Raw genomic sequence first — 57,671 nt, 5'->3', positions numbered from 1 at the left:
TATTACTTCTGTAGAAGACTTAGAGGGGGCTACAATCGGTGTAGAAACAGGCACAACTACAGAGTTAAATTTAGCAGATCAATTCCGCAAGCTTGGCATTGAATATGAACAGCAAGTATTTGATGATAGTGATGCGCTAGTTGCAGCATATGAACAAGGAAGTGTTGATGCTTGGACAACTGATAAATCTGGATTAGTGTCACGTCAAGCTACGCTTTCCGATCCAGAAGCACATGTCATTCTTGATGAAACTCTTTCAAAAGAGCCTCTTGGGCCTACTGTAAGACAAGGTGATGACCAATGGTTTAACATCGTAAAATGGATAACCTTTGCAACAATGGAAGCTGAAGAACTAGGAATAACTTCCGAAAATGTTGATGATTTTCTAGATAGTGATAATCCTGTTGTTCGTCGTTTATTAGGAGATGAAGGTGAACTTGGCGCTATGCTAGGGTTACCAAACGATTTCGCTTACCGCGTCATTAAACATGTAGGTAATTATGGCGAGATTTATAATCGTCACCTTGGACCGGATACGGTATTTGGACTAGAACGAGGTGTTAACAGCCTTTGGACTGAAGGTGGTTTACTGTACTCTCCGCCATTCCGTTAAGTTTTTAATGTTAAATTAGGGACCTGCTCATCCTGCTTTTTCAGGGCAGGTCCTTTCATTTACAAAATACCATACGAATTATTTTTCGAGACAAATGATTAGATAATCATTGCCAATATCAACAAAATCAATACCATTTTCCTATTATGAGAGGTGATATAAGTTGGCAAAACATTCTGGCACTAAGGTTTCCACTCCCTTTTGGAGAGATAAAAGAATTATTCCTATTATCTTGCAATTACTATTTGTAATTTTAGTAATAGGTATTTCTTGGTACTTTATTAATAACGCGATAACCGCTTTGAAAGAGATAGGAATTAAACTTGGTTTTGGTTTTTTAAAGAACACCGCTTCCTTTAATATTGGGGAGTCACTTATAGAATACTCAGCGACTGATACATACTATCGAGCTGTATTAGTTGGGCTTTTAAATACTGTTCGCGTATCTTTATTAGGGATCATCTTTGCTACTATTATTGGTTTCATTGTCGGTATTGCTAGATTATCAAGCAACTGGCTTGTCCAAAGATTGGCAAGCTTGTATATTGAAATATTTCGAAATACCCCGTTACTTGTTCAAATATTCATTTGGTTTTTTGCTGTATTTTTAGCACTACCTCAAATTAAACAAGCCATAAGCATCGGAAACTTCCATTTAAGTAACAAAGGAATTACCATGCCATGGTTTGTTGCCAATTCCGTAACAACAGCTTGGCTACTAGCATTATTCATAGGTATCGTTCTATTTATAGTTCTTTGGAAAGTAATGTTGAAGATACAAGTGAATTCCGGTAAAAGAAAATATCCTTTACTATGGTCGATAGCTGGATTGGCACTTCCTATTGTTCTCACTTGGTTGTTTACACAGCAAGGTCCTGTAAATATAGAAAACCCCGTCATGGGTAATTTCAATTTTGAAGGAGGATATACACTAACAGCAAATTTTTTAGCAATCTTTTTAGCATTGACGATCTACACGGCAACCTACATTGCAGAAATAGTTCGTGGTGGTATTATGTCTGTATCTAAGGGACAAATTGAAGCTTCTAAAGCTCTAGGGGTAAAAGGTTCAACTACTATGCGATTAATCATTTTACCACAAGCGATCCGAATCATCATCCCTCCACTTACTAGTCAATACTTAAATCTAACAAAGAATTCAAGTCTCGCAATTGCCGCAGGTTTTCCTGATTTAGTAGCCATTTCAGAGACAATTAATAACCAAACCGGCCGGGCTTTTCAAGCAGTAGTAATCATGATTATTGTTTACTTAGTACTTAGTATCCTTACTTCCATCTTTATGAATATTTTCAATAAGAAAATGCAGATCGTCGAGAGGTGATGATGAATGAAAACAAACATGGAAACAGGAACAAACTTACCAACCAGCAGTCCTCCAAAATCTACTATCGGTATTCTCGGCTGGTTGAAACAAAATTTATTTAATAACTGGTATAACTCCATCTTAACCATCCTTTCCGTTTTAGTTTTATATTTTGCACTTAAAGGAACACTTACCTGGGTGTTTACAACGGCTCAATGGGATATTGTAGCTGACAACTTCCGATTATTCATGGTTGGTCAATTTCCTGTAGAAGAAATTTGGAGAATTTGGTTAGCACTTTCACTTGTGTCTTTATTATTTGGTCTTTCGGCAGGTATTTGGAGAGGTACGAACCTTCATTTATCAGTAGTGCTTATGGGCATCTACTTGATCCATATTCTCGCTTCCTTTACTTCTGTAAATACAAAAATGTGGCTTGGTATTAATATCGCTATCCTTGTTGTTAGTTTCTTCACCGGACCTAGAATTCCTAAACACAAAGTAGTAACGATCCTTGGTTGGTTTCTAGCATTCCCAATTACTATTTTTCTCGTTAATGGTTTTGGTGTCTTACCAGAAGTATCAACAAACCTATGGGGAGGTTTATTACTTACCCTCCTCATATCAATCATCGCAATTGTTTTTGCATTTCCTATCGGTATTTTGTTAGCACTTGGAAGAACAAGTAAATTACCAATAATTAGGTACTTCTGTATATTCTTTATTGAATTCGTTAGAGGTATTCCTCTTATAACAGTATTGTTTATGGCGATGTTATTACTTCCTCTTTTTCTACCTGAAGGAATTGAAATAAATAACGTTTTACGCGTTATGGTCGCTTGCACATTATTTACTTCAGCTTACATGGCAGAAAATGTTCGCGGGGGATTGCAATCAATCCCTAACGGTCAATATGAAGCTGCAAAAGCAATTGGATTAAACCCTATTCAATCTATGACTTTTATTATTATGCCACAAGCATTGCGTGCTGTTATTCCGGCTATTGTAGGTCAAAGTATTTCTATGTTTAAAGATACATCATTAGTAGCAATTGTAGGCTTAGCTGATATTCTTGGAATTGCACAGGCAGTTAAATCTAACCCAGACTATTTAGGGCGGATTATGGAAGCATATTTATTTGTCGCTTTAGCTTACTGGGTTATAGCGTATTCTATGTCTTATGCTAGTAGGAGACTAGAAAAGCAATTAGGCGTTGGTGAACGATAAGTTTAATGGTTGAGGAGGAAAAACGATGTCACAAGCTAAAGTAAAAGAAAATGATAATAAAGAGATTATTAATTGTAATAATGTGAATAAATGGTTTGGCCACCATCACGTATTGAAGGATGTTAGCCTAACTGTTAAAAAGGGCGAAGTTTTAGTAATACTTGGTCCTTCCGGTTCAGGTAAATCTACTTTTATTCGTACTATAAACGGTTTAGAGGAGATTCAAAGAGGCGAAATAACGATTGATGGTATAAGCCTATCACATGATGTAAAAGACATTGAAGCAATTCGAAAAGAAACAGGAATGGTTTTTCAACAGTTTAACCTATTCCCTCATATGACGATCTTAAAGAATATCACGTTAGCGCCCATTTGGGTGAGAAAAAAGCCAAAGGCAGATGCTGAAAAAACTGCACTAGAACTACTAGAAAGAGTCGGAATCCCTGAACAAGCACACAAGTATCCCGGGCAACTATCGGGCGGACAACAACAACGTGTTGCTATTGCAAGAGCGCTAGCGATGCAACCAGAATTAATGTTATTTGATGAACCAACTTCGGCATTAGATCCCGAAATGATTAAGGAAGTATTGGATGTAATGAAAGAGCTCGCAAATAGCGGGATGACGATGTTAGTTGTTACACACGAAATGGGATTTGCACGTGAGGTTGCAGACAGGATTGTTTTGTTTGATGAGGGAGAAATCATTGAACAAGGAACACCAGAAGAACTATTTGATAATCCTAAGCACGAGCGTACAAAATTGTTTTTATCTCAAATCCTCTAAAGGCTTTCATTTAGAAAATCACCGATGTTAAATCGGTGATTTTTACTTGTAAGTTTTTATTTTTTATATTACAATCGAACAAACGTTCTTTTTTCTAAAAGTTAAGATACGTTTAAATACTAACCAGACAAGTGGGGATTTGTTTTGGAAAAAAAACATGAATTAGAAACACAAATAGAAAACTTAAGAGAACGCCTTTATCAACTTTCTAAACAAAACGCAAAGGAAAAAGAGTTGTTAGAGGTTTCTCAACTTCTAGATGTTACTTTAAACGAATACGATCGAAGAAATAGTAAATAACCCTTCTCTACCAAATATAAGAAACGCATAGCAAATAAAATTACACTGCTATGCGTTCATTAGAAGTAACTGTCTAACGGTTATTTTTAATCTGGCCTTTATAGAGACTTTTTTCTTCCAAAATAAAGCCTTGGTCTCGACTTATTTTCTTTAAATTTTTGATTTCTCCACCTGAAACAATAGATATTACTGTTCCACCTTCAGAACCTAATCGTCCAGTTCTACCTGATCGATGAATATATTGCGCAGTATCAGGAGAGATATCCATATGGATCACATGGGTTAAATCTTGTATATCAAGTCCTCTTGCAGCAACATCCGTCGCAAGTAGCACATCCGACTGACCTGTCCTAAATTTCTTTATAGCTTGTTCCCGTTCTTGTTTTTTTGAACTACTGTGAAGCGTGCTAGCTATAATACCCTTGTATTCTAGCTTCTCTGCTATAACAGAGAGGTTATTAATATCAGAAAAAAATACTAAAGCCTTTCCATCAATTATTCTGATCAACTTTCTTAATACCTCGATTTTTTCTCTTGCTTCACAGACAAAATATAAATGGTCTACTGGCGGATGATTTATTTCCTTCTTTGAAATTCTTATTACTTTCGGTTGCTGCATAAACGTCATCGCTTCATTTTCAACAGATTCTGGTAATGTAGCTGAAAATAGTAGAATTTGCCTAACCTGTGGGGTACCTTTTATAATGCTGTCGATCGTAGACCTGTGTTCAGGGACTAACAACTGATCGGCTTCATCAAGTACTACTGTCTTTACTTCGTGTACTTTTAACTTCTTCATTTTTATTAACTCATGTACCCTTCCCGGTGTGCCGACAACGATCTTCGGTTTTTTCTTTAATTTTTCTACTTGGCGCTTAATATTCGCTCCACCGATCAGTGTGGTACTAGAAATACCACTATCTTTTATCCAGTCTTGTAATGTTGTATTGATTTGCATAACAAGTTCGTGTGATGATGCTAACACAATAATTTGAGTATGAACTTGGTCTAAATCTAACTTTTGCAATAAAGGAATTAAGTACGCTAACGTCTTCCCACTTCCTGTTGGCGATTCAACAATCAAATCTTCTCCTTCTGCAATTAACTCCGATGTTTTCATTTGAACTGGGGTTAGTTCTTTAAAACCAGAACTATTCCATGCCTTCTCTAAAAAAGTACGCATATTTTCAAACATATGATATTTCTCCTTTTTATAAAACGAACTAAATCACAACATCTATCATCGTACCATTAATGCACGAAGTAGCGTTAATTTTCTTCACTCTTTCCATCTAAATTATCATTATTTTATTTCTTCCCCAGACATACGCTCATAATTTATAATAGTTTTACCTTATACTGTAAAACTTATTACCCACGAGATGTTTTTCATCTGTGAGGGACCTTATTTGTCTTTTTTGACTGTATTTTTAACTGAGTGGCTATTACAATAAGTTATTTTTAACAAATTGCCAACGATCTTGATGGAATTTGGACAAATAAGGGCTCTGGTGACCGCTTAAATCATATATCCTTAGATTTTAGCCAAATAACGGATCTCATAGCCGCCAAAATCTCTATCGATTTCCTGACTGAGAAAGTTAATACGGATTTTATATCAATACAGATCTATACAGAAAAAAATCGCAGGAATAGAGCTACAAAAGAGACATGCTCTCTTTGTTCTAAATTCTAAGGTATTATAACAGGCCAACCATCTGTAATCCATAAACAATACCGTTATCTTCAACCGATTTAGTTACGTATTTAGCAGAAGCTTTTACTGTATCCTCTGCATTCCCCATCGCCACACTGTTTTCAATGGTAGATAACATTTCAATATCGTTAAGACCATCACCGAAGGCATATTGGTTTTGTTTAGCAAACCCAAACCTTTCTACTACCTTCTCAATGCCAATAGCTTTTGAACCACCTTTAGGGAGGATATCTACGGAAAATGGATGCCATCTAATGAAATCAAATGCATGATATGTAGCTTTATAAATATCTTCTTCACCTTCTGCACAGAAAATTAAAGTCTGATACAGATCTCGACCCTTATAATAGAGCGGGTCATGTGTGGGAAATTGTTTTATCTTTAGTGTAGCAAAGCTTTCTTGTATGTAAGTATGCTCAGGTACATTGGCTTTCATATCTTCATGATCCATAAATACGACTGGATGCTCATTCTGTAGAGCTTCTTTCGTAAGCTGTTCGAGCGATCCAATATCCATCGGGTTTCTGTAAACCACTTCACCATTTACAACAACGTATTGTCCGTTATAGCTTACAAATGTTTGTATATCTAGTTCCTCTCTTAGCTCTTCAAACATAAAAGGCGCTCTCCCAGTTGCAATTGCAACCTCATGCCCCTTGTCTTTCAGTTGAAAGATTGCCTTTTTCGAAATCTCAGGTAATTCCTTCTCGTGGTTAAGTAATGTGCCGTCAATATCAAAGAAAATTATACTTCGCTCGGTCATTCATCCGCCTACTTTCTTTTATTGTATTGAACTCATTTTCAACTCAAAAAGCAATTGTTATTCTTATTGTAAATGATGAAAAGCCTTACAAGTCAATAATATTCTTCTTACCAACCGATTTTGTTACACCTTACCTATCCAAAGATATTGACAGATCCTCCTTTCCTATGATATTAAAATAATAGTTAGCACTCAAAGAGTCGAAGTGCTAAACTATTTATATTTCTATCATACGCATACCATAAGAAGGGAGAAATTAATATGGCAAAAAGACAGTTTAAAGCAGAATCCAAACGACTATTAGAAATGATGATTAACTCTATTTATTCCCAGAAGGAAATCTTTTTACGAGAGTTAATTTCAAATGCGAGTGACGCGATTGATAAGATCTATTATAAAGCGTTAACCGATGAATCGTTAACGTTCCAGCAAGATCAGTACTACATAAAAGTTACTGCAGATAAAGAAAACCGAACATTAACGATTTCCGATACAGGAATCGGTATGACAAAAGAAGAACTCGAAAATAACCTTGGAATCATTGCGAAGAGTGGTTCACTTGCATTTAAGTCTGAAAATGAAATGAAAGATGGGCAAGAAATCATTGGTCAATTTGGTGTTGGTTTTTACTCTGCATTTATGGTGGCTGATGTGGTCACTGTTATTACAAAAGCGTTGGGCAGTGACGAAGCATTTAAATGGGAGTCTAAGGGAGCAGATGGCTATACGATTAAAACATGTGAAAAAGATCATGTTGGTACAGATATCATCATTAAAGTAAAAGAAAATACAGAAGAAGAAACATATGACGAATACCTTGAAGAACATCGCCTGTCTTCCATCATTAAAAAGTACTCAGATTTTATACGATACCCAGTAAAGATGGATATTACAGAACAAAAACATAAAGAGGGTACCGAGAACGAGTATGAAGAAGTAACAGAAGAGCAAGTTGTGAATAGCATGGTCCCAATCTGGAGAAAAAACAAGAGTGAATTAACGGATGAAGACTATGAGAATTTTTATAAAGAAAAACATTATGGCTTCGATAAACCATTAAAGCATATTCACATTAGTGTAGATGGTGCTGTTCGCTACCAATCCATCTTGTATATTCCGGAACAAATGCCATATGACTATTACTCTAAGGAATTCGAAAAAGGTTTAGAGCTATATTCTAATGGTGTTCTAATCATGGAAAAATGCGCGGATTTAGTCCCGGACTACTTTAGTTTTGTCAAAGGGATGGTGGATTCAGAAGACCTTTCACTGAACATATCTCGTGAAATGTTGCAACATGATCGCCAATTGAAACTCATCGCCAAAAATATTAAAAAGAAAATCAAAAGTCAGTTATTAAGCCTGTTAAAGGATGATCGTGAAAAATATGAGAAGTTCTATAACGCCTTTGGCAGACAATTAAAATACGGTGTTTATAGCGACTTTGGTAGTAACAAAGATCTATTGCAAGATTTATTAATGTTCTATTCTTCAACTGAGAAAAAGTTAGTTACAATAGATGAATATGTCTCAAGAATGCCAGAAGAGCAAAAGTACATTTATTACGCTTCAGGTGAGAGTAATGAACGAATCGAAAAGCTTCCACAAACAGAAAGGCTTACTGATAAAGGTTACGAAATTCTATACTTCACTGATGAAGTTGATGAGTTTGCGATTAAAATGTTAATGAATTACAATGATAAGGAATTTAAATCCGTAGCTAGTGGGGATTTAGGTATCGAAGAAGAAGCAGAACAAAATCAAGCTGAAACAGAACAAAAGAATAATGAAGCCATGTTTATGTACATGAAAGACGTTCTGAAAGGTCAAGTGAAAGACATAAAGGTTTCAACTAGATTAAAACGTCACCCAGTTTGCTTGTCTACCGATGGGGAAGTCTCCATAGAAATGGAAAAAATTCTAAAATCAATGCCTGATAACCAAAATATTCAAGCAGAGAAGATTTTAGAAATCAATACAAACCATGAGGTATTCCAATCATTAAAACAAGCTTTTGAAACGGATAAAAGCAAGCTCGATATCTATACAAACCTGCTATACAACCAAGCTTTACTCATTGAAGGATTACCTATTAAAGATCCTGTTGAATTCACCAACGATATGTGCAAAATTATGATCTAATAGTGAAAGCCCTCTATCTTCGCTCGATAGAGGGCTTACTTTTTCATGAAATATTATACTTATTCCCACAATTTTTAATTGTTCATTATTATATCGTAATATTTCTTGCGTTGGTTTGCATAAGCAAGCTTTATTCTACATCTCTACTTTATCTCATTGATGATTGCGGAAGCCAGCAAACTCATGGCATGCTTTTCACTTGATTACGCCCCTCTTGTTTTGCCATATACAACGCCTGATCTACACGTTTCATCAACGTTTCGGCAGTGTCTCCTTTTTGTGAAATCTCAACACCAAAGCTCGACGTCACTTGACCAACTTCTGAAAAATGATGATTGGCAATAGACATTCTTAATTGTTCAGCTAACACTCTTGCTTTCTTTTTATCATGGTCTGAAATAATTATAAATTCTTCTCCGCCCCAACGACCAAAATTATCCTTATGCCCCAAGTAATTCTTGACCAACGACGTTAGCTCAAGTAAAACTTTATCACCAACTACATGTCCAAGTTCATCATTAATCTTTTTAAAGCGATCTAAATCAAAAAATATAACTGAAATCGTTTTATTTTTTTCAAATGTTTCTTCTAGCCATTGATAAACTTTTCTTCTGTTTGCGATATTAGTCAAGGAATCCTGAAACGCAAGCTTTTCTAACATTTCTGTCTCTGTATAAGCAATAATTATGTGACGGGCAAAAAATAAGAATATTATATACACAATACAAGACAACAAGTATTGTATAAGTGTTTCTTTCGTATCCGGGAGTAACTCACTCCAGTAAAAGATAGCAATGGTTGTTGGAATTGTCCAAAGGAACAATGAATACATAATTCCTTTTTTCCCTTTTAAAGTAACAAAAACAAGAACAAAAATCAGTGGTGTCCAATATGTAGAACGGCCCGACGAAGTTTGATCATGTACAACCATATCAAAATAAATAACTTCATACGACTTTAACATAAAAAATATGCTAATTATTGCTATGTTAATGATTTCAATGGCTTTAAATCCTTTTCTAATAAGAAGTAAAACCCATGAAAGAGTAAAAACAACAATAAGGATGGGGATCATATAAAGATTAAATAGATCGTTTTTTTCTATCATCAAAATTCTAGAGATTAAGGCCAGTATTATGATTGGTAATACCCACAAAAATAGCGTTCTCTTTAATTTTTGAAATTTATTATATTCCCCTGACACATGAATCAACTCCTAATGACTAAGCGCTTCCATCTATTGTATATCGCCATTGTTTTATACCAGGCACATGTGAATACGAGTAATGCTAAATAATTCACAACACTCATAAACAGTTATTGATAGATTTACATCTGATATTAGGTCAATTATCCTACTAAATGTAAAAATTGACAAGTGTATCTATGTAAATACTTATTTATAATGCTTCTTAAGTCATATGTTTTAGAAATCCGAATCGCTCGTCTTTTGATGATGTGTTGGTCTCAAAAGCGATTACCAATGCCCCTTTTTCTTATACTTGGTACACTTAAATTTCCCAACTACATCAGAAGACTTTTTAGCAATTCTTAATGTAGAATGCGGAATTAAAAGAGGCCACAGTACCTGTGACCTCTTTTAATAATATATATAAAATTAGACAACGTAAGAAGTTCCGATAATAATTAATAGGATGAATAACACGACAATTAACGCAAAACTGTTGTGCATTTCATCAACACCTCCTTGAAAATTCAAGATCAATTTTCTGCGTGTGATGTTCTGCTTTCGCAGTTTTTCTTCTTTTTAAGTTGTTCAATATCTATACTATGGAAGATGTTTAATTTTGTATAGGCATATACCTACATCAAAAAAATCTAGGCGAAGTTTATTATTTTGCTATTTCTTCTGTTAAGTGTTTTGTGCAATTTAACAATGTACATGACCAGTTATCATTTTCCTCCACAATAAATGTCGAAACTGCTGTGTTCCCAAAACCTTGATCAAAGCTGTCATTTTTTAATAAGATTTTTATAATTTGATTTAAAGTGGCTCCATGACTAACAAAAAGGACGTTTTGATCAGGAAATCGAGAGCTATATTCTTTCACACATGCATAACTTCTTTCTTGCACTGAGGTATGGGGTTCAATTCCTAGATCCAAGCCACGCCAGTTCGGGCCCCACTTTTCATCTCTTGCTTCTTTTGTTAGTCCTTCTAGTTTACCAAAAGATATTTCACGTAATCTCGTGTCTTGATACAAAGGAATATCTAACTTTTCTGCAACTACTTTAGCCGTGTCAAACGCCCTTGATAGGTCACTAGAGACTACTAGATCCCATTCCTCTCGCACAAGCCTTGCTGCTAACCGTTGTGCTTGTGCTTTCCCCTCATCATTTAAAGGTATATCCGTTTGCCCCTGTGCTCTTCTTTGTAGATTCCAATCAGTAACTCCATGACGTACGAAACCAATTATAGTCATCATGCTCCTCCTCATCCTAATCACAATTTATTTGTATCATAACAAAAAATTTACTTCTATGACATAAAAACTCTTCAAATAAAAAGTGGATGAACAGCAATTAAGATGTTCATCCGCTTCCACTTACGCATGCAGAAATTTAACACATACAGGCTCTGGAACTTTAATATTTGCTTGCCTTAACGTTAACTTACCTGACGACTCGTTTCTATCAAATAATACAATTGTGTTTGATTTCTGATTGGATGCAACAAGAAATTTTTCTGTAGGATCTAATACAAAATCACGAGGCCAGTTTCCCTCTGTTGATGTCCACTCCACAAAACTAAGTTTCCCTGTTTGTTTTTCAACTTCAAACACTGCAATACTATTATGACCTCTGTTTCCAGCATAGATGAATTTTCCATCTGCAGTAATGTGAACAGCACTTCCATCGTTTGTTTCGTTAAAGTCCTCCGGAATAGTTGGTATGGACTGAAGTTCGGTAAGACTACCTTCTTCTGCATTATATTGAAGTACCAGTACTTCTGAACTTAGCTCAGTCATAACATAAGCGAAATGACCATTGGGATGGAATGTAATATGCCTTGGACCACTTCCCGGTTTCGTTTTCAATGTATGTACTTTAGATAACTCACCTTGTTCAACTGCATAAGTATGAACACGATCACTGCCTAAGTCGATGGCAATCACATATTTTTGATCCGGTGTAAACCCAGCAAAATGCATGTGTGGTTTTTCTTGACGATCATGAGGACCATTTCCTTCATGCTCTACAGACGCCGCTTCAGTCTTTAAAGAACCATCTTTATTTGTTAGATAAGATTCCACTTTTGTTGTATGATAATTAGCCGTTACAACATTCGTTTTTGTTTCATTAACACTAACATGGCAAGGCGGAGATCCTGGCGAAGCTAAGCTATTCAAAACTGTTAACTCACCTGTCTCTTCTTGTATGGAAAAAGCGGTCACACCACCATTATCAGACTCTTTTGCAACTGCATATAAGTTTTTATTATCACTACTGATAGTCACATATGTAGGATTGCTTAATTCTGCAGCAAGTTCTACATCAGTAATCTCACCTTTCTTCGTATCCAGTATAAAACGATATACCCCTTTACTTTCCTCTTTCGTATAGGTACCTATGTATCCATTATATTTCCCCATAACAAGCTCCCTTCAATGTCCAATTTTGTCTCATTATAACAAAAGGAATTTTATTTTTCTATTGTAAAAGAGGACAAGTACGAAGCTTGCCCTCTTCTGATATATCTTAAGGTTACTGTCCTTGGTTTTGGTTTTGTTGACCTTGACCACCCATTGCGTTAGCAAACGGTACCATTTGTTGAGCAAAATTCTTTACACCTTTTCGCTTAATACCATAATATGCAGCTGCCCCTATACCTACAGACGCAAGAAGCGGCAATACATTTCCACGTTGTCTTTGCATGTTTCTTTCACCCCCTAATGTTGTTCCCTAATAACTTATCCGGAAGAATAATTCTTTAATCTAGTCACATTTTGGCATCGTTCAACATTGCTAGCCGGACTTGACGATAATCCATTTGGTAATCATTTATAAGAGTAAAAAAAACAGATAAACGACAAATCGTTTATCTGTTCCTTGTTCTTACTCTTTCCAACTTAATTCGACCGGCAAAGTCTGATTAATAGATGTAAACTCTGATTTTTTCTGTTCTTCAGTCATCCATAAATGAATAGCGCCATAATCTTGGCTATTTCTAATTAGCCTGCCAATTCCTTGTCTAAGGCGTAAGAGCATATATGGACGATCCACATCCTCCGTTGGGTTGGATACATGACTACGCTTTGCTTGGAAGACAGGATCATGTGGAGGAAAAGGTAGCGATGCAATGATAACCTGTGTAAGTGCCTTACCTGGTACATCTAGACCTTCCCAGAGATTATAGGAACAAAGTACGGAAGAAATGTCATGTTGAAACTGTTTCACCAATTCACTGATTTCCCGATCTCCTTCATAAATAAACGGAATATCCCATTCCTGATGATGAGCCCACTCCCTAAAACGATCCATTTCATAAGCTGATGTAAAGAGAAGCAACGATTGACCTCCATTTTTTCTAATGGCTTGTCCTATCTCATTCCATTTATCCACTTCCTTTTTTTCCTCATACAAATGACCATAAACACGCATTTGCTCTTCATAATCAAAAGGTGAAGCGACGTTAAATGAGTCATACTCATTGATCCCTAAACTCTTAGCAATATAGGAGAAGTCACCAGCTTGCGATAATGTTGCAGAAGAAAAGATAAACGGGATTTTTTGCGAAAACACTTCTTCTGCTAGTATGTCTTCAACCAATCTTGGCATGATGACAAATGTTACGTCTGTATCGTTTTCTTCTAACCAGAAAATCCCTTGATTATCTCTAAGTAAGATCGAAAGACCGTAAGAATAAAATTCTAGATATTCCTCCATAACCTTGATGTGATAAGGATCAATGGTAAAGAGTTCTGCATCAAAAACAAGTTGCTCTAATAATTTATCTACTTTTTCTTGTAATTCTTTGACCATCTTCATCATAGTTGTAGACCTTTTAACTTCTTTTCGATCCGATCCAACAATCGATTCGGAAACATCGTCTAAATAATCAAACCAATCTTCATGAATAGCCAGAATATCCTCGATGATATACAACGTTTCTTCTCGAACATCTTGACTCATGTAACCCGTTAGAATGGTTTGTAATGTTTGAGAATGGAATCGGTAGGTTAATCCCTTCTGTGCTGAAAATTCTAATAAGTGCCCTTCATCAAAAACCACACAACTAGCTTCAGGAAGAAGTGGCAGTTGCCCTTCTCTTTTCCGAGATTCTTTTGTCCATATGTGTTCCATATAAAAATCATGGGAACAAATAATCAAGTCAGTGGCATGACGATAATGATCTCGATATAATGTTTGACCACTTCGGTGGCGCCAATCACAAGTAGAACATTGTTGCAAAGGATCCCAAGCAATTTGTTTCCACTTTTCGTTAGATACCCAAGGATATTCTTTACGATCACCGTATCGCTCATACGATTGCATCGATGTCCCTTGATCGAATACGAAGTCTGGTATTTGCTCATGTACCTGCAGTATGTCCTCATCTGTTGTACTATTTGCTAATGGATCTAATTTTTTCATACATACATATTGTTCACGAGCTTTCGCAAGTCTTACGTCAATGGATAGCCCTAGTGCTTTTTCTAACTTTTCAATATCTCCATTGTTCTTCACTAATTGCTCAATTAATGTTTCATCTGCACAGGAAATGATGGCTGGTTTTCTTTTATATCTCGCATAACAAATAGCATACAATAAATACACGAACGTTTTCCCTGTTCCCACTCCTGCTTCAGCAAAACTGATTCCATTATGCTTAAATGCTTTCTCAATTTGATAGGCCATGTATATTTGCTCATCTCGTAATTCATACCCCTGCTCAGGTAAAATATCGTAGAACACGTCCCCAACATAGTCTCCTAATCGATCATAAAAGTTCTCTTGTTTAGAAATCGTAAACGGTAATGACTTTGACAAGTGATCATTCTCCTTTATATCAGTTGTATCTAATCGGCTTCACATCGTGTTATTTTTCCCAAAAAAACTGCCTGTTTCAAAATGTAAACACGCACTAATCCTCTATTTTATGTGTAGAGCTTTTCGTATTTTCATCAAGTTTTACATACGTAGACCGCCCTAAATATAAAGGGATTTGCAATCTATTTAATTTTGGAAGTCCGTTTTCGTGAAATAGGTCAGGATCACGGTAAAACTGCTTTATTTCACCGACAAACCAATCATGATCACCATAGGTTTGTCTATCCATTATTTCACATTCATACGCAACATAGGCATCTCTTAGAATTGGTGCACCTGTTATAATTCCACGGTCGAACTCTATATTTCCCTTCTTAAATTTATCTACGGCACTTCCACTATAGACCCCAGCTTGTTGAATAAATTTTGCATGATCATAAGAAAGAAAGTTGATGGTAAAACATCCTGATTTTCTAATCATGGAGTAGGTGTGCCTTTCCCTACCAATTGCAACACCATATATTGGTGGATCATATGATATGTAAGAGTGCCATCCAGCAGCCATCACATTGTCCTCATGGTCACAGGTAACAGTAACTAACGCTACCATCCCAGGATAACTATGCATGACTGTTTGAGCAGTTTCGGTTCTCATTCGTATATTTCTCCTTTTACTATAATTAAGTTTCACAAGCAATCTTTTATGTATCCATTCATACTTATACGATTGTATATTCTTTTATAGGATCGTGTCCAATTAGAGGCAAACTTCTTCTATATGTAATGGAGGACTATACTCCCACCCTAAAGCACATTTTAAAAAAACATAGAAAAAAGACACTTGAATAATCAAGTGTCTTCGACATTGTGGCGAAGAGACCGTTGACCACATTCAACGTAAAACGTCCTTCGACTTACACAATCAGCTCATCGCTAAATCAATATATCATGTGTACGAAATAAACACAATGGAATTTTATGTAATAGATAAACTAGTATAGGAATTTGTGACTTATTAAGAGGAAATATGAACAGAAGTAATTACTTTGGAAGTCTTTTGGCCATTAGGATCATTTTGTTACTTGTATAAAAACCATTTTTCTTATAAAATTGTTCAGCTAGTCCACCATGTGCAGTGATTAATTCGATTCGATCTATATTTTTTTCCTTGCAGTATCTTTCTAGAGACGAAAGCATAATACTTCCAACTCCTTGGCCTTGCATTGGTGCACTAACACACATCTCTTTTATCAGAAAGTGCGTAACGCCCAACCAATTTTCGGTATGCCCTATTAGAAATCCTATCAAGACTTGTTCACTATTGTACACCCCAATACAATAAGCACTTGGATGATGGAAAAGGCTTAATAACCGATCGTTTGCAGCTTGGTAATTCCATAACTCATTCCAAGGTGATTTACTAAATACATCCATGTATAATTTCGTACACACTTCCACCCTCTCTAAGGTTAATTCTATGACATTCATTTTACAATCCTCCTTTCTGTACTTTTCAATTCTTCAGCAAATCTTACCCAAGTTTTGAAGTATTTAGGTGTGTAATCAAGGATGGTAATTCTAAAAGATTGTCTATTGTGTAATCAGCTTCTGCTATTTCCGAAAAATGTTTATTATTCACCCACACACTGGTCATACCCAAGTCCTTTGCAGCTTTTATATCATTTACAGGATGGTCACCAACAAAGACTGATTGAGAAGGATCTGTCTGCATCCTAGATAAGGCTCTTTTGAAGATAGCCGGTTCTGGCTTTCGAACCCCCTCTTGCTCTGAAACTAATATCGATTGAAAATAAGAAGTTATATCCAGTGCTTCTATATTACCTAACTGGAAATCAGTAAAACCGTTTGTAATAATGCCCATTTTTATGTCGCGTCTTAATAGCTCCGAAAGCATTTTATGTAAACCATCAAATCCTTTACAACTAAACTTAAAATGCTGTAAATAGTCATGCAAAAACTCGTTCCAACTAATGGAAGTAATAGAGAACTCTTGAGCTAATTGTTGATAAACCTTGTCTTTCCATACATAGCCTCCATCATCCAATTTCACAAATCTTTGTGTGAAGGATTCTTTTTGTACGTGAGGAAAATGTTGATACAGCCGATCATATTGATTGTGAATAAAATGAAGAACAGAACTATCTCGATCTAATAGTGTACCGTCTAAATCAAATAATACCGATTGAATCATCTTTATCAAATTCCCCTTTTAAAGGTGATTTTACTACATTTTCTTTCCAATCCAAGAAATAAATAAAATAAATAGCCCAATTGTAAAAGGCAATGCACTAAGTAAACTTAATCCAATTCCTTCAAAGCCTCCAACAACTTGGAAGCCAAACAAATAAACAGAAATACCGATGACACAGAGCAAAAAACCCCAGACGTAGGTCAATTTCCTTTTGATGGAATAAACGATACCGATAATTGAACAAAACAATAAAAACCAAGGAAGTATAACAAAAAATAATTCGTCCATTTTCGCACCCACGTTCTAAAATATCTCTACGAACACTTATGGCCGTACCATAATAGTAACTCTTCTAGTTAAGTCTATCATATTTTTCCATATTTTTCGGGGGTTTTTGTCAAAAGATTATTAAAAATAGCAAAATATCTTTCATCAAAGCTAGCACATAAAAAACACTTAGTCATAGTTTGGAGTATGTGTTTCCTAAGCTCTAACTCCCATTTTCCCCTCATAAGTGAGTCTTCCGATATGTTTATATGTTTTCATGAACGTTTCTTGACCCACATCTTCAGCCAAAAAGCTATCTCGGGTGATATTCCATCGACATGATATACCCTTTTATAATACTTTTCGTATAGGTTAGAAATGTATTACGATGACTCTAATAAAATTCCTCCATTTTATACCCACTTGCACCCCTTTATAAAAAATACAAAGCATACAATCATGACCTTCTGTTGATAATTTAGTTACTATTTTTTAATTTTTAGAGCAGTTAGTAGATAAATTAAAAGAACTAATCATTAATGAAGTATTGCAGGTTGATGAAAAAAATTCCTTCTGTTCGTACACTTGCACAGGAATTGTCGATTAACCCAAATACAATTCAAAAGGCATATCGATAACTTGAGTCACAAGGTTAAATTTATTCTGTCAAAGGAAAAGGAAGTTTTGTGAATGCTCTATAAAACAATGAAAATGTTGAGGATTTGAACAAAATAAAGGACGAGTTAAAAAGATTAATTGCTGAAGCTTTATTTTTAGGCGTTTCACCTTCAGAGCTTTATTCGCTGATAGATGAAGTACACAATGGGATTGGGGGGACATAGATGATTAATATGAATAACGCAAGTAGTACGGTTAAGGTGTATCTGAACACTTTTCAGCTAACAATTCCTTAACATAATATAAAAACCTTCAAATACTGAACAACTTCACTTGTTCAAATTAGAAGGTTTTATAAACTTCCTTTATGTTTTTAGTTGAAATTCTTTTCGTACCATGATTTTGCTGCATCCACTTCCGTACGTGTTAACTGATGACCATTATTTTCCCAATGAATGTCTACTTTAGCACCATTTTGCTCTAATAATGCTTGCAAATCGATCGACTCCTGTTCGGTGCATAGTGGATCGTTATGTCCTGCTGATATAAATACTTGTGTATCGTGTAGTTCTGGTAACGCAATACCTCGTCTAGGTACCATTGGGTGATGTAAGATTGCTCCACGTAAAGCATTTTCATAATGAAATAGTAAGCTTCCCGCTATGTTCGCACCGTTTGAATAGCCAATGGCAATGATGTTATTTCTTTCAAAATCATAATCACTTGCTGCCTCATCTAAAAAATCATGTAACTCTTTTGTGCGGAAGATGAGATCTTCTTCATCAAATACACCCTCTGCAAGTCGTCGGAAAAATCGAGGCATACCATTTTCAGAAACGTTTCCCCTAACACTTAACACGGAAGCATGCTCATCGACTAGCTTAGCAACGGGAAGCAAGTCTTGTTCCGTTCCACCAGTACCATGCAGTAATAGAAGGACCGGCTTAGTCTTATCACCTTGTTGAAATATATGTTTCATTAAAATTTCCTCCTTACATTTCTTATTAACCATCTTTACTTTCATATTATGCCGTTCCACTTCACACTTATATCTTGACTTCGAGATAATTATAAAGTGAGAATCCTACTCTGTCAAAGAAAGAGATTATCCCAATGGTTTAACCTGAGATAATCTCTACTATGTTACAAAAGAAATTAACGTTTACTTGTATTTACAAGTGAACGCAAATGATCTACTTCTAAATGTTCTCCATCTTTATTGCTATACCGTGCTTGACCATAGGCATCATCAAGCTCTTCTAATAACCTAGCATCTACTTCCCTCTGCAACTCAATTAACGTTTCATGCGGCGTATTGCTCGGCTTCACTTCAAATCCATTTTTTGTTTTCTCTGCTAGCAGGTGGCGATAAATATAGCGTACCTTTTCTTTATTGGATAAAGCATGAAATTGTGGCCCTCTAGAAAAGAACGATGAAACTACTTCCTTGGCACGTGTTGTTACTTTTTCTCGCCATAGCTTCCAATCTATAAGGCTTTCAGATTCGTCAATATATCCGCCAACATTGTCATCCTTCTTTCTTCGGAATATGCGTGCGAATACTTTTTGTATATAAGCAAACCAACGTTTCACGATTATCCTAGTTCTTTTAAAAATAAGCATTAAACTTAAGACTAATAATGCGAGCACTAACACGGATCCACCTATGATTGTTAACCAATTCATCCACACATTAAATGAGGATTGATCTTCACCACCAGAAAACATAAATTCTACCCTTGGTCTAGATTGAGGATCTTCTACACCATTTGAGGGAAACATTTCAGTTATGTTTATTATTGTCTGTAATATGCCACCAACTACCGAAACAAACAATGTTTGTACAACTTGAAAATTTGTTAACAAAATAATTGCAATAAACATGATAGCAAGATATATTCTATTCGTATTCTTAATGACTCGACTAACCATTGCATCTTTCGTTTTAGCATGGGTTGCCGTTTTTAAATGCTCTTCATTTGATACAAAGAAAGTAATCAAGATCATCACTATTCCTAACCAAGTAATCATGTCTACATAAGGTGTCATAGGAGCGATATTTAAATAGAAAAGATAACTAATAAAATAGATTGGAAAACCCGCTGTCCATAGTAGTCTGGTTAGCGATAGCTCTACCCATGATTGTGTTGCATACATCATTCCCCTCAACACAACCAAACCACCAAATAAAAACGTAAAGATAGAACCAATGACAGAATCGCTAATAAAAATTGCTGGAGCAGTAGATAGTATAAGAGAAAGAAAGATATAGACCACATAACTTCTTTCTTTAACAAGTTTTCTAACACATAGGCCAACCAAAAATAAACAAGAAAACATTGCTAGCCAAACTCCAAGTATCTCTGTTGGAACAAAATAGATCCCTATCAGAAACACTATAGGAAACAAAATTAAGTATTCAATCATTCCTAGTAACCATTTCTGAAAAAAATTTCGCACTTTAATCAGCATGACAATCACCTGCTTTTTTAGACGTCCTTGTTTACTTCAATTCCATAATTTCTATTGCATTTCCTAGCATTTCCAATTCATGCACATGTTGTTTCATTTTATCTGTTACCAGGCTTGTGATAATGAGAAAATCTGTATTGGACCTTTGTTCTTCTATATCTTCTAATAAAAATTGATTGAAGTTTCTACTTCTATCCATTTTTACTTTTGCAATCGTATCCAACATGTAATAAAAATGCTCCATACCTGTTTCCGGTTCTATTCGAACGGATTCTTTTACTTTTTTTGTAGTATCACTGAAAGGGGGTGTGAGATATGCATTACAACCAAAGCCAGTACTTATACCATTTTTAATGGAGTGGTTGGCAACAGATGCGGCATATGATAATGCATTTTCGATTAACTGTTCATTCTCAATCGGCCACCAAATATCTTCGGTTTGGTCAAAATTAACGTAAATCATAAGATGATGATCTGCAGTGAAATCTTTTTGACTTACTTGCAATTGACCAGTACGCGCAGTCGCTTTCCAGTTAACAGCATTCATCGAATCACCAGAAGCGTATTCACGAACCCCTGCAAATACGAATGGATCTTCAATAATCCACCTTCTAACTGTAATATCTCCTAACCAACTATGCGATGGTAGTGGAACTTCATCAATTGGTAAAAGCGTTGGATAAACGATTACTGTTGCACTCGATTCAAGGGTGCGAAATCGTTCCGTAAAACCAAACACATCACCAGTCGTCATAGAAACCGTTTGAAGCGAATAGTAACCTCTATTTTGGCAAGTTACTTTATGTCTTCTTGTTATTTTTTGATACGGAAGCAAACTGAATAAAGTACGGTGAAACTCTTCTTCTGGATTTTCTTCCAATTCTAGATCCGTATTTTTTTTGAAACGAAGCTGACTACTTATTTTAGATTCTAACCGAAGCCAAGGAACCGGCAGCCATTTATTGTTTGAGATTTCATCTATCATCTCGATCTGTTCTCCTGAAAAGACAGAAGAATGACTAAATCTTCTGTTATAACGTATGTTCGTAATACCCCACTTTTCATACATAAACATTTGAACAATGATAAACACAATCGTTATAGCAATAATCCAAGGGATACTCATGTTTACTTCGCTACTCCTTCTTCAGAAGGTACAGGAACGGTTGCCAAAATCTCCTCTAACACTTGATCCGCTTGATTTGCTTTTACACCAGCCATCCTATTTAATACAAGCCGATGACTGAGCACTGGCTTGACCATTCTCTTTACATCATCCGGTAAAACAAAATCTCTCCCGTTTATAACTGCGTATGCTTGTATTGCTTTAAACAATGCTTGACTACCTCTTGGACTAATCCCTACACTTACATTCGTATGTGTTCTTGTCTTCTCTACAATATCAATCACGTAGCCCATGATATCTTCACTAACATATACACTAGAATATAAGGACTGTGCCTGTAGGATCACTTCTTTACTCGCAACAGACTCCAATACTTGTAGCGGATTCGATTGTTTAAACCTTTTCAAGATCTCAATTCCTTCTTCTCTATTAGGATAGCCTAACCTAATCTTTAATAGGAAACGATCTAATTGGGCTTCTGGCAATGGAAAAGTTCCCTGACTTTCTACTGGGTTTTGTGTTGCAATTACCATAAATGGCGAGTCTAACTCACGCGTTTCCCCATCGATTGTTACTTGTCTTTCTTCCATGCTTTCTAATAAACTTGATTGAGTCCTAGGTGTGGCACGATTAATCTCATCTGCTAAAACTATGTTCGAAAAGATTGGACCTGGTCTAAATTCAAACTCACCGTTTTTTTGACTAAAAAAGTTAATCCCGGTCACATCTGTTGGTAACAAATCAGGGGTAAACTGAATACGTTTAAACGAACAAGACAATGACTTAGCCATCGACTTTGCTAATAATGTTTTTCCTGTACCAGGTACGTCCTCTAACAAAACATGACCCGATGCAATCAATGAAACGAAAAGTTGTTCAATCGTTTCGTCCTTACCAATCATTACTTTCTGTATATTATTTCTAACCTTTTGAGACACTGTTTGTATATCTGTTAATTCCACAAAGATTCCCCCTTATGTATGCGCTTCCTTAAAAATGAAACAAAACATTCTTTTTCATCTACTATACTAATTTTGACAAAAATTTAAATAATCCTTTATTTTATCGATAAAATACTTTCTATCAACAAAGGAATCATCATATGCTACTATTAAAACAAATACATAGACTTTAAAAAGCGTGAGGAGTTTTTAAATGTTTAGTGACCAAATTGGGTTAAAATTAGAAGTTGTAGCAAAAAGAGCTTTATTCATTAAGAAAAATGATGGGTTCGCTGGCATCATATCTGCTGATTATATCGTGAAAGAGAAGGGGGCCTTCACCGTTCTTTGCACTGCTCTGGCCCCTTATTACTTAAATGCCAGTGATAAACAAAGAAAAACGCTAGATGAAATGATTGATCGGTACAAACTTTTACAGGATTGTGATTTAGAAACATATTTTAAAACGATGGAAAAAGCAACGGAAGAATTAAAAATGTTACTAGATGACTTAGGTGTGCAAGCTCCTGATTGATCAACAAAAAATGGGGATCACAGTGTGTGATTCCCCCTATTATTTATTGTTCAAGTATGTCGTTTAAACAGCTTGGACAGATATCATGTGTGAACGAAGTATCTGTATGTGCCTCTATAAATGTCTCTAATTTAGTCCAATAATCCTGGTCGTCCCTTATGCTCTTACAACTTGCACAAATAGGAATTAAGCCTTTTAATGTGTTTATTTTTTCCAAAGCCTCTTCTAGCTTAATCTCCGTTAATTTACGTGCAGTTATATCAATATGGGATACAACGATCCCCTTCGTCTCTTTTGTTAAATCATCTTGAAGAGGAGTAGCCATAAACAAAAACCACCTAGCTTCATCATCCGTGTGGCAAGGATATTCATACGAAAATGCATTCGATTCACCATTTTGTATTGCTTTCATACCTTCTACACTTTTTCTAGCATAATCATCTCCTGTAGCCACTGCATGTTTTGAAATTGCTAAGTAATTTACACCAATCCAATTGTAATCTTTCGGTACACCATTTTGAAACCCATAATGAACCCAAGCTTCATTAACCGAAATGATTGTACCATCAAGATCTAAGACTGCAATATTTTCTTTCAACGAGTTAATAACCTCTCGATTATTCAGTTTAGTAATATAATGATCCATCATTATTCTCCTGTTAAATTTTTATGATACAATTGGTCATTATACAAGAAATATAATGATAATCTATCTATTTACCAAAACTTCTAAACATCCGACAAATCTATACAAAAAGGAAGTGTATGCATGTCTTCCATTCCAATTATGCTTGATTTAAAAGGGAAGAAAATTCTTGTCATTGGCGGAGGAAAAATTGCCGAAAGAAAGATTACAAATCTATTACCAACAGAAGGTAGCATTACAGTTATAAGCCCATCTGTCACACCAACCATCGAACAATTATCCCTTCAAAATAAAATACTGTGGAAGAAAAAGAGTTTTTCTCCTGAGGACGTTCACGACGTATTTTTATGTGTGATTGCAACAAATAGTAAAGAAGTAAATAAGCAAGCAGTTTTATCTGCACCTGATTACTTATTAATTAATCATGCTGAAGATGCTACACAAGGTAATATTCAGTTTCCAATTCAAGTAAAACGCGGCAAACTTTCCATTGCTATTTCTACAGATGGGGCGAGTCCAATACTTGCTAAAAATTTAAAGCGAGAAATAGAGCAAACATATGATGAGCGTTATGAAGCATATCTTGATTTTTTATTTGAAGCTCGTACCCTTATTAAGGAATCTACTTTCACAAATGAAGAGAAAAAACGTCTATTAGAACTACTTGTGACAAATGAGTTATTAGACCGAGAAAGACAATTTGAAACATTACAATGGATTAACGAACAAATGAAAGAAACTCGTAGGTAGCCTATGAGCTTCTCTAATTTGCATCTTTTATAAGTAGTTGTCTTTGTTTCCATTTTTCAAGCATTCTCAAACCACTTTGCTTTTGTATTTGTTCTTTCGCTACATCTATACCCTCTTCAATTGTTTTCGTGGCACCAAATAAGTAATAGCGAATTCCTGTATTAAATACGACTTGGTTATAGTAATACCGGTACGTTGGTGACTTGTCTCCACTAAGCACAGCAAGTGTAATATCTCGTTGTTCTTCCGCTGTTAACTTTTCATTCTTGTCAAAGTCTTTATTTAACAATCCATATTCCTCTGGTTTTACAATAAAGGAGTCCAAAGAATCTTCTGTTAATTGGAACACAAAACTGTTTCGGTGAACAGGTACATCTTCTGACCCTTCCAACCCTTGAACGATAAAAACATTTTGATAAGAAAGTTGTTGGAAAATAGGGTAAATCTTATTGATTGCTGTCCGATGAAAGGCCCCCATCATTAATGATTTAGCCTGCGATAGATTTAATAATTTTTCAACCGTATTCATTAATGTTCGTACACCTATTTGTTCGCGGATTGATCTTAATTCTCCTAGGCTATGATTATATCTCTCTGTCCAAGCAAAGCCGATAAGACAATCTTCTATAGATTGTGAGAGGTTCGCTTTGGATGAATCAATATCAACTCCTAATTCGAGTAGAATATCCATGATTGGCAAACCATACTTTGGAGGTAATGAATCACTACCATGTAAAAATGCAGGTATGCCATGATCTGCCATTAAGATCGAGGCTGGGATCGTTGCAGCAAACGTATTTCTACCATTGTAAGGACCAGCAAAATCAATGATATGATCAGTAATAGTTGGCGAAAGCAACAGTTTTTCACTATGCGCTTGATATGCGTGAACAAAAGCCAACAGTTCATCCGGTGATTCGGTTTTTAGACGCTCCGCTATAAAATAAGCTGCAATTTGTGCATCAGTTGCATGCCCATGAATAATAGATCTAGCAACTTCCAAGGTTTCATTATAGCTTAAATCCTTCGAACCTCGTTTCCCCCTAGCTACTTCTTTAAGCCATTGTTGCAATTTTCTCACCTTCTTCTATTGCTTCTTCTACCCTATTCCTTAGTAATTGGGTTACATTGGTGTGATCTCCTAAGTAATCACATATCATTATTTCTTGTTCTGGATTTATATATAGTTGGTCTACAAATCGTTCAATATCTGTCATCAGTACTCCGGTGAATAAGAGATAAGGTAAAATGACGATCCGCTCGGCACCAAATGCAGCAGTGGAACGTAACATTTCTTCAAATTTAGGACGAGCAGCCGCCAAGAAGCAAGTATTTACAGAAGACACATCAATTCTTTCTTGCAAAAGACTTGCAATCTTGTTTATGTCTTTTATAGCATCAGGATCACTACTTCCTCTTCCTACTAATAATACCTGCATATCTGGGGTAACCTTGCACTTTTCAGTTAACCTTTCAACCAGTACATCAATCATTTGCTCCTGCACACCTAAAGGACTTCCATAACTAAAGTTTACATTTGGATATTCCTTTTTTGCATGGTCTAAAACGTCAGGAATATCTTTTTTAGCATGTGTTGCTGTTAGTAATAATACTGGCACTACTGCAATATTAGTAGCCCCTCTTTTCACACATTGATCTACCCCTTCGAGTATAGTTGGACTTGCTAGCTCTAAGAAACAATATTCTTGGACCGGTGCATCCACAAGAGACATCGTTTTCCTTACAAAATCAATGGCTTCCTGGCTAGCTTTTCCAACTCTACTACCATGGCATATATATAATATCGCTTGAATAATCACCAACTCCATTCTATTTTTGTATAGTTCTCTGTTTACAAACATCTTTATTTAGTAAGCCTCTAGCAATCCGCTTTCAGGTGTACGCTGGTTCATGATCTTTAATTGATTAATTTTATGACGGAAACGGACAACCTCTCCAACAACAATCATTGCAGGATTTTGAATAGATGCCTTTTCTACGACACCTACAATAGACTCCAGTGTACCTGTAACAACCCGTTGTTGTTTCGTTGTTCCCTGTTGAATAATTGCTACCGGAGTATTCTTTTCCTTTCCATGTGTTGTTAATTGTGCACATATATATGGCAGGTTGCTAATTCCCATATAGATGGCCAATGTATCAACACCTTTAGAAAGGTTTTCCCATTTAATATCTGTTGGTTTACCTTTTTTGCAATGCCCTGTAACGACAGCAAATGAATTGCCAAGCTCTCGATGCGTGATGGGTATATCTGCATAGGCTGGAGCAGCGATGCCAGATGTGATACCTGGAATTACTTCATATTCAATCCCCTTCTTTGCTAAAGCTTCAATCTCCTCTGCACCACGACCATACACAAATGGATCTCCACCTTTTAATCTAGTAACCGTTTTTCCTTGCATTGCATACTTGACTAATAGATGATTAATCGTTTCTTGTTTCATCGTATGAAATTTAGGTAATTTACCACAATAAATCAGATCTGCATCAGCCTTAGCTTCTTTCAGTAAGTCTCGATTAATCAATCGATCATAAAAAATTACATCTGCCTTTTGGATACACTTAAGCGCCTTTACAGTGATTAAATCAGGATCACCAGGACCCGCTCCAACGATATACACCATCCCCATCATTCGTCTCCTCCTACGCCTCTGCCAGTCTTTCGCACTTTTCTTCGGGCATTTTTAAACTAGATATCTATATTCCTACTTAAAATCAGGTGATTATTAATCGTTTATGAACACATATACTTGGTCGTCCGTCACTTCTACATCAAATGTTTGCACACAGCCTTCATCCGGCGCTTGCACAAGCCCGTCAATCACACTTACTTTCCAATCATGAAGTGGACAAAAGACATGGTCACCACTTACCATTCCTTCCGCTAAAGAACCGCCTCTATGAGGGCAACGATTTTCAATTGCCTTTATTTTTCCACTTGTTAATTTAAAGACTGCTATTTCCTGATCACCGAAAATGACTGTTTTCCCTAACCTTTCTGGAAGTTCGCTATACTTTCCTATAAAAACCTTACGCATTGTCTTTTCCATATTGAAATTCCCCCTAAAGAAAATCTATTTCGAAGCTGTTGGCACATTGACTTTTTCATAAAGCTCTTTCAGTAACGTTTGATTCTGAACCGCTTCACTCCAAGGCTCTTTAATCGTAGATAAGGTAAGATCCATTCGTTCATTTAGCGCATCTCGCATTTCTTTGTTTCCAATCACTTCTTTTACATGCTCAATACCAACACGAGCAACCCAGTGAGACGTTCTTTCTAGATAATTTGCATTTTCTCTGTAGTATTGTAAGAATGCACCGATGACTTCTAGTACTTCTTCTTGTGTTTTCACCTTTGATAAAATTTCAGCCTGACGAAGCTCTGTGCCACCATTACCACCAACATACACTTCCCATATCCCATCAAGTCCAATTACACCAACATCTTTGACGCCACCTTCTGCACAGTTTCGTGGACAAGCAGAAACGCCCATTTTCACCTTATGTGGCGTATTTAATCCCTCAAACTTTTTCTCGATGTCAATGCCCATTCCAACCGAGTCCTGCGTACCGAAGCGACAGAAGTTAGCACCTACACACGTCTTCACCGTTCGAACTGATTTACCATAAGCGTAACCGGAAGGCATTCCAAGATCAGCCCAAATACTAGGTAAATCATCCTTCTTTATGCCGAGTAAATCAATGCGTTGTCCGCCAGTTAACTTGATCATTCCAACTTCGTATTTATCTGCTACATCCGCAATTTTGCGAAGATCATCTGCATTTGTTACCCCACCATACATTCTTGGTACAACAGAATACGTACCATCATTTTGAATATTAGCGTGCAAGCGTTCATTAACAAATCGTGATTCACGTTCGTCTTCATATTCCGTAGGATTGACCATACCGAGATAATAGTTTAGGGCTGGTTTACACTTTGAGCAACCTTCTTCATTTCTCCACCCTAGTACATGCATGACTTCTCTTGTATGGGTAAGTTTTTTCTCTTTAATTTCAGCAATAACTTCATCCTTTGATAAGTCTGTACAAGCACAAATAGTTTCTTTCTGATTCTCGTTATAGTCGTCACCAAGTGTACACTCTAATAAATCTGAAACTAGTGATTTACATGTACCACAGGAACGAGATGCATTCGTGCAGCCCTTCACCTGTTCTAAGGTTGTTAATCCATCTGCTTGAATCGCTTCAACAATTGTTCCTTTTGTAACACCATTACATCCACAAATAATCTCATCGTCTGGCATACCTGCTACTAAGCTAACTCCCGATTCCTCATTTCGATCAGTATTTAAATATTCTTCAACGTCTGTTCCTTTTTTAATTAAGCTAAGTAGGCGATTTCCGTCCTTTGTATCACCAAATAATACTGCTCCAGTAATTTTGCCTTCGTCTACTAGGATCTTTTTGTACGTTCCATTCCAATCATCAAACATTTTGATTGCTTTTGTGTCTGCATCCTCGTTAATTTTTCCGGTAGAGAATACATCTACACCGGACACTTTTAACTGTGTAGATAGGATAGAACCCTGATATCCTTGACCTTCGATACCACATATATGTTTCGCTAATGCTTGCCCTTGTTCGTATAGTGGAGCAACCAGACCGTAAACCATTTGTCTGTGCTCTGCACATTCACCCACTGCGTATATATTTGGCACATTGGTTTCCATGTGATCATTAACTACAATCCCACGATTTACCCCTATCCCACTTTCTTCAGCTAACGCTACATTAGGTTTGATACCGACAGCCATGACTACTAAATCAGCACTGATTTGGCCACCATCTTTAAATTTAAGTCCAGTTACTTTCTTCTTACCAGTAATCTCAACTGTTTGTTTCTCCAATAAGAAATTCATCCCTTGCGCTTCTAATTCTTTTTGAAGTAATTGTCCCGCATCACGATCTAGTTGCCTTTCCATGAGATAATCAGAAATATGAATGACATCTACATTCATTCCTAAATTAAGCAAGCCACGAGCTGCTTCAAGACCTAGTAACCCACCACCTATTACTGCAGCCCTGCTATATTTCTGGGAATAATCAATCATTTGTTCACAGTCTTTAATGTCACGAAAAGCAGTTACGCCTTCCTTATCAACGCCTGGTAAAGGTAACATAAAAGGATTGGATCCAGTTGCAATAATTAAATGATCATATTCCTCGATGCGACCTTTATCCGTATATACAAATTGCTTCTCTTTATCAATTTTTGTTACTGTTTCACCTGGATAAAGACGGATCCCGTTATCTTCATACCACTGCCATTCGTTTAATGTTATATCACTAACTTCCGTATCACCTTGTAATACTTTAGAAAGTTGAATCCGATTATAGTTTGGATAAGGCTCACTACCAAACACTGTAATATCAAAGACAGTTGGCTTCTTTTTAAGTATTTCTTCTATTGCACGAATCCCTGCCATCCCATTCCCAATTAGAATTAGTTTTTGCTTAACCATGTATGTTACCCCTCCATACGTTTAAATTTTCTGAATATTTTATCTATCTCTATGTAATCAAAAATAAAAGGGGTATTCAATTTACTTGTTAATTTATCTGACAAGGAATAAATATACCACCTCTTGGTGTAACCTTTCACAATAAAGGTCTAATAACCTAAACAATCCTGCGTACCTAGCTCGTAAACGCTCTCTACATATTTCAATAAAAAAATAAATCCTTTCGCCTTTTTGCAAAAAGATTTATTTACTGAGCATGAGGATTTAATGTGATAACTTGTATTCCCCATACTCGTTTACATGTATTTCTTTAGGTAACTGATCTGTAGCTTTTGGGATGTCATTTTTGTTTGTACGGATTATTTCAGATGAATAGATGGAGATCATTACTTGCCCATGTTTTGCGGATGCTTTAATGAACACTGGCTGATTGTAATTATTCATAAAAGTAAAATCTGGACCATACCAACTTACTGTTGCATCACGACCTGACGGTACATAAGGCACACGTCTACTGTGAGAGTAACGTTCGACTACTTTTATTCCTGCCCTGTCAATTGCATTATACAGAGTGGATGATACTTGGCAAATACCTCCCCCTACATCTTCTGCTAATTCACCTTTCACAATCACTGGTGCTGGTAGGTATCCTCTTTCTTTGGTTCTCTTCCCTACAACGTGATTGAATGAGAATACTTCATTCGGAAACACAACTTGATTATTGATTGCTTCCGTAGAAATATAAATATTATTAGATCTTTCTTCATTTTTTGAGTTGAAGTAAGTAGTGTATTGACCTATTCTTTTCGAATAAATCTTTTCTAATAATTCACTATCTACTTTCGGATACACATGTTTGAGAGGTACTTGTATTTCAGACACTGTACCCTCATAGTAAAATTGATACAACTGTTTTAAAAATTGCTTTTCATCCAGCATTTTCCCTGTCTTGGCCGGGACAATTTCATTTTGTTCATTAATCCATGCATCTTGCGGTTTTGTCAAAATTAGTGTATTAATACGCCTTGCAAGTAATTCTAATTTTGCACTGTCAACCATATTCTCATCAAAGTAAGGAATCGTATATTGCTCGCGATTAATTTCTTCTATCACCTCATCCTTATTAAAAATGGTAAGTGACTCTACTGGATCATATTGTGGTGACGCTAAAATATATATAAAAGCCAAAAGTACTGGATACATAAGCTACCTCCTTTTTTCATAGTATGGATAAACTTGCTTTTTTCATGATAAGGAACTCCCCATAAACAGTTGAAATAAACAAAAAATAACCTATCCGATGATAGGTTATTCAACTTCGCTTAATCTTAATTTCAGATCCTCATCCAATATTTAGGTAAAGTCATCGTTTTATTTTGGTTCTCTAAAATAAAACCTTGCATTAAGTGACAATTTAATTGATCTACGATCTTATATTAATCTGCTCCAAATAACCTACTGGGCTTTACTTTTTAAATTCCATCCTCCAACTAAAATATGCATTATCTTTATTTTTTTCATAGCTTAAATATGCATTAAACTTATTCCCTTTCTTACTTGTCAGACCTTTTACATATACAACTTTATCTTTTAGTAAACTTTTCACCATCGTTTTTGTTACTCTCTTTTTCATTGCGGCTAAGTATTTATCATTCTTCCACACAACAAACTTGCAACCATTTTTCCAGTTACTACAACCAAAACCTTTCGTACCCTCTATAATCGCATTTCCACATATCGGACATTTCCCTAGCACTTCTGTTGATTTCTTTTGAGAAGTAATTTCCTGTATGAGCACATCTTGATCCGATTTTACTGTCGCAACCGCTTTATTCGTAAAATCAAAAACAAAGCTAAGAAATTGATCTTTTGTCACTATTTTTCGCTCAATATCCGATAACGTCTTCTCTAGTCTTCCAGTGAATTCCAAGTCAAACAATTCGCTAATCGGAAAAGTCTCTACTAGTTTTCTTCCCAGATCCGTAACTAGTAAGTTCTTACTTTCACTAGTAATATAGCCAATATCTTTTAACTTCTTAATTGTCTCAGCTCTTGTAGCTGGTGTACCAATACTGAATCCGGATAAAATCGCTCCTAATAGTGCTTCACTGTCCTCTTCACGGTAGCTCTTCCCACACGTTTCCATCACGCGCAACAATGTTTTTTCTGTATGGTACTTCGGAGGTTTCGTGGTATGAGCAGTTAATTCGGTATTTATAATCAGTAATTCCTCATTCACATCAATAGGTGGTAACAATGTATCTTTGGTTACCATACGTTCAACTTTTTTCCATCCCTCAATCAGTTGCACTTTCCCTTTGGCAACAAAGATTCCTTTAAGACTTATTCCTTTTACTTTTAATAAAAGTTTTGTTTCTTCATACTCTGCTGGCTTCATAAATTGCATGATTAACCTGTTTTTGATTGCATCGTAAACAATCTGCTGGTCAGACGTTAGTTTTTTTGGTTTTACATAAGTTGGAATGATCGCACTATGACTTTCAACTTTACTATTGTTAAAGACACGCTTGGATTTTACAAATGTCACTTCATCTTTATACGGCAAATCCTCCGTAATCATTTGCAATACTTTTGCAGTTTTTCCAACCAAGCTTTCTTCTAAAGCAATACTTGATGTACGCGGGTAAGTAATTAGCTTTTTCTCGTAAAGCGATTGCGCTACCTTTAAAACTTTATCTGATGTCCATCCCTTATACTTATTTGTGATATGACCTTGTAGATTAGATAAATTAAATAATAACGGTGGAAATTCCTTCTTTCGTTCTACATGTTTATCAATAACTAGGGCCGATTTGTCCTTCAATTGCTTTTGTATCTCTCCAAGTGGTTGTTGCGCTTTAAACTTTTCTTGCTTTCCTTCCACATATACCGCTTGAAACTCCTGATTATCTTTCGTTTCTAGAGTAGCCTGTAGCTTGAAATAATCTTCCGGGACAAACTGTTTTATTTCTTTATCACGATCATAAATAATTTTTAATGTAGGTAGTAATACTCGTCCAATATTTAGTGCTTTCCCTTTCCCTTTTTGATATTTTAAAGTCGCAACCGACGTCAAATTTATTCCAATTACCCAATCTGCCCACTGTCTACTTAGTCCAGCATCACCAAGCGGACGCATCTCCTCATTTAGTCGAACCTTCTTTAAACCTTCGATCACTTCCTGTTGGGTCCACTCATTTAAAAGAAGTCGATAAACTTTTTTACCGGGATTAATATTGGATATAATACTATCGCCAATCAGTTGGCCCTCTCGGTCGAAATCACAAGCCGAAATTATTGTATCGACATCATTTCTTTTCATCAATTTTCCAATCGTTTTCAACTGTTTAGATACACCTGCATCGGCGCGTTGATTATTTCGTGGATTTGTCTTTACCTTATATTTAAATTGATTAGGGATGAATGGGAAATTTTCCATTTTCCATCGCAACATTTTGCTGTCGTAATCTTTTGCATCAAACAATTGTAGTAGATGACCAAAAGCCCAAGTAATAATATATTGATCTCCTTCAAAATAACCATCCTTCTTATTTTTTATTTTCAAGGCATCAGCTATATTTTTAGCAACAGATGGCTTTTCTGCCAAAATAACGGTCGTACCCATGTTTTTCATTCCTTTTCTAAATTATGTATGACTCCCAAACGTTCACTAGCAATGCCCCTTATTATAACACCTTTTATGAGGAACATCTCCTATTCAAATTTGAAAAATGTAGGTGGATTAATCAATAAAATTACACAAATGTGACCACAAAATAAGTACTTGCGGTACGAATACAAACTCAAAATAGAAAAACTTAATATTAATCTTAATTAAATATTAGTTCGACAAACAATAATGTAGAATGGAGAGATGAGTGGTGTGAAGAATAGAAAAAGGAAGAACAAGTTTGTTCTTCCTTTTTCCTAGGTGTTCAGTTTATAATGGTTCCCCACCATACAAACAGACTAATAAATACAGCTATACCAACAATCGCACTTTTTACTCCATATGGAATGCGATTTGGGATTAACCATAATGCAATTGTAAAAACAATGCCAGTACCTAACATATAAACAACTGCCCATAATAACATTCCCAATAAGTTATCAACAGGTTTCTCCATCGTTGCTAAAATAAAATCCATGACAACACCTCTTCAACCAACAAAATAATTCCAATAATATATTTTAGTATATTTAATAGAATACACGAATCCTTTTTCAAATCAACCTTTTTTTGAGAACATGGGGACGGTTCCATGTTTACGTTCTCAAAAAATTTAATTAAGCACTATACACGAATCATCTATTGAATTCTGTAACAACTCTATGAACAATTTTCAATTTTAATATCAATATGTGAAAATATTCACAGAAAGTTCACCCTTAAAGTTCCCACATTTTGTTATAGTTAAAGTGTAGAAAATAACAATCTAGAGGTGTATATCATGAAAAAAAATCGATGGCTTATAGCTCTATCGGCAATCGCTATCCACTTATCTATAGGATCGACATATGCGTATAGTGTATTTAAAAACCCAATGTCCGATTCTCTTGGTTGGAACAGTAAAGAAGTAACATTATCTTTCACCATTGCAATTATGTTTTTAGGATTATCTGCAGCAACACTTGGAAAATACGTTGAAAAATGGGGACCGAGAAAGTCAGCAACACTTGCAGCAATATTGTTTTCTGCCGGACTTCTAGGTGCAGGATTAGCAATTCAAATGGAATCATTAATTCTGTATTACCTAACTTACGGTGTGATTGGTGGTATTGGACTAGGCCTTGGTTATATTTCCCCAGTATCTACTTTAGTAAAATGGTTTCCGGATCGAAGAGGTCTTGCAACTGGAATGGCTGTAATGGGGTTTGGTGCAGGTTCTCTTATTGCTAGCCCAGTAGCAGCATCTCTAATTCAATCAGTTGGTTTATCTAAAACCTTTCTAATCCTTGGTGGATCATATTTAGTTCTAATGCTAGCTGGTGCTTCTTATATTGTTAGGCCACCAGAAGGTTGGATGCCTAAGGGAATGACTGAAGTATCTGATACCAAAAAGAAAAAACGTAAGGCAAAGGCTGATCTATCTCAATTAACAGCAAATGAAGCAGTAAAGACAAAAAGGTTTTGGTTACTATGGATCATGATGTTTATCAACATTTCATCCGGAATCATGTTAATCTCTGTTGCATCACCAATGGCTCAAGAAAAAGTAGGAATGTCTGTTGTAGCTGCTGCTTCTATGGTAGGGATTATGGGTCTGTTTAACGGCTTAGGAAGAATTGGTTGGGCATCGATTTCTGATTACTTAGGACGAAGTAATGTCTTCTCTATTTTCTTTGCGGTTCAAATGGTACTGTTCCTGTTATTACCAATGACGTCAAATCCAATTTTATTCCAAATTTACATTTTCATTATTTTATCCATATACGGTGGTGGATTCTCATCATTACCAGCATTTATTGGCGATTTATTCGGAACAAAACAACTTGGTGCAATTCACGGTTATTTACTTACGGCTTGGTCTTGTGCAGGTGTATTCGGTCCAATGATCGTAGCTACAATTAACGATGCAACACAAAGTTATAACGCAACATTTTATATTTTTGCTATATTACTAGTAGTTGCATTTGCGACAAGCATCATCATGCGATTAAACATAAAATCTATTGAAAAAGAAGCACTAAAAGCAACAAAGTCTGTTGCATAGGCTCTTAAATAATAGCCCCTTTTTAGGGGGGCTGTTATTTTTTTAAAGCGATAGGTCCCTTGTCCCATTCTAAATTTATGTATGTTTCATAGAGTAGAAATGTGTCCATACTAAATTTAGAACAGGATTGGAGAGGTGTAGAAAAGTGGAAGAGCCTGAATATTTATTAACTTATAACGCAAGTAATTATGAATGGTTTTATTCAATTGAAGAAATGTTAGCATTTATTGAGGAAAATAATATCTATTCCTATGAAGCTTTACATATACCAGATGCCTATGAGATTGATTTGGAACTAGAATGAAAGAACCTCATGATCACGAGGTTCTTTCTTTTATTTAATCACGATTTTCTTTCTCTTCTTCTATTCCAAATTGAACTTGAGGATTGTTTGACATTTCCATATCTACACCAGTCGCATCTTTCTGATTCTTAGGTGTTTGCGGAAGCTTAGCTTTATTCTTACGATGACGATGCTCGTCTCGACCCATACATACACCCCTTTTCTTGTTGTTTCACATTATTTAGTATGATAAAAGTACATAAAAATATGTATGGTTTTAACTTACTAAATGTCATTGCTTTGCTTTTCTGATGGAAATCCGACCTTACTAGGTACTCTAAAATCTAAGATTCATTTTTCTTTTCGAGAAAATCAGTAGTTAGTACGATGACTAACTAGGTAAATAAGGACTTAAGAGATATTTGATATTTAATCGGCTGTGAGTGCTCTTATTTGGATTAAAACCTAGACTTTTCGATTTTAGCGGCTTCCAGAGCCCTTATTTGCCCTGTTTTCATTGATTTTGTCGTCAATTTTTAAAATAGCGAACTGTATAGCCACTCAGATTAAAAAATTGGCCTTTACAATAAAATAAGGTCTCTCATAGCCGCATGCTCACACATTAACTGTGCTAGGACAGAGAATAATTAATAATAAATTCACTCCACTACAAAAAACCTTCTCTAATCACTGGTCGTTAAGGATATGTATAATTTTATCTTCGATCGATCGGCCAACCTCTTCATTTGTGACATTATTAATTAGTATCGAGAAGATTAATTCTTTTCCATTGCCTGATTTCATGTAGCCAGATAAAGAACTTACCGTTGAAATTGTTCCAGTTTTCGCTATGACCTCAGCTTTTATATCTTTTAAGCGGTATCGTAATGTCCCACCTGTCATTCTCTCTTCTTTACCAGCAATTGGAAGTGCATTTACATACGTTCTAAACCACTTCTCCTGTCTAACTTTATATAATAAGTCTGAAATTTGGTTTGCCGGTACTAAGTTAACATGAGAAATACCTGATCCATCACGAAGGACCATTGAATCTGTATCTAATCCATAATTTGTTAACTGTTCACGCATTACTTCTAATCCCTTTTCCCAACTACCTTCGCCTTTGTTTGCTTTTCCCATTTCTTTTACAAGTACTTCTGCATGTCCATTATTGCTTAATTTCATAAATGGAACTAATAAGTCTGATAATGGCATCGATTCATGCACAACTAACCTCTTGATCTTTTCTGGTGCTTTCTGGTATAAGATGCTACCATTCCAACTAATGCCCTGCTTTTGAAGTGCTCTCGTAAATAAATCTAAGGCATAGCCTGTTGGTTCCCAAACAGAAATCCATTCTTCACGCTGAAGAGATTGAATTGGAATTGTCCCTTTCACTATCACTTGATTAGATCCATGGTTACGTTCAATGAAAAGCTTACTCTCCTTATTTTCTGCAACTGTCTTGGCTTGGTTAACGATATTGATATAATTTGTCTCTGGCTTCACTTTTATTTTTGCTTTTTCACCTTCATGATCTCCAGGTTGCACATTAACAATTACTGTTCCTGCATCATACTCTTGATTTGGTGATGCTGTTAAAGCTGACACTTGAGCCCCATAATATGTATGCTCATCACTCCAAACAAGATCCGGTGAGTAACGAATATCATCAAACCATGTATCATCTCCAATGATGTTACCCTTTATTTTCGTTACTCCCATACTTTCTAAATCTTCTGCAATTTGTTCAAAATCAGAAGATTGTAATGTTGGATCGCCTTTTCCTTTTAGAAACAAATTCCCTATTAATTGATTGCCTTTAATACGACCATCTGTGAATACTTCTGTTCGAAAAACATAGTCCTCTCCAAGTACATTTAAAGCAGCAGCGGCTGTTAGCAGTTTCATATTAGAAGCAGTTCTTAATCTCGTATTACCCATGTGATCATATAGTAGTTCTCCTGTCTTAGCAGAACGAACACTTATACCTACCAATGCACCTTGTATTCGGGCATCCTGTTTAATAAGCTGATCTATTTCTGTTACCCACGGATTTTCTTCGCTATTTGCAGTCTGGTTCATATTAGTGCTTAAACCAAACCCAAATAAAAGCACAATAGTTAATATAGTCACAGAAATAAATATAGCTTTTCTCATTTTGATCTCACCCTTTATTATTAAGACAATAGACTTTAGTGTACCCATATCTTTCTAAAATAGTACGATTGTACAAACCAAATACCGCTGCTAATCCTACATTGGTAAAAACTCAACTTGTACATATTTTTTATCAGAGACATAATTAAGGAGCATTCCTGTGAAGCCACTCCACTTGATCGAACCTCGATATTTTCAAAACCAGACCTTTAGAAATCACATAATGCTTCATCTGCTTTTTTATTTACTATTAGATCCTCGTTGTTTTTGTAACTTTTTCTAGTATCTTGTCAAAAATCCAAATAGTTAAAAGGACTTATTGGTACTTTTGTGGAAATAGTTATATATAACATTTTTACTAGGATCTTAAACTTCATATCAGACTTGGAGGTTCTATGATGACTTTAAAGAAACCTGTTTTTTTTATTTTATTTGCAGCAAGCATCTTATTTACCACTGCTTGTACAGAAAGCGAATCTAGCTTTACCGTTCAAACAATGGACGATGTTAAATTGGATGTACTTAAGGATTATATTGGGACACAGGTTGACAGTAATTCAGACGTCCAAGTTATTGTAGAAGAATTAGTTGGCGGGGAGACTCTTGAAACATTAAACCTTACGAATGAAATGATCAATGTTACGTATGACCTCTATGAAGGGTCTATTATGGAAGATGATGTAACGGCTTACTGGTTAGATGGAAACAATGTGGAGAAGAACTTTTACTTTAATGCAATCTATTTAACCATTCTAGTGCCAAATGCGAAGGAATTTCATTTCCATGTTGGTGATGCTTCCTTATCTGTTACTAGAGAAGACATCGAAAGGGTACTCTCAGCACACACCAATTATCCCAAAAAAGGAAACCAATTATCAACAGAAACGGTATCCAAATATATAGATAACAATCACGGTACATTCAAGGAAATGGCTGAGAATTATCAAGAATACTTTAAATAAAAGAAATAGACGCATGAGGGGTTAGGTTAGAACTTCCCCCCTGCGTTTTTTTGTGCACATTATCACTTTGTTAGGTTTATAGTGCAATGCATATGTTCCTCAGCCTTATACCAAGGTACTTTGTACCCCTTACCTTTCGAACAGAAAATCGATGTTGATGTATATTTCGGATCAGCATCTTTATCATAACTTTTTAGTTGAATGGTCTCCTCTTGGTTATGACAATATTCATAACCAATAAATCTCAATTGAATGGTACCCTTACCATGCGTAAAAGATGCTAATTCCGTACTATAGTGCATCCAAGTAGCTACTGGTGCTCGGCCAGTTATAACGGAATAATTCCCAATCACTTCTGGTGATTCAAACGTTCCATGAGCCTGTTGAATATCCGACATAACTCTACCGATATGATCTGTCTCTACTTTTATTTTAAAAGCATAGAACGGTTCTAAAACAATGTTTCTCACTTTTTCAAGCCCCTGTCTTAACGCCCTATATGTCGCCTCTCTAAAGTCGCCACCAGATGTATGTTTATTGTGCGCTCGCCCGGTTAATAAAGTAACTTTTATATCCGTAATCGGTGACCCTGTTAAAAGTCCATGATGTTGACGCTCTAATAAATGTTGATGTACCAAGTTTTGCTGTCCAATAGATAAATCATTAGGGTGACACTTGTTTTCAAATAGCAGACCACTATTCCTTTCTGCAGGTTCTATCAATAAATGCACTTCAGCATAATGCTTTAACGGCTCATAGTGACCATAACCATTAACCGGCGCTTCAATCGTTTCTTTATATAATATTTTTGGCTCACCAAACGAAACATCGATCTTGAACCTTTCCATGACGATCTTCGCTAATACTTCTAATTGGATCACTCCCATTACACGAATATGGATGTCCTGAAAATAATCATCCCATTCAACATGAAGAGAAGGATCCTCCGCATCTAGTATGTTAAATATCTGCAACACTTCTTTTACATGGATACCATTATCAAAAATCACTTTTGATTTTAACGTTGGAATCATATCATATGTTGTTTTGTCTGAAATAGCACCGAGCCCATCTCCAACTTGAGCCAAAGACAAACCAGTCACAGCAAACAGTTGCCCAGCTTCTACATAACCAACATTTTCATAAGCGTGCCCATTATATACTCTCATTTGCGTTACCTTTTCTAGTTTTCGCTGAGCCTCATTTCCATAATTCACCTGTTCACGAATGCTTAACTTTCCTCTCAAAGCCTTTATAAATGTAACTCGATTACCATTATCCTCATAACGAACTTTATAGACACGACCAGCAAATACATCCTTATCTGAATAAGCGGATTCTGTCAATTGATCCAACACAGTGAAAAATTCTTGGATCCCCTCATCCTGTATTGCTGCACCATATCCACATGGAAAAAGCTCGTTTTTCTTTATTTTATTTTTTAAAGTTTGTAACCATAATTGTTGATCATACCCATTAGTCAAATACGCTTCGAGCAATTGTTCATCACGTTCAGCAAGACTTTCAATCAATGAATCACCCATCTCACCTTCTTGAGATAAGCCTGAGAGGTCCATCACCTTGTTACTAAGATGAAGACGAATTTCTTCCATGACTCGATTTACATCTGCCCCTACCCGGTCTGTTTTATTAATAAAGAAAAAGGTAGGCACTTGATGTTTTCTGAGAAGTTGCCAAACCGTTTCTGTATGTCCTTCAATACCTTCAACCCCGCTAATAATAATGATTGCGTAATCCATCACTTGTATGGAACGCTCCATCTCCGGAGAAAAATCGACGTGTCCGGGTGTATCCAAGACATAGTAGGTCGATTGATTGTATGTAAACGTAGCTTGACCAGAAAACACGGTAATTCCTCGCTCTTTTTCAATCGTATGATCATCTAAAAAAGTATCCTTATGATCAACACGACCTCTCTCTTTAATCACCTTTGCGTGGTAAAGTAGCTGTTCAGAGAAAGTTGTTTTTCCTGCATCAACGTGTGCTACTAACCCTATTGTTTTGTACAACATCCTTCACCTCAAGTCCGTATCATGTTGTTTTTATACTATTATATCATGGTATGTTCGATACTTTTTCTATAATTTCATTTATGTGTAGTGAGTTAACTAAAAGCTTGCTGAAACAGTACTTTCCAGACATTCCTTAACCTTTATATAATCTTTCAGTCTAATTTAAAGACTAAAAAGCATTTAATATAACGAAAATATATTACTATCCGAAAAATCGTTCTCAAAATGATATTTGATTAATCTCGCTATGAGATATATAATTAACTTAATCTATAAGTAAGCGATTACATAACTGGGACAGAAGGTTATACGAGGGGGATTTAGGATGAGCCAAGTAGAACGAAATGATAAGATGGAACACTTATGGGAGCAAAACAAATTTAACAGAGAAGATGTTTTAAATATGTCTGACGAACAAATTGAATACTTCCATTGGCTTTATTTTGAAGAATCCGTTTATGATCTAATGTAAATATATGAAATATTAACAGTTCCTGCGTTGCAGGGGCTGTTTTTTAGTCTCTTTTAAGACCTGTTTGCCATTAAGGCGGGCGCATTACCTAGATACAGGAATTAATGACCTAAATTAGGATGAAGCTATTCGACATAGCATATCACTTCCTTCAAAACCAATCTCAAAATGATATTTGAATAATCTAATTTTGAGATATATAATAAAGTTAAGAAATAAGTAAACGCTTACAAATAATATAAACACTTCTCTATAGAAGGTTTATCTAGGAGGATTATGATGAGCCAAATAGAACGCAATGACAAAATTGAACACCTTTTAGACTATAACAAATTTAATGAAAAAGAAGTTCTATCTATGTCGGATGAAGAAGTCGAATATTTCCACTGGCTCTACTTTGAAGAATCTGTTTACGATCTAATGTAACATCTATTAAAAATCCCAATAATTTATGAAGCGCTTAGGCCACTGGCCCAAGCGCTTTTTTGTTACTTCTTTCGATTTTTTGCATCTAACAATCTTGCGAATCTGTCTTCCTTATTCTCAATACCATTCGGCTTTGTACCACTTGGGTATTCCCTAACAAAATTTTCTTTACTTTTTGGTGTAGGTTTAATGACAAAAGGCTTACTTTCTATTGAATTGCTTTTCATAGGATCAGCCTTGCTTTTCGTTGTTCTTTTCGTTGAAGCCTTTTTCAGTTGACTTAATTGAGAAGTTCTTTTATTAGCAGATTCTTGCAGTTTCTGCTTTGTTTGATTTCTTTTTTCATCGAACTTGGTACTAAATTCAAAACGAAAACGAAACCTTCTAATGGCAACATCCACCAAGAATAAAAGTAACGTAGCTATTAACAAAATGTAAAATAAATCTTGTTTGTCATAACGCTGCTCAACCCCTTCAGAGGAAAATGCCTCGTCAAGGTTCTCCATAACCTTTCCACCACCAGCAGTAGCAATTTGATCAAGCTTATCCATGCTAGTAGGCTTATACGTATATTCTTCTGAATAAGGTACAACAATGCCTGTTTTGGAAGTTCCTACTACTTCTTCTCCTTGTTCTTCCGTTAGCTGAAGAAAATAAACACCTTGCTCGTCAGTAGTGTAAGTACCTTGGTATTCTCCAGGTCTTATAGGATCCAAATGAACATCGACTTCTTCTCCGCTATCACTCACGAGACTCGCCTCAAGTGTGGAATTAACATCGTCTGGGGTTGTGACTTGGAGTTTCACTTCATTCCCCTCGTTCGATTGTTCTACTTGATATGCTTTTTGCTCATATTGTGGAAAAGTCCAAGTTACAATATCATTCCATAACGGAGACCAACCACTCCACTCCGGCCAACCACCCGCCCATGCACCAGTTAAGTCAGTCGTCCACGCCACAGACCTACCTAGTCCGTATTGCCACCTTGTTAATACAGGATCATCTTTTTCACTTACTAGTACATGCTGTGCTCGTTGTTTCGGTGTCGTTGCGATATATGCATTCATTTCAGGTACGCCTTCAAGGAAGTAATTAGACCATTCCATTTCATTCGCTAATTTGGGATAGAATGGATTATCCTCAATATACGTGCGTGTTATTAAAGCTGTCTCTCTTGAAAGAATGGTCGGAATCGTAGAATCATTTTGCACCTGATAAAAACGTCCTCCACCTAGTTGAGCCATTTCTTCAAGTAATGGTCCATCTGCTTCCAAACCTATCGCTACCGTTGAAAGTGTAATGCCTTCTTCTAATCCTTGTTCAATCATACTTGGATAATCGAGGGTAGCAGCTGACTGACCATCCGTTAATAGAATAATATGTTTTCGCTTTAACTCCAATGCTTCAAGTTGGTTAAAAGCTTGTTGTGTTGGGGTGAATATATCTGTGCCGCCACTTGCAATAATAGATCGAACTTTATCCATCACTGCTTCTTTATCTTCTATCGGTCCAGTTTCTACTACTTGCCATGGAGTTGAGTCGAAAGCGATCACACCTAAATTATCCTTTTCCCTTAATAAATCAATCGATCTTGCTGCCGCTTCACGTGCAAGTGCAATTTTATTTCCAGACATACTTCCTGACTTGTCGAGTACAATGACTAAACCTAGTGATGGAAGTTCATTTTTCCCTTGAATATCCATATCAACAGGTAACGCTTTTTCAATCGGGGTTTTATAATAACCACCAACACCAAATGACTGGTCACCACCAGTCATGATTAAACCCACACCAAAATCTTTTACTGCATTTTCAATTAATAGCATCTGATGTTCAGAAATCATATGCGCCGATACATCGCTTAGCACAATAGAGTCATAATGGAGATAGTTACTCAATTGCCCAGGCAATAATGCAGCAGGAATGGTTTCCGTTTGTATTGCAGAAGCCTCCAATGATTCAACTAGATTCTTTGACGCATCCGCCTTCCCCTCAACAACTAATACCCGAGGAATACCTTTTGTTTCCGTAAATGCTGCAAGCTGATTATTCTCTGCTACTGCATCACCTTCCGCTATAATTTCTGCTTCAAATGTCTGAAATCCATCTTCAGCAACGATATGTTGAAAAGAAATCTGATTCGTTCCTTCTCTTACATCAATAGTTTGATCAGAAATTAACTCTCCATTTTGCTTTACACGCACCTGAACATTAGTATTCAAGCTACTACTTATCGTTAATGCTATATCAGCTTGTTCACCTAGATACATATTTTCGGGAACATCAAAAGAGTCAATAGCCACATCTTCCCTGTAGACTGATTCTAGTGGTAGCACATTCACAATATATCCTTGCTTTTGTAGCAACGTTGCTTGTTGGACCGCATCTCCAATATTCTCATTACCATCCGTCATTAGGATTAATCTACCTTGATCATTGCTTGAAAATAAACTCCCTGCCAGCTGTAACCCTGCAGCTAAATTCGTATAGGAACGATTTGTTTCCGTTTGAAAATCTTCGATGGACCGATTTCGATTGTTTAATGGAATCTCAATAGCAGCTCTGTTAGCCGTTGAAATGACACCAGCAAGGTCTTCTGCATCCTTTTGTTCTATGGTATTTTGAATCTGTTTAAGTGCGTTTTCTTCCTGATCAATCATGCTATAGGAACGGTCTACCACGAATACAGTTGCCATATGTTGAATTGGCCATAGTATTTGTACGCCCGCCAATGCTAGAATAAGAAGCGAAAATACAATCGTTCGAATAAATAGTAATCCTATTTTCCTTACTCCAATAGTGATTCTATTTTTTCTCCAGTACATGCCCATGACAATAATTACTGGGATAAACGCTAGTAACCAAAGAGGATTATCGAGTTGAAATGCCACGTCGATACACCTCCCACTCTATAAACAGAATCAGTAATGCGATCGTTGCTAATATTCTCCATAACTCGAACTTTGAAAAGGCGATAGAGGATGTTTGTTCTCCCTCACCCGAGATCGAAAAAGAATTGCTTTCCTCTATCACGCGTTCTTGATGTGGGACTTGCACGACGAAGGCACGAAACACGGACCCATTAGCACTCTTCTCATGCAGTTGATATAAACCAGGTACACTTGGAGCTGTTAGCATTGAATCACCCTGGTCGATTTCACTTATATTGTCTCCATCAACCGTTTCAATGATTGCCTCTGTTGTAGATGGAAAAAGTTGTATTTCGGTCCGTTCCATGGGGTCAAAGTATCCCAACTCTTTATTTTCCGTCAAAAATTCCAAGCTGTTGGCAAGTAATATTGGAAAACCAGGATGTAGAGGCCAATCCGAATCTTGTAAATCTAAAGGAAACATAACGATAGGTGCTTGTTGATAGTTTCCTTTTGCAAGTATGGTTTGGTCATCACTTTTCACAATTGGTTCTAACCCATTCCAATTTCCAACCTGATATGCTTTTGATAAATACATATGATCCAAATTTGTGTACTGCATAATTGGATCATCTTCCAAAATCTGTAGTTGATAAGCAAGTTCTACCTTTTCCCTAATTTCAAAAGAGCCACCCTCTTTAGGAGAGAGAACTAATTTCGCACCCTTCGGCCATTCTGATTCCATCACTCCCGCTACTACATAGATCGCTTCTTGCTCATCTGGATAAGTATAAGTGGCGCTATCCTCTTTTGATAAGGTAATCGTTTCTACTCCTGTAGACTGTAGAGCTCTTTCCATAAAAGGATGAACATCTCCAACTAAGTAAAGGGTGGTTTCTTGTTTGCTTGGTAGGAAAGCGTACACGTGATTATCTAGAGAATATGCATCCTCTCCAATTTTCGCTTCGTAATAATCGCTAATTTCCATTCTCTCTATTGTAAGTGTTCTTTGCTCACCTATTGGAATCAATGCACTAACTTCTTCTAGTATCCCATTCGCACCAGATACCGTTACCCTCACTTCTCGATCGATATTGCTTTGGTTTTCTATAGTGACAATTGCTGATACAGATTCACCAATTTGCTTCACTCCAAAAGATTGGAGTGATATATTTTCTAATTCTCCATCAATATTATGGACGACAAGATGATTATTAATTGGTGTTTCAAGATTATTTTCCTTCAACTGATCTGAAAAAATATGAATCTCACCGGAATCATTACCAAGCAACGCTTGCGCCAAATTGATACTTTCTCTCATATTTTCTTGTTGATAGGATAGGTTCAACGACGAAACCTCGCTTTTTGCGTCTTGTAAATTTGTCTCATTAGCAAAAAGTAGTACAGGTGTTGTTTGTGCATCAATAACACTCACGCGATGGTCTTTTCCCAGTTGATTTATTAATTGCATAATCTCTGTTTTCACCTGATCAAAACGAGTTTGATCATTTACTTGTGTGGACATTGTCGCAGAGGAATCAATAATAACAACGAGATGATCACCACGTATTTCTGTCCCTTCCATAAATGGACGTGTTAGTGAAAATATCAGAAATAGTAGAAATAATACTTGTAATAGCAATAAGATGTTTTTTTGAAGCTTTTTCCACCAACGATCTGTTTCCCATTCTTTCATTGTTCGTTCCCATAAATAAATCCATGAGACCGGCTGATCCTCATATTGCTTCTTAAAAAAATAGAATAATAGTAATACTGCTATTGCACTCAAAAACCAGAAGGATATTGGTGCTAGAAACCCCATATTATCACCTCCCGATCCAACCCTTGCCCATCAGTGTAGAAAAAATCATTCTTTCTAAGCTAACTGATGTAGGAGATTGAATAAAATCTATCCCCCGAGGATTGCAAAAGGATTGTAGTCTTTGTATATGTGCCTCAAAGAGTTGCTTATAATTTTGTACAACTCTCGGAGACATAGAGACTTCCCGCACACCAGAGGATTCTATATCAATTAGCTTCAGATCACCAAGGTAATCAGGGTCCTGTTCTTCTGGTAGCACAACTTGTACCAGTAACACTTGTTGGTGTTTCGCTTGCATTTGTTTAATTGCATGAAACAAGTCAGTTGGATCCTCTAAGAAATCACTTATGATAATCTGGCATCCTCCAAGCCTTCCTTGTTTCGACTTTTGGATAAGACTTTCACCAAATGTTTGATCATCCGTTGCTAAAGCTATACCTTCGATGAAGGATAACGCTCGATTAACCATCGCTTTTCCTTTTGTAGATGGAAGTCTACGTGTTGGAGAAGCTAAAGGAACAATTTCTACACGATCGGCGTTAGCTAATGAAAGGAAGCTAAATGTAGCCGCAAGTTGTTTTGCACGAAGCCATTTACCTTCGTTAATTCCCATTGACTTCGTACAATCCATGTGAATTGTGATAGCAAGCTCCTGTTCGTCCATAAACTGTTTAATATAATATTTTCCTGTTCTAGCAACCGTGTTCCAGTCAATTTGTCTGAGGTCATCACCAGGATGATATAGTCGGAAATCAGAAAATTCTAAAGAAGATCCAAGTCGTTTTGACCTACGCTCTCCCTTATGTCCACCACGCACTTGTTTTTTCGACGTGATCTTAAAGTTGGCTAATCTTTTTGTGAGAATTGGTGATAAGAGCGTATCCACTTGCTCACACCCTTTCTTCTAATGAATCTAATATTTCTCGAATTAAATCGTCCGTATGAATAGCAGCTGCTTCTCCTTCGAAATTCAAAAATAACCGGTGACGAAGTACTGGAAACGCAACTTTCTTAATATCACCGATGGAAACATTAAAGCGCCCATTAAACAATGCTTGGACCTTTGCAATGGCAATAAGACTTTGTAATCCCCTTGGTCCAGAGCCATACCGAATATACTTTTTCACTTGTTCTGACGTGTTTGGCTCTTCAGGATGACTTGCCATAATCACGTTCACTGCATAATCCAACACTTGATCCGCGACAAGTATATGCTTCGCCAGTTCCTGAACAGAAACAACAAAATTAGCATCCACAAGTTGTTCTAATCCTTGCAATTTCGGACTTGTTGTCCGTCTTGCAATTTCTTTCAATTCATCACGAGTGGGATAAGCAACATCAATCTTCATTATAAAACGGTCCATTTGTGCTTCTGGTAATGGATAAGTTCCTTCTAGCTCGATTGGGTTTTGTGTTGCTAAAACAAAGAATGGTGCAGGCAAATGACGCATCTCCCCCATCACAGTAACTGTTCGTTCTCCCATCGCTTCCAATAAAGCACTCTGCGTTTTGGGTGTTGCACGGTTTATTTCATCTGCTAGAACAATATTTGAAAATAGAGGACCTTCATGGAAAACAAATGATTGTCCACCCGCTTCATTGGGCTGTATCATGTTCGTACCAGTGATATCGGAAGGCATTAAGTCTGGAGTAAATTGGACACGCGAAAAGCGCAAATCCATTACTTCTGCTATTTTTCGTACAAGTATGGTTTTACCAAGACCTGGGAGTCCTTCGAGTAGCACATGCCCCTGTGCAAAAATCCCCAAAAGAAGATGAGCCACTACTTCGTCTTGCCCTACGATAAACTTCCCTATTTCTTCTTTGACTGCTATTATTTTTTCCTTTACCTCTAGAAGTGATTTCTCCTCAATATTTGTCACGGTCCATTTGCTCCTTCCCCTGGTTCAATCTCACTGAAATATTCTCGAATAATTGACTGTAAATGAGTTGGATAATCATTACGTTCCAACGCCTGTCGATAGGTATTTTCGTATGCTTGATATACTTCTTCGTAGGAGCGAACTTCTCCTGGCATGATCGGTGCATTAGGAGACACTTGTTGTTCGCTCGAGCCTTCACCTAATGGGCCTTGATCCACTTCTTGATTTTCTCCACTTGTTATCTCTTGTGGTATTGTAAACTCTCTATTACCAGCACCTTGGCCCGCTCCATTACCTATACCTGAACCAGACCCATTGCTACCAGAACCTGAGCCGCTTCCTGACCCTGATCCACTGCCAGATCCTGATCCACTACCTGATCCATTGCTAGATTCGGAACCTTCTTCACTACTTGCACCGCTTTGGCCATTACTTCCGGAAGATTGACCTGATGAAGGGTTGCTACCCGAGAATGCTAACGACCCTGGTGTACCGCCCAAACCTGCAGTTTGCATTTGATCGTTTAGTTGTTGCGCTAATTCCTGTACATTTTTTTGGGCATCTGCTAACTGCGATTGTTCACCAGCTACATCCATTAATTTTTTTAACTGTTCCTCCATGCCTTCAAGCATCGCTTGTAATTCTTCTTTTGACATCGCTTTATCTTGGGCTTGAGCTATACCTAATTGTTCTGCTGCTTTTTGTAACTGGTTTTGAAGTGCTTGTAATTCTTCTTCACTAAGTTCATCGAGTTCATTTAACAATGCAGCCATTTGATTTTCCATTTGGGACTGATTATTCTGATCTAAAGATTCAGCTAGTTTTTCTAAATTGGGTGCCTTTAACTGTTCGCTTATATCATTTAGTATCTTTTCACTCTTTTCTGCTTGTTCTTTTAATTCATGTAACTTTTTTTCTGCACGTAAAATATCTTCTTGAACTTCAGAAGGATCTTTCTCTTGTTTTATCTCATTTGCTAATTTCTCTAATTCCTTTTTCACTTCTTCATTAGTGTTCTCGTCGAGGTTTTTTGCCAATTCTTCCATTTTTTCCTTTTGTTCTTTTACAATTGATCTTTCCTTTTCCATATCCCTTGCAGTTAACATCACATCATTTGGAAACATGATACTCAGTATGCCGATGAAACTAATGCAAAATGTAATTGTTGTCTTTTTCCAATCAAACCACTTTAATTTCTGTGCTTTAATAGTAGGGAGTATTTCTTTCATTTTGATCAATGTATCATTTCTTTGCATAGCAGCAATTTCCGACGGGTCATCAAAAAAGTCCATCGCCGTAACTACACGGTCTTCTAATTGATGCTTGTCAAAGGCTTTTGCTGCTGCCAGATCATTTGGTCTTCTGAGAAAGAAATAAATGAAAAACACAATAAACACGATGCATATACTAATCAGTATTTTCTCTTCAAGAAACAGAATGTAGAGGAACCTACTTGCTATCAACCAAAGACAAGTCACGACAGAAAAAGTGATCAAGGCCAAATAGAAGATCTGAATGGCCTCTTTGATCCATAACTTTTTCTTTACTTCGTGTAACAAACGAAAAAATTGATTTTGCTGATTCATAAGTTATTCCTTCTTTTTTCTTGTTTTTACTTTCATTGATGGACGTAGACGTCGAATACTAATGATAAGTGCGACTATTGCAATTAGAAAATACGATATCACAAATCCTGACCAAAGTGGCCATTCTATTCCAGTCGCTTGCAACTCATAGCTAAAGGCTGAAGGTTCATAGATCGTAAACAATGTAACAATTGGATTTAACATGATAAATAAATATGGTAAATATTCATTACCTCCAGAAACCGATCCAGGATTATATGCCATTGAAAACCTTAGTGAGATTACAAACAAAATCAATGTACCAACTAAAAAGAAAAGCATCATCGCATAAGTAGTGATTGTTGCAATCATTGTTTTACGGATAATAGTTGAGAACATAACTCCTAAGCTACCAATTGTAAACATCGATAATAGCTGGAAGCCAAACGTTATCACTACCATGCTTGGAGAAACACCACCATATAGGAAAACGATACTATAAAGCGGTAGTGATGCAAACAACATCAGTACTAGAAACGCCAAAGACGAGAAAAGCTTACTAAGTACAATAGAAGTCGATGATTGCTGCGTTGTTAGTAAAATATTTAACGTTTGCATTTCCCTTTCCCCACTGATGGCACCCGCCGTCAAACCAGGTGTCATAAATGTGACTAACCCTAATTGACCAATTGCAAGTACCATAAATAAATTCCTGCTATCCGTAGCATTAAATCCACCATACCCAAAGGTCGATTCTATATAAATAAAAGCTAAGCTTACTAATCCACAAATTGCTAGGTAAAAAAAGATCCCTAAAAAGCTTTTAAAAGAGCGAAATCGTAATTTAATTTCTTTATTTAATACCGGGTTAATAAATAGTGTGAAGAAACGTTCCATTATTCCTCCCCCTTTGTAATTTCCATAAATATATCTTCTAAATTACTCTGTTTTTGTGAGAAGGTTAAAATCGGAATATCTTTTGTAATAGCCTTTTTTAGTAATTGGACCTGATCATCATCAGAACCCTCGTAAGATACATGGAGGAGCTGCTCATCTTTATCATCTCTCTCGACCAACTGCACATTTAAATCATTTTCAAAAAAGGCGATTGCATTATCTATGTCCTGTTTTACGGAAACAAACAGTATTTTATTTGCTTGTAGCTGACTTTGGATCTGATTAACATTTCCACTAGCGATTAGATTTCCATGTTCGATGATGCCTAAGTAATCACACATTTCCGATAGCTCAGGTAAAATATGCGACGAAATGATGATCGTTTTTTCCATATTTTTTAACTCTTGTAAGATCCCTCTCATTTCGATACGTGCACGAGGATCGAGACCTGATGCTGGTTCATCTAATATAAGTACCTCTGGATCATGAATGAGTGATCTTGCTAAGCAAAGTCGTTGCTTCATCCCTCGTGACAGAAGATCTACATAACTATCTTTTTTATCAGTTAAGTTAACTAGCTCTAAAAGTTGTGGAATAATAGCTTGCCGTTCCTTACTCGGAACACCATAACTAGCACCATAAAAATCTAAGTATTCATGTACTTTAAATTGATCGTACACCCCAAAAAAATCTGGCATATACCCAATATGCTTACGTACTTGTTTTGGATCTTTTGTTACATCATACCCATTTACATATGCCGTCCCGCTTGTAGGAGCCAACAAAGTTGCTAGTATGGAAAATGTTGTTGTTTTACCTGCACCATTTGGACCAACAAACCCAAACACAGAACCTTTTTCAATCGTAAGATTTAAATTGTTCAGAGCTGTAAAAGACCCATATTTTTTAGTAAGATTTATTATTTCTATCATTAATTGGTCACTCCTTCAAGGAAGACATTTGGTACTTCTACAGATCCACCATTCATTTCTGTATTCACCTGGAAAATAATTGCATTGTCGTTTATATAGTTTGTATCGACATCTTGATTAAAAGAAACATTGGTACTTGTAATGGCTTCATATTCACCGGTTTTACTATTTAATATAGAATAGGATGTTCCAGGAATATCAGTGATTCTAAAACTCATTTCGTTTGCTTGAAATGACTTCTCAACTAAAGCAGTTGGAATCTGATAGATTAGCTCATACAAACCAGGTTCCCCATCAAAGAAACGTTCTCCTTCCAATAAACCATTATAGTGAATCATTCCTTCTACCACAGCTATTTCAGGTACGTTTATTTCTGTGGATAGAGAAACACTATTATCTGGTAATTCAACTTGTACTGGCTGCGTGAAAAGATGCAAACTAGTTTGATCAGTAGTTTTATCATTTACTTGTGAGGTAGTTAATTCTGCATGTGTAAATCCAACAAGAACTGGCGTGTCATCACGCGTAAAAAGTTCTTCCCTGATCGCATTATTTAGCATTTGTGCTTTACGTTCTTTCTCCTGATCCATTTGGCCAGGGTTTTGTTGTCCAAAGATTTGATGGCCAACTCCTTGCATTGGCGACGTAAACAATCGACTATTTGAGGCTTTCATTGTTATTTCTCTTGTTTCTCCTACCTTAAGTGCACCTAACGCTTCGAATCGTTGTCCGGTAATGAGGTATAATTCGTCAAAATCATGGCCAAAATCATTTGTTACCTCTCCATTTAACTCTTCGTCTGTGTAGGTTAAAGTGGTATCAAACTTGCCATATTCTTTATATGGCATGTCTATTTCTGCACTCCTAGGAGACCAAAACTCTACATCTAAAAACCGTACGTGTTGCTTGTCGGTATTCGTATATATTACTGGGATGTCCTCTTGTGCTACTTCTCCACCATAGAAATTACCTTCTGCAGGAAAGGGATTTAAAGCTTGATCTACACTAAGTATGTAATTCCCCGATTGCTTCGATAGAAATGAAACAGACCCTTTTCCACTACCGACTCCCTGTTCATTTACAGCAATAATTGATACCATATTTGTTTGAATTTCACCAAGGCGGTCTTTCGCCCCTGTAGTGTATAAAGCAATACTTGATATAATTGCAAATGCAGGTATTGCCACCCATGCCCATTCTCGTTTATCCATTCTTTTCAAGACAAAGTATAAGACTGGAACAAGTAAAACGAGATAAATTACAAATAGAATAATAAGCGTTGTCACTTTAAAATTAGCCAATGTAGAAAAAGTCTCGGACAAACTAATTAAATTATCTCCATAATAATAACCCTGTTGTTGTGAACCAAAACTTTTCAAATGACTAACAATTGATTGCCAGATCTTGTTATTCCCTTTTTCAAAGTTTGCAAATGCTGGATGACTTAAGTCGTAACTAAGCTGGACCACGGTCCCTTTACCAGCAGCCTGACTCACGAGTAAAGGAATGTCATTTTCATTATAGGTAATAGAAGCTACGTCACTTAACTCTCCTGTAAATAACTCAAATTGTTGTATATCGAAGACCTGTTCCTCTGTAAGTTGATTAAATGTATTTATTGTCTCAACTGTTTCCTTACCTGTTATGGCTAGCGGCGCCAAATCAGCGAGCGAACCTAATTGTTGGTTTAAATCAAGTTCACTTCCAATAACAAGAACTCCACCATCTCGCACCCAATTTTTAATTGTTTCTTGTTTTTCTTCAGGTAATTGTGTCACTGCATAATCATTAATAATGATTATATCCAACAAATCTAACCCCATTGCTTCTGATGGAACATCTTCTTCCTGAAGGACCAATAGTTCAGGACTATCCCCTCGGAGTGTTGTCAACTTTAAATAATTCAAACGGTCTGGTTGCTCCGTTAGAGCTCCAATCACCACTTGATTATGTTGGACATAGGTTGGCGCTAACTCTAAACTAGAATCGATTGGCACTTCCTGTCCGTCTTGCCAATCACCTTCATAAAGAAAGAACTGCTCTTGGTTAAATTGATTAGGATTTTGTCTAAAAATATCCATTCCCATCATACCTGGTACAGAAAAGTGAATTTGCTTTGTTGTACCAGAAGCAATATCAATAGGAATTACTTTATTCCCATACGATTGATGATCTTTCGGAATAGTTATTAACAAATCACCAGAAAAGTCATCCCCAGGATTTGTAACTGTTAACGTAACTGGATAGCCTTGTTCGTTTTTTGCTTTTCCATCAATACCTGCCTCGACTTGAATATCAAGTCTGTTTTCTTCATCTGCCATTACAACTTCAGATATAGAAAATGTAAAAAGCGAAACCAATAGTGAAAAAATGATGATATAAAAACGATTCCTTTTCAACGTGCTGCCCCCTTTTATTCCTCTCTAATTAATGACGATACAAATTATTAAAAAGTTTCTAATTTATGTAAATCCATTAAAATTGTAACATAGTGTTTAAGTAGAGTTTGGATCAACAAGCGATTTTTTTTATTTTCTAAGAGTACGTATTTAATTGGTCACTATTAGAGATATTAAAACAAAAAAACGGCCTTACTAGCCGTTAGTATTAATTCTATATTAAGTTGAACATAGCTTACAGTTTCATAGTCTATGCCCTTTGGATTGATCTGCTACCCAATCACCACTTTTAATCTGACGCAAAAATTTCACTTGCTCCATTGTAAAAAAGTAGAGGATCGCATCATGTACTTGATCATTTGTATAAACAGTACGGACGGTCCGATCATATAAACCATTTTCGAGATTGTCTTTTTGATAGTCTTCTAGCATGTCTAGTTGAACTAAGACTTCATCCGATACTTTATATAATTCACCATAAACCTTACTGCCATGCTCTAATGTCATAGCAGGATAACCACAACCAACGTTATAGAGCTTTCCAGTTGTCCAACTATGCTGTGCAATAATCGATGCAGTCCTTAAAAAATGATGATTTCCCTGATTAGCGCGTAACGTACCATATACGAATACGAGATGCTTGTTCAATTTCACTCCTCCACTTCTTTATTTTAGATATAAAAAAAGACTAAGCTATTTCAAACACTTAGTCATACATACTATTTCTTGGCCTTATTCTTAAATTGTGGAGCGTGTTCCATTGCAAATTGGATGATCTGTTTATATGTCTCTGGAGCAAACTCTTTTTTTGAAGGAGAATACAGTTCAGCCGTACCTTCATCAATTATTTTAATAATCGCTCCACCACGAACATATAAACTCACATATAAAAATGGTTGTTGTAGTCTATTTTGCCTAAGAAAGGCTTTTGGAAATTCTGCAGTAATAATTAATCGATCTTCCACATGCTTTAGAGAAAGCTGACTAAACACCTTCATATTTGACACTTCTTGAAGAAACAACGTATTTCGCTCCTTTTAATCTAATTTCTAACATGTAATACTATGTTCGTTCAACTTCATTCATACTGTTTTCTTTTAGTTTAACATCAGTTTGATTGAAATACCTTATTATTTTCATGTATGTTGGCTACATTTTTATAATTATCATAAGAAAACACCTCTTTATTAATAAAGATCAATCCAGAACCTTTTAATAACATTACCATTTTCTTCAACATAATCTTCGTCTTCTATTCCACCGTTTTTCACAATAGTTTTATATGAGCCAGTATTTGATTCATCACAAACGACCAACGCTTTCGAAATACCTAGTTCTTTTGCCTTTTCTAATGCACAATTCAATAGTTTTGTGGCATGTCCTTTTTGGCGCTCAGATGGACGAATACCGTAACCGATATGCCCTCCATTATATAATAAGAATGGCGTCAATTGATGACGGATATTTACAACACCTAGAATTCTATTTTTCTTGTTGATTAGCCAATAAGTGGAGTCAGGGACCCATCCTGAAGGGAGATTTATGCCATTCATATGGTCTGTAAGAAACTGAATCATCGCATCAAAATTACTAGGATCCTTTTCAATTACCCATGGGATCATCTCCTCTTCACTAGCTAACCATTCATAATAAAAGGAGAGATACTCTTCTTCTAAGTCTATACGAGGTTTACTAAGTACAACTTCATCTTCCACTTCTTTCCCTCCATTATTAAATTTTTCCTATTTTACCATAACCTTACCTACGGGGCAATTTATTATAAAAAAAACAGGCGACAAAAGATTGCCACCTGTGTTACGAAACTCTGATTATTCCGTTATTGTACTCTCATCTGTATTTTGCTCTGCATTTGGCTTATCTAAGCCCAAATTCTCCTTTAATTGCAATGACGCATTTTCTATCCCGTTCTCGGCAGGTATAAAATACCATATTCCGTCAACTCTTTGATCAGATCCTTCAATTTCTATCGTTTCAATCGAAGATGCATCCATAGATGAATACATTTTTTGTAAAGCAAATATTTCAGAGGCGGTTAAACTTGTAGTAACATTTGCACCTATGATGTTAGATATTTCCCCAACTTTGAAAATAGTACCTGCGGAAATTGCTTGGTCAATGGTGGCCTGAATAAACTGTCGCTGTCTTTCATCACGTGGGTAAACGGTATTCACATCTCTTTTTCTCATCCGTACAAACGCTAGTGCTTCCTCACCGTTTAACTTTGCAGGTCCTGATTCAAAAGTAATCCTATTGTTGTTATCATAAATATTTTCTTCCCAGAAACCCTCTTTTATATCTATAGTAACCCCACCTAGAGCATCTACTATTTCTCTAAATCCGTCAAAGTTCACCGTTATATACTCATCGATAGGAATACCAAGTAAATCCTCAACTTTTTCAACTGTTAATTTATTTGCACCATATCCCGAAATCGAACCAAATGTGTATGCTGCATTTATTTTATGCGAGCCTGCATAAGCATCAGTAGCTTCTTCTGCAGTAAGTTCGACCCTTGTATCTCGTGGAACAGAGGTCATTGTCATCTTATTTGTTTTTGGATTTAATGTAACAACAATTTGCGTATCAGCACGCCCATTTTCTCCACCTGTTGAATAATCTTCCACACCAATAAGTAGGATAGACAAAGGATCGTCACCAATTGTGATGGCTTCTTCTCTTAAATCTGATTTATTATCTTTACGATCTAAGTCCTCATAAGAATTTTGTACCGCGTTGTATCCATGCGTAAACAGGTAAACTCCAATCCCCAAAAAAATTACTATAATTAATAGAACCGTATATAAAATCCGTTTTTTCACTTTCGATTTTTTTTGATTTCGTCGTTCCATTCTATATTCATCCATATTTTACCCTCACTTAATCATTTCTCTATTCTTACATAGCATTCTCCCTTTTCCATTAATAGAAAGGGCTCTCACTGATTTTAATATTTCGCTCGTTTCTATATCCTAACATATTTAAGTCATTTCTAATAGATTTTTCAATTTTTAACACATCAATTACTCATCTAAATCGTTTTCTAGTAATACCCTAACACCTGCATATAATTTTATGCTAAATTTTATAAAATAAATTCATCTCATGAAACCTTTTACAAAGAATTATTTAGCCAAAATAAAAAACCCTTAAGAAGTTAATTTCTTAAAGGTTTCATTTCGCCTAGCGACGTCCTACTCTCACAGGGGCAATGCCCCAACTACCATCGGCGCTGAAGAGCTTAACTGCTGTGTTCGGCATGGGAACAGGTGTGAC

53 protein-coding genes, 1 rRNA gene and 1 pseudogene (1 of these 55 running past the window's edge) are annotated in these 57,671 nt (G+C 36.2%); 14 read left to right on the top strand and 41 right to left on the bottom strand.

Annotated features, from left to right (window positions below; genetic code table 11):
- The 5 genes from NYQ66_RS00500 to NYQ66_RS00480 form a co-directional block, all read left to right on the top strand.
- Positions 1–613 carry the 3' portion of an amino acid ABC transporter substrate-binding protein gene (locus tag NYQ66_RS00500; protein ID WP_259865697.1) on the top strand. 491 nt of this gene lie to the left of the window's left edge, so only the last 613 of its 1,104 coding nucleotides appear in the window; its start codon lies off the left edge, out of view; its stop codon occupies positions 611–613.
- Positions 614–776: 163 nt separating this feature from the next.
- The gene (locus tag NYQ66_RS00495; RefSeq protein WP_259865695.1) at positions 777–1,955 is read left to right on the top strand and encodes an amino acid ABC transporter permease; all 1,179 of its coding nucleotides are present in this window, start codon (positions 777–779) and stop codon (positions 1,953–1,955) included.
- 6 nt (positions 1,956–1,961) lie between these two features.
- The gene (locus tag NYQ66_RS00490) at positions 1,962–3,164 is read left to right on the top strand and encodes an amino acid ABC transporter permease (RefSeq protein WP_259865693.1); all 1,203 of its coding nucleotides are present in this window, start codon (positions 1,962–1,964) and stop codon (positions 3,162–3,164) included.
- Positions 3,165–3,189: 25 nt separating this feature from the next.
- Positions 3,190–3,951, top strand: coding sequence for an amino acid ABC transporter ATP-binding protein (locus NYQ66_RS00485; protein WP_259865691.1), 762 nt, complete (start codon positions 3,190–3,192; stop codon positions 3,949–3,951).
- A 144-nt stretch (positions 3,952–4,095) separates the two neighbouring features.
- Complete coding sequence (locus tag NYQ66_RS00480; RefSeq protein WP_259865689.1) at positions 4,096–4,251, top strand: aspartyl-phosphate phosphatase Spo0E family protein; 156 nt, start codon at positions 4,096–4,098, stop codon at positions 4,249–4,251.
- 73 nt (positions 4,252–4,324) lie between these two features.
- Here NYQ66_RS00480 and NYQ66_RS00475 read toward each other — a convergent pair whose 3' ends face one another.
- The gene (locus NYQ66_RS00475) at positions 4,325–5,446 is read right to left on the bottom strand and encodes a DEAD/DEAH box helicase (RefSeq protein WP_259865687.1); all 1,122 of its coding nucleotides are present in this window, start codon (positions 5,444–5,446) and stop codon (positions 4,325–4,327) included.
- 505 nt (positions 5,447–5,951) lie between these two features.
- Positions 5,952–6,731, bottom strand: a complete 780-nt coding sequence (locus tag NYQ66_RS00470; RefSeq protein ID WP_259865685.1) for a Cof-type HAD-IIB family hydrolase — start codon at positions 6,729–6,731, stop codon at positions 5,952–5,954.
- A 261-nt stretch (positions 6,732–6,992) separates the two neighbouring features.
- Here NYQ66_RS00470 and htpG point away from each other — a divergent pair, with 261 nt between their 5' ends.
- Entirely contained in the window at positions 6,993–8,873 is a 1,881-nt protein-coding gene (gene htpG / locus NYQ66_RS00465; RefSeq protein WP_259865683.1) for a molecular chaperone HtpG, read from the top strand.
- 181 nt (positions 8,874–9,054) lie between these two features.
- Here htpG and NYQ66_RS00460 read toward each other — a convergent pair whose 3' ends face one another.
- The 10 genes from NYQ66_RS00460 to NYQ66_RS00415 all read right to left on the bottom strand — a co-directional run bounded on the left by NYQ66_RS00460 (position 9,055) and on the right by NYQ66_RS00415 (position 17,385).
- Positions 9,055–10,077, bottom strand: a complete 1,023-nt coding sequence (locus NYQ66_RS00460; protein WP_259865681.1) for a GGDEF domain-containing protein — start codon at positions 10,075–10,077, stop codon at positions 9,055–9,057.
- A 414-nt stretch (positions 10,078–10,491) separates the two neighbouring features.
- Positions 10,492–10,566: a YjcZ family sporulation protein gene (locus NYQ66_RS00455; protein WP_259865739.1), complete on the bottom strand. Its 75-nt coding sequence runs from the start codon at positions 10,564–10,566 to the stop codon at positions 10,492–10,494.
- Positions 10,567–10,726: 160 nt separating this feature from the next.
- A complete protein-coding gene (locus tag NYQ66_RS00450; protein ID WP_259865679.1) occupies positions 10,727–11,317 on the bottom strand; it encodes a histidine phosphatase family protein in 591 nt (196 codons plus the stop codon).
- 123 nt (positions 11,318–11,440) lie between these two features.
- Positions 11,441–12,487: a lactonase family protein gene (locus NYQ66_RS00445; protein ID WP_259865677.1), complete on the bottom strand. Its 1,047-nt coding sequence runs from the start codon at positions 12,485–12,487 to the stop codon at positions 11,441–11,443.
- Between the two features lie 112 nt (positions 12,488–12,599).
- Positions 12,600–12,770, bottom strand: a complete 171-nt coding sequence (locus tag NYQ66_RS00440; RefSeq protein ID WP_259865675.1) for a hypothetical protein — start codon at positions 12,768–12,770, stop codon at positions 12,600–12,602.
- A 180-nt stretch (positions 12,771–12,950) separates the two neighbouring features.
- Positions 12,951–14,885 (bottom strand): ATP-dependent DNA helicase, encoded by a 1,935-nt coding sequence (locus tag NYQ66_RS00435; RefSeq protein WP_259865673.1) that lies wholly within the window; start codon positions 14,883–14,885, stop codon positions 12,951–12,953.
- 94 nt (positions 14,886–14,979) lie between these two features.
- Positions 14,980–15,540, bottom strand: a complete 561-nt coding sequence (locus NYQ66_RS00430) for a flavin reductase family protein (protein WP_259865671.1) — start codon at positions 15,538–15,540, stop codon at positions 14,980–14,982.
- A gap of 386 nt (positions 15,541–15,926) precedes the next feature.
- A complete protein-coding gene (locus tag NYQ66_RS00425; RefSeq protein WP_259865669.1) occupies positions 15,927–16,373 on the bottom strand; it encodes a GNAT family N-acetyltransferase in 447 nt (148 codons plus the stop codon).
- Between the two features lie 43 nt (positions 16,374–16,416).
- Complete coding sequence (locus NYQ66_RS00420; RefSeq protein ID WP_259865667.1) at positions 16,417–17,097, bottom strand: HAD family hydrolase; 681 nt, start codon at positions 17,095–17,097, stop codon at positions 16,417–16,419.
- A gap of 33 nt (positions 17,098–17,130) precedes the next feature.
- On the bottom strand, positions 17,131–17,385 hold the full coding sequence (locus NYQ66_RS00415; protein WP_259865665.1) for a hypothetical protein: 255 nt from the start codon (positions 17,383–17,385) through the stop codon (positions 17,131–17,133).
- 511 nt (positions 17,386–17,896) lie between these two features.
- Between NYQ66_RS00415 and NYQ66_RS00410 the strand changes: the two are divergent.
- Positions 17,897–18,206 (top strand): annotated as a pseudogene (locus tag NYQ66_RS00410) (GntR family transcriptional regulator).
- Between the two features lie 149 nt (positions 18,207–18,355).
- Here NYQ66_RS00410 and NYQ66_RS00405 read toward each other — a convergent pair.
- The 4 genes from NYQ66_RS00405 to NYQ66_RS00390 all read right to left on the bottom strand — a co-directional run bounded on the left by NYQ66_RS00405 (position 18,356) and on the right by NYQ66_RS00390 (position 22,542).
- Positions 18,356–18,961, bottom strand: a complete 606-nt coding sequence (locus NYQ66_RS00405; protein ID WP_259865663.1) for an alpha/beta hydrolase — start codon at positions 18,959–18,961, stop codon at positions 18,356–18,358.
- A gap of 176 nt (positions 18,962–19,137) precedes the next feature.
- A complete protein-coding gene (locus NYQ66_RS00400) occupies positions 19,138–20,454 on the bottom strand; it encodes a DUF4129 domain-containing protein (protein ID WP_259865661.1) in 1,317 nt (438 codons plus the stop codon).
- A 31-nt stretch (positions 20,455–20,485) separates the two neighbouring features.
- The gene (locus tag NYQ66_RS00395) at positions 20,486–21,580 is read right to left on the bottom strand and encodes a DUF58 domain-containing protein (protein WP_259865659.1); all 1,095 of its coding nucleotides are present in this window, start codon (positions 21,578–21,580) and stop codon (positions 20,486–20,488) included.
- Between the two features lie 2 nt (positions 21,581–21,582).
- The gene (locus NYQ66_RS00390) at positions 21,583–22,542 is read right to left on the bottom strand and encodes an AAA family ATPase (protein WP_259865657.1); all 960 of its coding nucleotides are present in this window, start codon (positions 22,540–22,542) and stop codon (positions 21,583–21,585) included.
- Between the two features lie 193 nt (positions 22,543–22,735).
- Between NYQ66_RS00390 and NYQ66_RS00385 the strand changes: the two genes are divergently transcribed.
- On the top strand, positions 22,736–23,056 hold the full coding sequence (locus tag NYQ66_RS00385; RefSeq protein WP_259865655.1) for a hypothetical protein: 321 nt from the start codon (positions 22,736–22,738) through the stop codon (positions 23,054–23,056).
- Positions 23,057–23,099: 43 nt separating this feature from the next.
- Here the strand turns inward: NYQ66_RS00385 and NYQ66_RS00380 are convergent, their stop codons facing one another.
- Positions 23,100–23,702, bottom strand: a complete 603-nt coding sequence (locus tag NYQ66_RS00380) for a PAS domain-containing protein (RefSeq protein WP_259865653.1) — start codon at positions 23,700–23,702, stop codon at positions 23,100–23,102.
- Between the two features lie 123 nt (positions 23,703–23,825).
- Here NYQ66_RS00380 and NYQ66_RS00375 point away from each other — a divergent pair, with 123 nt between their 5' ends.
- Entirely contained in the window at positions 23,826–24,452 is a 627-nt protein-coding gene (locus NYQ66_RS00375) for an NAD(P)-binding protein (RefSeq protein WP_259865652.1), read from the top strand.
- Positions 24,453–24,465: 13 nt separating this feature from the next.
- On the opposite strand, the gene NYQ66_RS00370 is transcribed toward NYQ66_RS00375, so the two are convergent.
- The 8 genes from NYQ66_RS00370 to NYQ66_RS00335 all read right to left on the bottom strand — a co-directional run bounded on the left by NYQ66_RS00370 (position 24,466) and on the right by NYQ66_RS00335 (position 34,107).
- Positions 24,466–25,533 carry an anthranilate phosphoribosyltransferase gene (locus NYQ66_RS00370; protein WP_311201991.1) on the bottom strand — a complete coding sequence of 356 codons (1,068 nt, stop codon included), beginning with the start codon at positions 25,531–25,533 and terminating at the stop codon, positions 24,466–24,468.
- Complete coding sequence (locus tag NYQ66_RS00365) at positions 25,508–26,272, bottom strand: sirohydrochlorin chelatase (RefSeq protein WP_259865646.1); 765 nt, start codon at positions 26,270–26,272, stop codon at positions 25,508–25,510. The genes NYQ66_RS00370 and NYQ66_RS00365 overlap by 26 nt, the downstream gene beginning before the upstream one ends.
- Before the next feature lie 48 nt (positions 26,273–26,320).
- Positions 26,321–27,103, bottom strand: a complete 783-nt coding sequence (cobA, locus tag NYQ66_RS00360; RefSeq protein WP_259865644.1) for a uroporphyrinogen-III C-methyltransferase — start codon at positions 27,101–27,103, stop codon at positions 26,321–26,323.
- Positions 27,104–27,199: 96 nt separating this feature from the next.
- Complete coding sequence (nirD, locus tag NYQ66_RS00355) at positions 27,200–27,523, bottom strand: nitrite reductase small subunit NirD (RefSeq protein WP_259865641.1); 324 nt, start codon at positions 27,521–27,523, stop codon at positions 27,200–27,202.
- A gap of 24 nt (positions 27,524–27,547) precedes the next feature.
- Complete coding sequence (gene nirB, locus NYQ66_RS00350) at positions 27,548–29,959, bottom strand: nitrite reductase large subunit NirB (protein ID WP_259865638.1); 2,412 nt, start codon at positions 29,957–29,959, stop codon at positions 27,548–27,550.
- A 264-nt stretch (positions 29,960–30,223) separates the two neighbouring features.
- On the bottom strand, positions 30,224–31,162 hold the full coding sequence (locus NYQ66_RS00345) for a VanW family protein (protein ID WP_259865634.1): 939 nt from the start codon (positions 31,160–31,162) through the stop codon (positions 30,224–30,226).
- 262 nt (positions 31,163–31,424) lie between these two features.
- Complete coding sequence (locus tag NYQ66_RS00340) at positions 31,425–33,584, bottom strand: type IA DNA topoisomerase (protein ID WP_259865632.1); 2,160 nt, start codon at positions 33,582–33,584, stop codon at positions 31,425–31,427.
- A 310-nt stretch (positions 33,585–33,894) separates the two neighbouring features.
- Positions 33,895–34,107 (bottom strand): hypothetical protein, encoded by a 213-nt coding sequence (locus tag NYQ66_RS00335; RefSeq protein WP_259865630.1) that lies wholly within the window; start codon positions 34,105–34,107, stop codon positions 33,895–33,897.
- A gap of 303 nt (positions 34,108–34,410) precedes the next feature.
- Between NYQ66_RS00335 and NYQ66_RS00330 the strand changes: the two genes are divergently transcribed.
- Positions 34,411–35,673 carry an L-lactate MFS transporter gene (locus tag NYQ66_RS00330; protein WP_259865629.1) on the top strand — a complete coding sequence of 421 codons (1,263 nt, stop codon included), beginning with the start codon at positions 34,411–34,413 and terminating at the stop codon, positions 35,671–35,673.
- 145 nt (positions 35,674–35,818) lie between these two features.
- Positions 35,819–35,977 carry a hypothetical protein gene (locus NYQ66_RS00325; protein ID WP_259865628.1) on the top strand — a complete coding sequence of 53 codons (159 nt, stop codon included), beginning with the start codon at positions 35,819–35,821 and terminating at the stop codon, positions 35,975–35,977.
- A 34-nt stretch (positions 35,978–36,011) separates the two neighbouring features.
- Here the strand turns inward: NYQ66_RS00325 and NYQ66_RS00320 are convergent, their stop codons facing one another.
- Both NYQ66_RS00320 and dacB read right to left on the bottom strand, forming a co-directional pair.
- A complete protein-coding gene (locus NYQ66_RS00320; protein WP_259865626.1) occupies positions 36,012–36,164 on the bottom strand; it encodes a YfhD family protein in 153 nt (50 codons plus the stop codon).
- Positions 36,165–36,643: 479 nt separating this feature from the next.
- Entirely contained in the window at positions 36,644–38,116 is a 1,473-nt protein-coding gene (dacB, locus tag NYQ66_RS00315) for a D-alanyl-D-alanine carboxypeptidase/D-alanyl-D-alanine endopeptidase (protein WP_259865623.1), read from the bottom strand.
- Positions 38,117–38,514: 398 nt separating this feature from the next.
- Between dacB and NYQ66_RS00310 the strand changes: the two genes are divergently transcribed.
- On the top strand, positions 38,515–39,078 hold the full coding sequence (locus NYQ66_RS00310) for a hypothetical protein (protein WP_259865621.1): 564 nt from the start codon (positions 38,515–38,517) through the stop codon (positions 39,076–39,078).
- Between the two features lie 62 nt (positions 39,079–39,140).
- On the opposite strand, the gene NYQ66_RS00305 is transcribed toward NYQ66_RS00310, so the two are convergent.
- Positions 39,141–41,108, bottom strand: a complete 1,968-nt coding sequence (locus NYQ66_RS00305) for a GTP-binding protein (protein WP_407652032.1) — start codon at positions 41,106–41,108, stop codon at positions 39,141–39,143.
- Between the two features lie 328 nt (positions 41,109–41,436).
- Here NYQ66_RS00305 and NYQ66_RS00300 point away from each other — a divergent pair, with 328 nt between their 5' ends.
- Complete coding sequence (locus tag NYQ66_RS00300; RefSeq protein ID WP_259865618.1) at positions 41,437–41,583, top strand: BH0509 family protein; 147 nt, start codon at positions 41,437–41,439, stop codon at positions 41,581–41,583.
- A 279-nt stretch (positions 41,584–41,862) separates the two neighbouring features.
- On the top strand, positions 41,863–42,009 hold the full coding sequence (locus NYQ66_RS00295) for a BH0509 family protein (RefSeq protein ID WP_259865616.1): 147 nt from the start codon (positions 41,863–41,865) through the stop codon (positions 42,007–42,009).
- A 62-nt stretch (positions 42,010–42,071) separates the two neighbouring features.
- On the opposite strand, the gene NYQ66_RS00290 is transcribed toward NYQ66_RS00295, so the two are convergent.
- The 13 genes from NYQ66_RS00290 to rrf form a co-directional block, all read right to left on the bottom strand.
- Positions 42,072–44,900, bottom strand: coding sequence for a VWA domain-containing protein (locus NYQ66_RS00290; RefSeq protein ID WP_259865614.1), 2,829 nt, complete (start codon positions 44,898–44,900; stop codon positions 42,072–42,074).
- On the bottom strand, positions 44,881–46,701 hold the full coding sequence (locus NYQ66_RS00285; RefSeq protein ID WP_259865612.1) for a vWA domain-containing protein: 1,821 nt from the start codon (positions 46,699–46,701) through the stop codon (positions 44,881–44,883). Before NYQ66_RS00285 ends, NYQ66_RS00290 begins: the two co-directional genes overlap by 20 nt.
- A 4-nt stretch (positions 46,702–46,705) precedes the next feature.
- On the bottom strand, positions 46,706–47,587 hold the full coding sequence (locus tag NYQ66_RS00280; protein WP_259865610.1) for a DUF58 domain-containing protein: 882 nt from the start codon (positions 47,585–47,587) through the stop codon (positions 46,706–46,708).
- 4 nt (positions 47,588–47,591) lie between these two features.
- Complete coding sequence (locus NYQ66_RS00275) at positions 47,592–48,584, bottom strand: AAA family ATPase (protein ID WP_259865607.1); 993 nt, start codon at positions 48,582–48,584, stop codon at positions 47,592–47,594.
- Complete coding sequence (locus NYQ66_RS00270; RefSeq protein ID WP_259865598.1) at positions 48,581–50,170, bottom strand: hypothetical protein; 1,590 nt, start codon at positions 50,168–50,170, stop codon at positions 48,581–48,583. The genes NYQ66_RS00275 and NYQ66_RS00270 overlap by 4 nt, the downstream gene beginning before the upstream one ends.
- Positions 50,171–50,173: 3 nt before the next feature.
- Complete coding sequence (locus NYQ66_RS00265) at positions 50,174–51,046, bottom strand: ABC transporter permease (RefSeq protein ID WP_259865588.1); 873 nt, start codon at positions 51,044–51,046, stop codon at positions 50,174–50,176.
- A complete protein-coding gene (locus NYQ66_RS00260; RefSeq protein ID WP_259865584.1) occupies positions 51,046–51,978 on the bottom strand; it encodes an ABC transporter ATP-binding protein in 933 nt (310 codons plus the stop codon). The genes NYQ66_RS00265 and NYQ66_RS00260 overlap by 1 nt, the downstream gene beginning before the upstream one ends.
- The gene (locus tag NYQ66_RS00255) at positions 51,978–54,377 is read right to left on the bottom strand and encodes a DUF7408 domain-containing protein (protein ID WP_259865581.1); all 2,400 of its coding nucleotides are present in this window, start codon (positions 54,375–54,377) and stop codon (positions 51,978–51,980) included. The genes NYQ66_RS00260 and NYQ66_RS00255 overlap by 1 nt, the downstream gene beginning before the upstream one ends.
- A 243-nt stretch (positions 54,378–54,620) precedes the next feature.
- The gene (locus NYQ66_RS00250) at positions 54,621–55,025 is read right to left on the bottom strand and encodes a gamma-glutamylcyclotransferase family protein (RefSeq protein WP_259865571.1); all 405 of its coding nucleotides are present in this window, start codon (positions 55,023–55,025) and stop codon (positions 54,621–54,623) included.
- A gap of 71 nt (positions 55,026–55,096) precedes the next feature.
- The gene (locus NYQ66_RS00245) at positions 55,097–55,399 is read right to left on the bottom strand and encodes a hypothetical protein (RefSeq protein ID WP_259865561.1); all 303 of its coding nucleotides are present in this window, start codon (positions 55,397–55,399) and stop codon (positions 55,097–55,099) included.
- Positions 55,400–55,564: 165 nt separating this feature from the next.
- Positions 55,565–56,092: a GNAT family N-acetyltransferase gene (locus NYQ66_RS00240; protein ID WP_259865552.1), complete on the bottom strand. Its 528-nt coding sequence runs from the start codon at positions 56,090–56,092 to the stop codon at positions 55,565–55,567.
- A gap of 114 nt (positions 56,093–56,206) precedes the next feature.
- Positions 56,207–57,262, bottom strand: a complete 1,056-nt coding sequence (locus NYQ66_RS00235; protein ID WP_259865543.1) for an LCP family protein — start codon at positions 57,260–57,262, stop codon at positions 56,207–56,209.
- Between the two features lie 314 nt (positions 57,263–57,576).
- Positions 57,577–57,671: ribosomal RNA gene (gene rrf / locus NYQ66_RS00230) — 5S ribosomal RNA — on the bottom strand; the annotation flags it as partial.

The organism is Aquibacillus koreensis, from assembly GCF_025154055.1.
GTDB classification, from domain to species: domain Bacteria; phylum Bacillota; class Bacilli; order Bacillales; family Amphibacillaceae; genus Aquibacillus_C; species Aquibacillus_C koreensis.
This window is presented reverse-complemented; position numbering and strand designations above follow the sequence as displayed.

Excerpts from the sequence above, each read along its gene's own strand:
- NYQ66_RS00490 (WP_259865693.1), top strand. The coding sequence starts at position 1,962 with ATGAAAACAAACATGGAAACAGGAACAAACTTACCAACCAGCAGTCCT.
- NYQ66_RS00485 (WP_259865691.1), top strand. The coding sequence starts at position 3,190 with ATGTCACAAGCTAAAGTAAAAGAAAATGATAATAAAGAGATTATTAAT.
- NYQ66_RS00475 (WP_259865687.1), bottom strand. The coding sequence starts at position 5,446 with ATGTTTGAAAATATGCGTACTTTTTTAGAGAAGGCATGGAATAGTTCT.
- NYQ66_RS00470 (WP_259865685.1), bottom strand. The coding sequence starts at position 6,731 with ATGACCGAGCGAAGTATAATTTTCTTTGATATTGACGGCACATTACTT.
- htpG (WP_259865683.1), top strand. The coding sequence starts at position 6,993 with ATGGCAAAAAGACAGTTTAAAGCAGAATCCAAACGACTATTAGAAATG.
- NYQ66_RS00450 (WP_259865679.1), bottom strand. The coding sequence starts at position 11,317 with ATGACTATAATTGGTTTCGTACGTCATGGAGTTACTGATTGGAATCTA.
- NYQ66_RS00445 (WP_259865677.1), bottom strand. The coding sequence starts at position 12,487 with ATGGGGAAATATAATGGATACATAGGTACCTATACGAAAGAGGAAAGT.
- NYQ66_RS00440 (WP_259865675.1), bottom strand. The coding sequence starts at position 12,770 with ATGCAAAGACAACGTGGAAATGTATTGCCGCTTCTTGCGTCTGTAGGT.
- NYQ66_RS00430 (WP_259865671.1), bottom strand. The coding sequence starts at position 15,540 with ATGAGAACCGAAACTGCTCAAACAGTCATGCATAGTTATCCTGGGATG.
- NYQ66_RS00425 (WP_259865669.1), bottom strand. The coding sequence starts at position 16,373 with ATGAATGTCATAGAATTAACCTTAGAGAGGGTGGAAGTGTGTACGAAA.
- NYQ66_RS00420 (WP_259865667.1), bottom strand. The coding sequence starts at position 17,097 with ATGATTCAATCGGTATTATTTGATTTAGACGGTACACTATTAGATCGA.
- NYQ66_RS00415 (WP_259865665.1), bottom strand. The coding sequence starts at position 17,385 with ATGGACGAATTATTTTTTGTTATACTTCCTTGGTTTTTATTGTTTTGT.
- NYQ66_RS00405 (WP_259865663.1), bottom strand. The coding sequence starts at position 18,961 with ATGAAACATATATTTCAACAAGGTGATAAGACTAAGCCGGTCCTTCTA.
- NYQ66_RS00400 (WP_259865661.1), bottom strand. The coding sequence starts at position 20,454 with ATGCTGATTAAAGTGCGAAATTTTTTTCAGAAATGGTTACTAGGAATG.
- NYQ66_RS00395 (WP_259865659.1), bottom strand. The coding sequence starts at position 21,580 with ATGAGTATCCCTTGGATTATTGCTATAACGATTGTGTTTATCATTGTT.
- NYQ66_RS00385 (WP_259865655.1), top strand. The coding sequence starts at position 22,736 with ATGTTTAGTGACCAAATTGGGTTAAAATTAGAAGTTGTAGCAAAAAGA.
- NYQ66_RS00380 (WP_259865653.1), bottom strand. The coding sequence starts at position 23,702 with ATGGATCATTATATTACTAAACTGAATAATCGAGAGGTTATTAACTCG.
- NYQ66_RS00375 (WP_259865652.1), top strand. The coding sequence starts at position 23,826 with ATGTCTTCCATTCCAATTATGCTTGATTTAAAAGGGAAGAAAATTCTT.
- cobA (WP_259865644.1), bottom strand. The coding sequence starts at position 27,103 with ATGGGGATGGTGTATATCGTTGGAGCGGGTCCTGGTGATCCTGATTTA.
- nirD (WP_259865641.1), bottom strand. The coding sequence starts at position 27,523 with ATGGAAAAGACAATGCGTAAGGTTTTTATAGGAAAGTATAGCGAACTT.
- nirB (WP_259865638.1), bottom strand. The coding sequence starts at position 29,959 with ATGGTTAAGCAAAAACTAATTCTAATTGGGAATGGGATGGCAGGGATT.
- NYQ66_RS00345 (WP_259865634.1), bottom strand. The coding sequence starts at position 31,162 with ATGTATCCAGTACTTTTGGCTTTTATATATATTTTAGCGTCACCACAA.
- NYQ66_RS00340 (WP_259865632.1), bottom strand. The coding sequence starts at position 33,584 with ATGGGTACGACCGTTATTTTGGCAGAAAAGCCATCTGTTGCTAAAAAT.
- NYQ66_RS00335 (WP_259865630.1), bottom strand. The coding sequence starts at position 34,107 with ATGGATTTTATTTTAGCAACGATGGAGAAACCTGTTGATAACTTATTG.
- NYQ66_RS00330 (WP_259865629.1), top strand. The coding sequence starts at position 34,411 with ATGAAAAAAAATCGATGGCTTATAGCTCTATCGGCAATCGCTATCCAC.
- NYQ66_RS00320 (WP_259865626.1), bottom strand. The coding sequence starts at position 36,164 with ATGGGTCGAGACGAGCATCGTCATCGTAAGAATAAAGCTAAGCTTCCG.
- dacB (WP_259865623.1), bottom strand. The coding sequence starts at position 38,116 with ATGAGAAAAGCTATATTTATTTCTGTGACTATATTAACTATTGTGCTT.
- NYQ66_RS00310 (WP_259865621.1), top strand. The coding sequence starts at position 38,515 with ATGACTTTAAAGAAACCTGTTTTTTTTATTTTATTTGCAGCAAGCATC.
- NYQ66_RS00300 (WP_259865618.1), top strand. The coding sequence starts at position 41,437 with ATGAGCCAAGTAGAACGAAATGATAAGATGGAACACTTATGGGAGCAA.
- NYQ66_RS00295 (WP_259865616.1), top strand. The coding sequence starts at position 41,863 with ATGAGCCAAATAGAACGCAATGACAAAATTGAACACCTTTTAGACTAT.
- NYQ66_RS00285 (WP_259865612.1), bottom strand. The coding sequence starts at position 46,701 with ATGGGGTTTCTAGCACCAATATCCTTCTGGTTTTTGAGTGCAATAGCA.
- NYQ66_RS00270 (WP_259865598.1), bottom strand. The coding sequence starts at position 50,170 with ATGAATCAGCAAAATCAATTTTTTCGTTTGTTACACGAAGTAAAGAAA.
- NYQ66_RS00265 (WP_259865588.1), bottom strand. The coding sequence starts at position 51,046 with ATGGAACGTTTCTTCACACTATTTATTAACCCGGTATTAAATAAAGAA.
- NYQ66_RS00260 (WP_259865584.1), bottom strand. The coding sequence starts at position 51,978 with ATGATAGAAATAATAAATCTTACTAAAAAATATGGGTCTTTTACAGCT.
- NYQ66_RS00235 (WP_259865543.1), bottom strand. The coding sequence starts at position 57,262 with ATGGATGAATATAGAATGGAACGACGAAATCAAAAAAAATCGAAAGTG.